The organism is Sphingomonas sp. SP4, from assembly GCF_058313375.1.
The window spans coordinates 1,510,932-1,564,400 of the sequence record NZ_JBZFLE010000001.1 but is presented as its reverse complement, the minus strand read 5'-3'; the positions used below and the strand labels follow the sequence as shown (position 1 = coordinate 1,564,400).

61 protein-coding genes, 2 tRNA genes and 1 pseudogene (2 of these 64 running past the window's edge) are annotated in these 53,469 nt (G+C 62.2%); 37 read left to right on the top strand and 27 right to left on the bottom strand.

All coding sequences use genetic code 11. The features are described 5' to 3' along the window. The 9 genes in view from gcvT to AC4GYV_RS07965 are tightly spaced (at most 34 nt apart) and all read left to right on the top strand, a layout consistent with a single transcriptional unit that may run on beyond the window. Positions 1-1,173: the 3' portion of a glycine cleavage system aminomethyltransferase GcvT gene (gene gcvT, locus AC4GYV_RS08005; RefSeq protein ID WP_491100122.1), read on the top strand. 24 nt of this gene lie to the left of the window's left edge; 1,173 of the gene's 1,197 nt are visible here — the last part of the coding sequence; its start codon lies beyond the left edge, outside the window; it ends in the stop codon at positions 1,171-1,173. Further along, entirely contained in the window at positions 1,173-1,544 is a 372-nt protein-coding gene (gcvH, locus tag AC4GYV_RS08000; protein WP_491100121.1) for a glycine cleavage system protein GcvH, read from the top strand. Before gcvT ends, gcvH begins: the two co-directional genes overlap by 1 nt. A 5-nt stretch (positions 1,545-1,549) precedes the next feature. After that, the gene (locus tag AC4GYV_RS07995) at positions 1,550-2,290 is read left to right on the top strand and encodes a class I SAM-dependent methyltransferase (protein ID WP_491100120.1); all 741 of its coding nucleotides are present in this window, start codon (positions 1,550-1,552) and stop codon (positions 2,288-2,290) included. Then, positions 2,287-2,685 carry a hypothetical protein gene (locus tag AC4GYV_RS07990; RefSeq protein WP_491100119.1) on the top strand — a complete coding sequence of 133 codons (399 nt, stop codon included), beginning with the start codon at positions 2,287-2,289 and terminating at the stop codon, positions 2,683-2,685. Before AC4GYV_RS07995 ends, AC4GYV_RS07990 begins: the two co-directional genes overlap by 4 nt. A gap of 3 nt (positions 2,686-2,688) precedes the next feature. Next, entirely contained in the window at positions 2,689-4,047 is a 1,359-nt protein-coding gene (gcvPA, locus tag AC4GYV_RS07985) for an aminomethyl-transferring glycine dehydrogenase subunit GcvPA (protein WP_491100118.1), read from the top strand. Continuing rightward, positions 4,044-5,612 carry an aminomethyl-transferring glycine dehydrogenase subunit GcvPB gene (gcvPB, locus tag AC4GYV_RS07980; RefSeq protein ID WP_491100117.1) on the top strand — a complete coding sequence of 523 codons (1,569 nt, stop codon included), beginning with the start codon at positions 4,044-4,046 and terminating at the stop codon, positions 5,610-5,612. The genes gcvPA and gcvPB overlap by 4 nt, the downstream gene beginning before the upstream one ends. Before the next feature lie 14 nt (positions 5,613-5,626). Beyond that, on the top strand, positions 5,627-6,142 hold the full coding sequence (locus AC4GYV_RS07975; RefSeq protein WP_491100116.1) for a CcdC protein domain-containing protein: 516 nt from the start codon (positions 5,627-5,629) through the stop codon (positions 6,140-6,142). Further along, positions 6,135-6,785 carry a DUF938 domain-containing protein gene (locus AC4GYV_RS07970; protein WP_491100115.1) on the top strand — a complete coding sequence of 217 codons (651 nt, stop codon included), beginning with the start codon at positions 6,135-6,137 and terminating at the stop codon, positions 6,783-6,785. The genes AC4GYV_RS07975 and AC4GYV_RS07970 overlap by 8 nt, the downstream gene beginning before the upstream one ends. A gap of 34 nt (positions 6,786-6,819) precedes the next feature. Beyond that, positions 6,820-7,167, top strand: a complete 348-nt coding sequence (locus AC4GYV_RS07965) for a PilZ domain-containing protein (protein ID WP_491100114.1) — start codon at positions 6,820-6,822, stop codon at positions 7,165-7,167. 1 nt (position 7,168) lies between these two features. Here AC4GYV_RS07965 and AC4GYV_RS07960 read toward each other — a convergent pair whose 3' ends face one another. Next, positions 7,169-7,810 (bottom strand): PilZ domain-containing protein, encoded by a 642-nt coding sequence (locus AC4GYV_RS07960; protein ID WP_491100113.1) that lies wholly within the window; start codon positions 7,808-7,810, stop codon positions 7,169-7,171. 173 nt (positions 7,811-7,983) lie between these two features. Between AC4GYV_RS07960 and AC4GYV_RS07955 the strand changes: the two genes are divergently transcribed. After that, a complete protein-coding gene (locus AC4GYV_RS07955; protein WP_491100112.1) occupies positions 7,984-8,979 on the top strand; it encodes an aspartyl protease family protein in 996 nt (331 codons plus the stop codon). On the opposite strand, the gene AC4GYV_RS07950 is transcribed toward AC4GYV_RS07955, so the two are convergent. The 4 genes from AC4GYV_RS07950 to AC4GYV_RS07935 are packed head-to-tail and all read right to left on the bottom strand — an operon-like array spanning position 8,976 to position 12,587. Then, complete coding sequence (locus AC4GYV_RS07950; protein ID WP_491100111.1) at positions 8,976-9,827, bottom strand: polysaccharide deacetylase family protein; 852 nt, start codon at positions 9,825-9,827, stop codon at positions 8,976-8,978. The genes AC4GYV_RS07955 and AC4GYV_RS07950 overlap by 4 nt on opposite strands. Then, entirely contained in the window at positions 9,827-10,591 is a 765-nt protein-coding gene (locus tag AC4GYV_RS07945; RefSeq protein WP_491100110.1) for a methionyl-tRNA formyltransferase, read from the bottom strand. Before AC4GYV_RS07945 ends, AC4GYV_RS07950 begins: the two co-directional genes overlap by 1 nt. After that, complete coding sequence (locus tag AC4GYV_RS07940; protein WP_491100109.1) at positions 10,588-11,724, bottom strand: glycosyltransferase family 4 protein; 1,137 nt, start codon at positions 11,722-11,724, stop codon at positions 10,588-10,590. Before AC4GYV_RS07940 ends, AC4GYV_RS07945 begins: the two co-directional genes overlap by 4 nt. 35 nt (positions 11,725-11,759) lie before the next feature. After that, positions 11,760-12,587, bottom strand: coding sequence for a class I SAM-dependent methyltransferase (locus tag AC4GYV_RS07935; RefSeq protein ID WP_491100108.1), 828 nt, complete (start codon positions 12,585-12,587; stop codon positions 11,760-11,762). Between the two features lie 49 nt (positions 12,588-12,636). Here AC4GYV_RS07935 and AC4GYV_RS07930 point away from each other — a divergent pair, with 49 nt between their 5' ends. The 3 genes from AC4GYV_RS07930 to AC4GYV_RS07920 all read left to right on the top strand — a co-directional run bounded on the left by AC4GYV_RS07930 (position 12,637) and on the right by AC4GYV_RS07920 (position 16,524). Then, positions 12,637-13,779: a glycosyltransferase gene (locus AC4GYV_RS07930; RefSeq protein ID WP_491100107.1), complete on the top strand. Its 1,143-nt coding sequence runs from the start codon at positions 12,637-12,639 to the stop codon at positions 13,777-13,779. A gap of 118 nt (positions 13,780-13,897) precedes the next feature. After that, positions 13,898-16,006 carry a TonB-dependent receptor plug domain-containing protein gene (locus AC4GYV_RS07925; RefSeq protein ID WP_491100105.1) on the top strand — a complete coding sequence of 703 codons (2,109 nt, stop codon included), beginning with the start codon at positions 13,898-13,900 and terminating at the stop codon, positions 16,004-16,006. Between the two features lie 50 nt (positions 16,007-16,056). Next, complete coding sequence (locus tag AC4GYV_RS07920; RefSeq protein WP_491100104.1) at positions 16,057-16,524, top strand: cupin domain-containing protein; 468 nt, start codon at positions 16,057-16,059, stop codon at positions 16,522-16,524. Here the strand turns inward: AC4GYV_RS07920 and AC4GYV_RS07915 are convergent, their stop codons facing one another. The 7 genes and pseudogenes from AC4GYV_RS07915 to AC4GYV_RS07885 form a co-directional block, all read right to left on the bottom strand. Beyond that, entirely contained in the window at positions 16,525-17,184 is a 660-nt protein-coding gene (locus AC4GYV_RS07915) for a glutathione S-transferase family protein (protein ID WP_491100103.1), read from the bottom strand. It abuts the gene before it with no gap. 10 nt (positions 17,185-17,194) lie between these two features. After that, a complete protein-coding gene (gene yihA / locus AC4GYV_RS07910; RefSeq protein WP_491100102.1) occupies positions 17,195-17,839 on the bottom strand; it encodes a ribosome biogenesis GTP-binding protein YihA/YsxC in 645 nt (214 codons plus the stop codon). Further along, positions 17,836-19,539, bottom strand: coding sequence for a membrane protein insertase YidC (gene yidC / locus AC4GYV_RS07905; protein WP_491100101.1), 1,704 nt, complete (start codon positions 19,537-19,539; stop codon positions 17,836-17,838). Before yidC ends, yihA begins: the two co-directional genes overlap by 4 nt. Positions 19,540-19,552: 13 nt before the next feature. Beyond that, complete coding sequence (gene yidD / locus AC4GYV_RS07900) at positions 19,553-19,765, bottom strand: membrane protein insertion efficiency factor YidD (protein ID WP_491100100.1); 213 nt, start codon at positions 19,763-19,765, stop codon at positions 19,553-19,555. Then, positions 19,762-20,070 (bottom strand): annotated as a pseudogene (gene rnpA / locus AC4GYV_RS07895) (ribonuclease P protein component); the annotation flags it as partial. The gene yidD and the pseudogene rnpA, both read right to left, overlap by 4 nt. Before the next feature lie 14 nt (positions 20,071-20,084). Beyond that, a complete protein-coding gene (rpmH, locus tag AC4GYV_RS07890; RefSeq protein ID WP_037504084.1) occupies positions 20,085-20,219 on the bottom strand; it encodes a 50S ribosomal protein L34 in 135 nt (44 codons plus the stop codon). A gap of 89 nt (positions 20,220-20,308) precedes the next feature. Further along, positions 20,309-20,680: a hypothetical protein gene (locus AC4GYV_RS07885; protein ID WP_491100099.1), complete on the bottom strand. Its 372-nt coding sequence runs from the start codon at positions 20,678-20,680 to the stop codon at positions 20,309-20,311. Between the two features lie 130 nt (positions 20,681-20,810). On the opposite strand from AC4GYV_RS07885, the gene AC4GYV_RS07880 reads away from it, so the two are divergent. Together AC4GYV_RS07880 and AC4GYV_RS07875 are read left to right on the top strand one after the other, a co-directional pair. Next, the gene (locus AC4GYV_RS07880; protein WP_491100098.1) at positions 20,811-22,319 is read left to right on the top strand and encodes a YifB family Mg chelatase-like AAA ATPase; all 1,509 of its coding nucleotides are present in this window, start codon (positions 20,811-20,813) and stop codon (positions 22,317-22,319) included. A 60-nt stretch (positions 22,320-22,379) separates the two neighbouring features. Further along, the gene (locus AC4GYV_RS07875; protein ID WP_491100097.1) at positions 22,380-22,898 is read left to right on the top strand and encodes a DUF805 domain-containing protein; all 519 of its coding nucleotides are present in this window, start codon (positions 22,380-22,382) and stop codon (positions 22,896-22,898) included. A gap of 35 nt (positions 22,899-22,933) precedes the next feature. Here the strand turns inward: AC4GYV_RS07875 and AC4GYV_RS07870 are convergent, their stop codons facing one another. Further along, on the bottom strand, positions 22,934-24,712 hold the full coding sequence (locus tag AC4GYV_RS07870; RefSeq protein ID WP_491100096.1) for a thiamine pyrophosphate-requiring protein: 1,779 nt from the start codon (positions 24,710-24,712) through the stop codon (positions 22,934-22,936). Positions 24,713-24,874: 162 nt separating this feature from the next. On the opposite strand from AC4GYV_RS07870, the gene AC4GYV_RS07865 reads away from it, so the two are divergent. Together AC4GYV_RS07865 and AC4GYV_RS07860 are read left to right on the top strand one after the other, a co-directional pair. Next, positions 24,875-25,321, top strand: a complete 447-nt coding sequence (locus AC4GYV_RS07865; protein ID WP_491100095.1) for a DUF805 domain-containing protein — start codon at positions 24,875-24,877, stop codon at positions 25,319-25,321. A gap of 49 nt (positions 25,322-25,370) precedes the next feature. Continuing rightward, positions 25,371-25,455: transfer RNA gene (locus AC4GYV_RS07860), tRNA-Leu, on the top strand. A gap of 52 nt (positions 25,456-25,507) precedes the next feature. Here AC4GYV_RS07860 and AC4GYV_RS07855 read toward each other — a convergent pair. Then, positions 25,508-26,194, bottom strand: a complete 687-nt coding sequence (locus AC4GYV_RS07855) for a TMEM175 family protein (RefSeq protein WP_491100094.1) — start codon at positions 26,192-26,194, stop codon at positions 25,508-25,510. 223 nt (positions 26,195-26,417) lie between these two features. On the opposite strand from AC4GYV_RS07855, the gene AC4GYV_RS07850 reads away from it, so the two are divergent. From AC4GYV_RS07850 to AC4GYV_RS07840, 3 genes are all read left to right on the top strand, one after another. After that, positions 26,418-27,647, top strand: a complete 1,230-nt coding sequence (locus AC4GYV_RS07850) for an AI-2E family transporter (RefSeq protein ID WP_491100093.1) — start codon at positions 26,418-26,420, stop codon at positions 27,645-27,647. Positions 27,648-27,667: 20 nt separating this feature from the next. After that, a tRNA-Asp gene (locus AC4GYV_RS07845) sits at positions 27,668-27,744 on the top strand. Positions 27,745-27,783: 39 nt separating this feature from the next. After that, positions 27,784-28,572: a J domain-containing protein gene (locus tag AC4GYV_RS07840; RefSeq protein ID WP_491100092.1), complete on the top strand. Its 789-nt coding sequence runs from the start codon at positions 27,784-27,786 to the stop codon at positions 28,570-28,572. Here the strand turns inward: AC4GYV_RS07840 and AC4GYV_RS07835 are convergent. Next, positions 28,535-29,659 (bottom strand): cell wall hydrolase, encoded by a 1,125-nt coding sequence (locus AC4GYV_RS07835; protein WP_491100091.1) that lies wholly within the window; start codon positions 29,657-29,659, stop codon positions 28,535-28,537. The two genes, AC4GYV_RS07840 and AC4GYV_RS07835, sit on opposite strands and share 38 nt — an antisense overlap. Before the next feature lie 33 nt (positions 29,660-29,692). Next, positions 29,693-29,923, bottom strand: a complete 231-nt coding sequence (locus AC4GYV_RS07830) for a DUF2842 domain-containing protein (RefSeq protein ID WP_491100090.1) — start codon at positions 29,921-29,923, stop codon at positions 29,693-29,695. A gap of 93 nt (positions 29,924-30,016) precedes the next feature. Between AC4GYV_RS07830 and AC4GYV_RS07825 the strand changes: the two genes are divergently transcribed. After that, complete coding sequence (locus tag AC4GYV_RS07825; protein WP_491100089.1) at positions 30,017-31,066, top strand: AI-2E family transporter; 1,050 nt, start codon at positions 30,017-30,019, stop codon at positions 31,064-31,066. A 3-nt stretch (positions 31,067-31,069) separates the two neighbouring features. Here the strand turns inward: AC4GYV_RS07825 and AC4GYV_RS07820 are convergent, their stop codons facing one another. The 3 genes from AC4GYV_RS07820 to rimO form a co-directional block, all read right to left on the bottom strand. Next, positions 31,070-31,606, bottom strand: a complete 537-nt coding sequence (locus AC4GYV_RS07820; RefSeq protein ID WP_491100088.1) for a hypothetical protein — start codon at positions 31,604-31,606, stop codon at positions 31,070-31,072. Between the two features lie 139 nt (positions 31,607-31,745). Beyond that, on the bottom strand, positions 31,746-32,060 hold the full coding sequence (locus tag AC4GYV_RS07815) for a hypothetical protein (protein WP_491100087.1): 315 nt from the start codon (positions 32,058-32,060) through the stop codon (positions 31,746-31,748). Positions 32,061-32,105: 45 nt separating this feature from the next. Beyond that, positions 32,106-33,446, bottom strand: coding sequence for a 30S ribosomal protein S12 methylthiotransferase RimO (gene rimO / locus AC4GYV_RS07810; protein ID WP_491100086.1), 1,341 nt, complete (start codon positions 33,444-33,446; stop codon positions 32,106-32,108). Between the two features lie 115 nt (positions 33,447-33,561). On the opposite strand from rimO, the gene AC4GYV_RS07805 reads away from it, so the two are divergent. The 3 genes from AC4GYV_RS07805 (at position 33,562) to AC4GYV_RS07795 (ending at position 37,602) form a co-directional block, all read left to right on the top strand. Further along, complete coding sequence (locus AC4GYV_RS07805; protein ID WP_491100085.1) at positions 33,562-34,869, top strand: UDP-glucose dehydrogenase family protein; 1,308 nt, start codon at positions 33,562-33,564, stop codon at positions 34,867-34,869. A 54-nt stretch (positions 34,870-34,923) separates the two neighbouring features. Beyond that, complete coding sequence (locus AC4GYV_RS07800) at positions 34,924-36,192, top strand: nucleotide sugar dehydrogenase (RefSeq protein WP_491100084.1); 1,269 nt, start codon at positions 34,924-34,926, stop codon at positions 36,190-36,192. A 99-nt stretch (positions 36,193-36,291) separates the two neighbouring features. Then, the gene (locus AC4GYV_RS07795; protein ID WP_491100083.1) at positions 36,292-37,602 is read left to right on the top strand and encodes a sugar transferase; all 1,311 of its coding nucleotides are present in this window, start codon (positions 36,292-36,294) and stop codon (positions 37,600-37,602) included. Here the strand turns inward: AC4GYV_RS07795 and AC4GYV_RS07790 are convergent. Genes AC4GYV_RS07790 through AC4GYV_RS07780 form a run of 3 tightly spaced genes read right to left on the bottom strand, consistent with a single transcriptional unit; the run spans position 37,568 to position 40,226 of the window. Beyond that, on the bottom strand, positions 37,568-38,902 hold the full coding sequence (locus AC4GYV_RS07790) for an MFS transporter (protein ID WP_491100082.1): 1,335 nt from the start codon (positions 38,900-38,902) through the stop codon (positions 37,568-37,570). The genes AC4GYV_RS07795 and AC4GYV_RS07790 overlap by 35 nt on opposite strands. Further along, positions 38,874-39,554, bottom strand: a complete 681-nt coding sequence (locus AC4GYV_RS07785; protein ID WP_491100081.1) for an HAD family hydrolase — start codon at positions 39,552-39,554, stop codon at positions 38,874-38,876. Before AC4GYV_RS07785 ends, AC4GYV_RS07790 begins: the two co-directional genes overlap by 29 nt. Continuing rightward, positions 39,555-40,226, bottom strand: coding sequence for an alpha/beta hydrolase family protein (locus AC4GYV_RS07780; RefSeq protein ID WP_491100080.1), 672 nt, complete (start codon positions 40,224-40,226; stop codon positions 39,555-39,557). 76 nt (positions 40,227-40,302) lie between these two features. On the opposite strand from AC4GYV_RS07780, the gene AC4GYV_RS07775 reads away from it, so the two are divergent. The 4 genes from AC4GYV_RS07775 (at position 40,303) to AC4GYV_RS07760 (ending at position 44,695) form a co-directional block, all read left to right on the top strand. Next, positions 40,303-40,944 carry a DUF47 domain-containing protein gene (locus AC4GYV_RS07775; protein WP_491100079.1) on the top strand — a complete coding sequence of 214 codons (642 nt, stop codon included), beginning with the start codon at positions 40,303-40,305 and terminating at the stop codon, positions 40,942-40,944. Positions 40,945-40,950: 6 nt separating this feature from the next. Then, positions 40,951-42,039 carry an inorganic phosphate transporter gene (locus AC4GYV_RS07770; RefSeq protein ID WP_491100078.1) on the top strand — a complete coding sequence of 363 codons (1,089 nt, stop codon included), beginning with the start codon at positions 40,951-40,953 and terminating at the stop codon, positions 42,037-42,039. 96 nt (positions 42,040-42,135) lie between these two features. Further along, on the top strand, positions 42,136-42,471 hold the full coding sequence (locus AC4GYV_RS07765) for a PilZ domain-containing protein (RefSeq protein ID WP_491100077.1): 336 nt from the start codon (positions 42,136-42,138) through the stop codon (positions 42,469-42,471). Positions 42,472-42,601: 130 nt separating this feature from the next. Next, positions 42,602-44,695, top strand: a complete 2,094-nt coding sequence (locus AC4GYV_RS07760) for an EAL domain-containing protein (protein WP_491100076.1) — start codon at positions 42,602-42,604, stop codon at positions 44,693-44,695. 275 nt (positions 44,696-44,970) lie between these two features. Here the strand turns inward: AC4GYV_RS07760 and AC4GYV_RS07755 are convergent, their stop codons facing one another. Beyond that, a complete protein-coding gene (locus AC4GYV_RS07755; RefSeq protein WP_491100075.1) occupies positions 44,971-45,705 on the bottom strand; it encodes a hypothetical protein in 735 nt (244 codons plus the stop codon). An 80-nt stretch (positions 45,706-45,785) separates the two neighbouring features. On the opposite strand from AC4GYV_RS07755, the gene AC4GYV_RS07750 reads away from it, so the two are divergent. The 4 genes from AC4GYV_RS07750 (at position 45,786) to AC4GYV_RS07735 (ending at position 46,963) form a co-directional block, all read left to right on the top strand. Then, complete coding sequence (locus tag AC4GYV_RS07750) at positions 45,786-46,001, top strand: hypothetical protein (protein ID WP_491100074.1); 216 nt, start codon at positions 45,786-45,788, stop codon at positions 45,999-46,001. Then, positions 45,998-46,147 carry a hypothetical protein gene (locus AC4GYV_RS07745; RefSeq protein WP_491100073.1) on the top strand — a complete coding sequence of 50 codons (150 nt, stop codon included), beginning with the start codon at positions 45,998-46,000 and terminating at the stop codon, positions 46,145-46,147. Before AC4GYV_RS07750 ends, AC4GYV_RS07745 begins: the two co-directional genes overlap by 4 nt. A 134-nt stretch (positions 46,148-46,281) precedes the next feature. Further along, positions 46,282-46,593 (top strand): PilZ domain-containing protein, encoded by a 312-nt coding sequence (locus AC4GYV_RS07740; protein ID WP_491100072.1) that lies wholly within the window; start codon positions 46,282-46,284, stop codon positions 46,591-46,593. A 106-nt stretch (positions 46,594-46,699) separates the two neighbouring features. Next, a complete protein-coding gene (locus AC4GYV_RS07735; RefSeq protein ID WP_491100071.1) occupies positions 46,700-46,963 on the top strand; it encodes a hypothetical protein in 264 nt (87 codons plus the stop codon). 110 nt (positions 46,964-47,073) lie between these two features. Here the strand turns inward: AC4GYV_RS07735 and AC4GYV_RS07730 are convergent, their stop codons facing one another. Continuing rightward, on the bottom strand, positions 47,074-47,331 hold the full coding sequence (locus tag AC4GYV_RS07730) for a GlsB/YeaQ/YmgE family stress response membrane protein (protein WP_491100070.1): 258 nt from the start codon (positions 47,329-47,331) through the stop codon (positions 47,074-47,076). 180 nt (positions 47,332-47,511) lie between these two features. On the opposite strand from AC4GYV_RS07730, the gene AC4GYV_RS07725 reads away from it, so the two are divergent. The 3 genes from AC4GYV_RS07725 (at position 47,512) to AC4GYV_RS07715 (ending at position 49,534) form a co-directional block, all read left to right on the top strand. Further along, entirely contained in the window at positions 47,512-48,195 is a 684-nt protein-coding gene (locus AC4GYV_RS07725; RefSeq protein ID WP_491100069.1) for a hypothetical protein, read from the top strand. A gap of 147 nt (positions 48,196-48,342) precedes the next feature. Beyond that, on the top strand, positions 48,343-48,549 hold the full coding sequence (locus AC4GYV_RS07720) for a hypothetical protein (RefSeq protein ID WP_491100068.1): 207 nt from the start codon (positions 48,343-48,345) through the stop codon (positions 48,547-48,549). A gap of 295 nt (positions 48,550-48,844) precedes the next feature. Further along, entirely contained in the window at positions 48,845-49,534 is a 690-nt protein-coding gene (locus tag AC4GYV_RS07715; protein WP_491100067.1) for a DUF3313 family protein, read from the top strand. 23 nt (positions 49,535-49,557) lie between these two features. Here the strand turns inward: AC4GYV_RS07715 and parE are convergent, their stop codons facing one another. Further along, positions 49,558-51,555 carry a DNA topoisomerase IV subunit B gene (gene parE, locus AC4GYV_RS07710; protein ID WP_491100066.1) on the bottom strand — a complete coding sequence of 666 codons (1,998 nt, stop codon included), beginning with the start codon at positions 51,553-51,555 and terminating at the stop codon, positions 49,558-49,560. Between the two features lie 184 nt (positions 51,556-51,739). Between parE and AC4GYV_RS07705 the strand changes: the two genes are divergently transcribed. Further along, the gene (locus AC4GYV_RS07705) at positions 51,740-52,240 is read left to right on the top strand and encodes an Hsp20 family protein (protein WP_491100065.1); all 501 of its coding nucleotides are present in this window, start codon (positions 51,740-51,742) and stop codon (positions 52,238-52,240) included. A gap of 73 nt (positions 52,241-52,313) precedes the next feature. Here AC4GYV_RS07705 and AC4GYV_RS07700 read toward each other — a convergent pair whose 3' ends face one another. Then, positions 52,314-52,505 carry a hypothetical protein gene (locus tag AC4GYV_RS07700; protein ID WP_491100064.1) on the bottom strand — a complete coding sequence of 64 codons (192 nt, stop codon included), beginning with the start codon at positions 52,503-52,505 and terminating at the stop codon, positions 52,314-52,316. 28 nt (positions 52,506-52,533) lie between these two features. Beyond that, a complete protein-coding gene (locus tag AC4GYV_RS07695) occupies positions 52,534-52,722 on the bottom strand; it encodes a hypothetical protein (protein WP_491100063.1) in 189 nt (62 codons plus the stop codon). Positions 52,723-53,125: 403 nt separating this feature from the next. On the opposite strand from AC4GYV_RS07695, the gene AC4GYV_RS07690 reads away from it, so the two are divergent. After that, on the top strand, positions 53,126-53,469 hold the 5' end (the start) of the coding sequence (locus tag AC4GYV_RS07690; RefSeq protein ID WP_491100062.1) for an alpha/beta fold hydrolase. 1,486 nt of this gene lie beyond the right edge of the window; 344 of the gene's 1,830 nt are visible here — the first part of the coding sequence; it begins with the start codon at positions 53,126-53,128; its stop codon lies off the right edge, out of view.

The window sequence follows — 53,469 nt, the reverse complement described above, 5'->3', positions numbered from 1 at the left end:
CCAACTGACGAAACGCAGGCGCGCGGAACCGCGTACAGCGGCGATCCCGCGGGAGGCGAGGGCACGCAGCCGCAACAGCTCGAGAAGTTGGCACTCGATTCGTGGCACCGCTCGAAGGGCGGCCGGATGGTGCCGTTCGCGGGCTACGAGATGCCGGTCCAGTACGAAGGCATCATGGCCGAGCATCTCTGGACCCGTGAGAATGCCGGTCTGTTCGACGTCAGTCACATGGGCCAGCTGTTCATCCACGGCCGTGCCGTTCCCCAGGCGCTGGAGCGGATTCTCCCCGGCGACTTCATCGGCGCCAAGGACATGAAGCCCAAATATTCCCTGCTCCTCAACGAGGAGGGTGGGATCGTCGACGACCTGATGGCGACCCGCCGCGGCGAAGATTTCTACGTCGTCGTCAACGGCGCCACCAAGCATGGCGACATCGACTATATGCAGCGTCGGCTCCCGGAGGTCGCCATCGACTATATGAAGGAGCAGGCGCTCCTCGCGCTACAGGGTCCGAAGGCCGTCGAGGTTCTGGATACCGTCATTCCCGGCGTTGCCGAGCTGGGCTTCATGGAAGCCGGGCCGTTCCGCGCATTCGGCCATCCCTTATGGATCAGCCGTTCAGGCTACACCGGTGAGGACGGGTTCGAGATTTCGATTCCGGCTGTCGCCGCCGAGCAGCTGGCCGAATGGCTGGTCAACGACGAGCGAGTGAAGCCGATCGGTCTCGGCGCGCGTGATTCGCTGCGGCTTGAGGCAGGACTTCCGCTCTACGGCCACGACATCGACGACAAGACGACGCCGGTGATGGCTGGCCTGACCTTCGCCATCAACAAACGCCGCCGCGCCGAGGGCGGGTTTGCCGGTGGCTTCCGCATCCTTGCGGAGCTCGAGAATGGCGCCCCGCAGCTGCGCGTCGGCTTCGAAATCGACGGCCGCCAGCCCGTCCGCGAGGGCGCGCTGGTCCTCGATGGTGAGGGCAATGAGGTGGGCAAGATCACGAGCGGCGGCTTCTCGCCTTCGCTGCAGCGGCCGATCGCCATGGGTTATGTGGCAAGCCATCTTGCCGAGCTCGGCACCGCGCTGAAGCTGGAGCAGCGCGGCAAGCTGTTCGACGCTCGCGTCGCCGCCATGCCGTTCGTCCCACACCGATATTACCGCAAGGGAGCCGCCTGATGTCGTTGTATTTCACCAAAGAGCATGAATGGATCCGGGTCGAAGGCGACACCGCGACCGTCGGCATTTCGAACCACGCGCAGGAAGCGCTGGGTGACATTGTGTTCGCCGAGGTTCCGGAAGCGGGCCGCCGCGTGAACAAGGGGCAGGAAGCTGCCGTCGTCGAATCCGTGAAGGCCGCGTCCGACGTCTACGCTCCTGTCTCGGGCGAGATCGTCGAGGGTAATTCGGCCGTGGCCGACGATCCTGCGCTCATCAACAGCGATCCCGAAGGCGCCGGTTGGTTCTTCAAGATTAAGCTCGACAATACGGGCGAGCTCGACGGCTTAATGGACGAGGCCGCATACCGCGAGTGGATCAAGGCGCTTTGAGCCAAATGGCCGCCTCGACCAGCAAGTGGAACGCAGCGGATTACGCCCGGGTGGGCGGGTTCGTCGCTCAGCTCGGCGGGGCGGCGCTCGACCTGCTCGACCCGCAGCCGGGCGAGCGGATTCTCGACGTGGGCTGCGGCGAAGGGACGCTGACCAAGAAGATCATCGAGCGCGGTGCGACCGTGCTCGGCATCGATAATTCGCCGGAAATGATTGCTGCGGCCCGCGCCATTGGCATCGATGCGGTGCTCATGGCCGCCGAGGACATTCCATTCACGTCCGAGTTCGATGCCGCTTTCTCCAATGCGACGCTGCACTGGGTGCTTGAGAAGGAACAGGCCGCTCGTGCGATCTACCGTTCGCTTAAACCGGGCGGCCGGTTCGCGGGCGAGATGGGCGGAGAGGGCAACATCAAGAAGCTACGCGAAGCGCTCGACGAGGAACTGATCATCCGCGGCTATGCGCCGCCCGTCGAGGCTAGCAATTGGTACGCTTCACCCGAGGAGTTCGCCTCCGTCTACGAGGCGGCCGGCTTCCGTGAAGTCGACGCACGCTTGATCGAACGGCCGACGCCGATCGAGCATGGCGTTGCCGAATGGGTGACCACCTTCCGTCGCGGCTGGCTGGATCGGGCCTGCGTTCCGGAGGAGGAACGCGCGGAGATCGGCGCTGCCGTCGCCGACCGCGTCGGCTCCAACGTCGCCGACTACGTCCGCTTGCGCTTCAACATGAGGAAGCCCGCATGATCCCTGCGCTGCTCATGCTCGCGCCGCTTGCACCCGCCCCGACGGAACCGAAACCGGTTCCGACGACTATTTCCGCGATCCGTGCCAATCCGAAGAAGTTCGACGGGCAGGTCGTTCGCCTGAAAGGCTGGGTGAATCGCTGCCAGCCTTTGTCGTGCGCGATCGACGAGCGCGCGGCCAATGCTTCCGGAGGCGCAGGCCAGAGCCTGTCGATCGGCGCGAATCAGAAGTTCGACGACACGATCAAGCCGCTGCTCCCGACCTATGTCGAGTTCGACGCGCAGCTGAATACCCAATGCCTGACCACGCAGGCGTGCACCGACCGCGCGCCCGTGCTGACGATCGTCAGCCTGCGTTCGGTCGTCAGCCCAGAACCACCACCAATCGAGAACTGACGAATGCGTTATCTTCCACTTTCAGATGCCGATCGCAGTGCGATGCTGCGCGTGATCGGCGCCGGCTCGGTCGACGAGCTATTTCGTGACGTCCCCGAAGAGGCACGGCTCAAGGGCCCGATCGAAGGACTGCCGATGCACGCCTCCGAAATGGCCGTCGAGCGGCACATGACCGCGCTGTCGCGCACGAACATGGTCGCCGGAGACGTGCCGTTCTTCCTCGGATGCGGCGCCTACAAGCATCACATCCCGGCCAGCGTCGATCACATCATCCAGCGCGGCGAGTATCTGACCAGCTACACGCCCTATCAGCCCGAGATCGCCCAGGGCACGCTGCAGATGCTGTTCGAGTTCCAGACGCAGGTCGCGCGGCTCCTCGGTTGCGAGGTCGCCAACGCCTCGATGTACGACGGCTCGACGGCGATGTGGGAAGCGATCGTCATGGGCCACCGCATTACGCGGCGGAACAAGACCATCATCTCGTCGGGCGTTCACCCGCATTACGTCAGCGTTGCCAGGACGATGGCGAAGTTCACTGAAGATCAGTTGCAGACGTCGCTGCCGGAGCTGACCGCGGAGACAGACGCCGAGAGGATCATCGCCAGCATCGACGCCCAGACCAGTGCCGTTGTCGTGCAGTACCCCGACATCCTCGGTCGCATCACGGACCTGACGCCGATCGCCGAAGCTGCCCACGCGGCCGGAGCGCTGCTGATCGCCGTCGTGACGGAGCCGGTCGCGCTGGGGCTGATCAAGTCGCCCGGCGAGATGGGCGCCGACATCGTGGTCGGAGAGGGCCAGAGCATCGGCGTCGGCCTGCAGTTTGGCGGTCCCTATGTCGGGCTATTCGCGACGCGCGAGAAGTATGTTCGGCAGATGCCGGGCCGCCTTGCAGGCGAGACCGTGGACGCAGAGGGCAAGCGCGGCTTCGTGCTGACGCTCTCGACGCGCGAGCAGCACATCCGCCGCGAGAAGGCGACGTCCAACATTTGCACCAACTCGGGTCTCTGCGCCTTGGCCTTCTCGGTGCACATGACTCTGCTCGGTGAGAAGGGGCTGCGCCAGCTCGCTTCCTTCAATCACGCGCGCGCGTGCGAGGCCGCCGAACGGCTGGCCGCCATCCCCGGAGTTGAGCTGGTCAACGACAGCTTCTTCAACGAATTCACGCTGAAGCTTCCGGTCGAAGCGCGGCCGGCGGTTCACGCCATGGTCGAGAAGGGCGTCCTCGGCGGGGTCTCGCTCGGCCGACTCTATCCCGGTGAGGATCAATTGCAGAATGGCCTGGTGGTCGCGGTGACCGAGACGGTGACCGATGAGGATATCGACGCCCTGGAAGCAGCGCTGAAGGAGGTCCTCCAATGACCGTCAATCCCTCAGGATGGCGCCCGTCGGCCCCGGCGAATGAGCAGGGCGAAGCGCAGACTGTGACGGGCAACCGCGCGCTCATGCTCGAAGAGCCGCTGATCTTTGAGATCGATGGCGGTGAGACAACTGGTGTCGACTTCGCTGAGGTGCCGCATCGGCCAACTCGCATCGGTAACCTGGAAAGGTCCCGACCGATCGACCTTCCGGGCCTCAGCGAGCCGGAAGCCGTGCGCCACTACACGCGCCTGTCGCGTCAGAATTACGCGATCGATCTCGGTCTCTTCCCGCTCGGCTCGTGCACGATGAAGCACAATCCGCGCCTCAACGAGAAGGTCGCGCGGCTGCCGGGTTTCGCGGATGTCCATCCGCTACAGCCGCAGGAAACCGTGCAGGGTGCGCTGCAGGTCATCAACGAGCTGGCTTTCTGGCTGCTCGACCTCACCGGCATGCACGGCGTGGCGATGAGCCCCAAGGCCGGTGCTCACGGAGAGCTGTGCGGGCTGCTCTGCATCCGCGCTGCGCTGGAAGCACGCGGCGACAAGCGCGAGGTGGTGCTGGTCCCGGAGAGCGCACACGGGACGAATCCGGCAACGGCCGCATTCGCCGGCTATCGCGTGGAGAACATCCCGGCGAATGAGGCAGGCCGCGTCGATCTCGAGGCGCTCAAGGCTCGGCTCGGGCCGGACGTCGCGGCGGTGATGATCACCAACCCGAATACCTGCGGCCTGTTCGAGCCGGACATGAAGGCGATCAGCGATGCGGTGCATGCCGCCGGAGCCTTCGTTTATTGCGACGGCGCGAACTTCAACGCGATCGTGGGCAAGGTGCGTCCGGGCGACCTCGGCGTCGATGCGATGCACATCAACCTGCACAAGACCTTCTCGACCCCTCATGGCGGCGGCGGTCCGGGCTCTGGTCCGGTGGTGCTGTCCGAAGCCCTGTCGCCCTACGGCCCGCTTCCATTCGCGGCCAAATATCCGGACGGCAGCTACAAGATGGTCGAGGAAGAGCATGCCACCGACGAGCATCCCAATGCTTTCGGCCGCATGGTCGCCTTCCACGGCCAGATGGGCATGTTCACGCGCGCGCTCGCCTACATCCTGAGCCACGGCGCGGACGGCCTGAAGCAGGTTGCCGAGGACGCGGTGCTCAACGCGAATTACATCCTGCGCAGCCTTGAGGACGTCATGGACGCGCCGTTTGCGAAGAGCGGGCCCTGCATGCACGAAGCGATCTTCTCGGATCGCGGGTTCGAGGGTGGGGTGAGCACAATCGATCTGGCGAAGGCCCTGATCGACGAAGGCTTCCATCCGATGACCATGTACTTCCCGCTGGTGGTGCACGGCGCGATGCTGATCGAACCGACCGAGACGGAGTCCAAAGCGAGCCTCGATCAATTCGTCCTGGCGGTTCGGTCGATCGCAGATCGCGCCAAGGCCGGCGACCAGACCTTGAAGGCAGCGCCGGTGCATGCGCCCCGTCGCAGGCTTGACGAGACGCTCGCGGCGCGGAAGCCTGTGCTGGTTTACAAGGATCCGGAGCCGGCTCAGGCGGCCGAGTAGGGGCAAGGAAGCATATGTCGCACCAAGGGGGCAATTGGCTGTCGACGCTGCTGCCGTTCGTCATCATCGCGATCGTCTTTGCGTTTCGGTTTCGGTCCATGAACAAGAATCGGCCGCTCAAACTGGCGACCTTGTGGGTGATGCCCGCAATCCTCGTGTTGCTGATGGCATCGACCCTCATTGCCTTGCCTCCGCCACCGATCGGTTGGCTTGTGGTGGCGATCGGTCTTGCCGTTGGAGCGGTCCTGGGTTGGCATCGCGGTAAGCTGATTCATATCGAGCGGGACCCGGAGACGGGCGCGTTGAGCCAACGCATTTCGCCACTGGCCATGATGCTGCTCCTCGCCATCGTGATCCTCAAACTCGGCGCCCGCCAAATTTTCGGGGATTCGGCGACTGCTCACCCCAGCAGCGGTGCACTGCTCCTCACGGATGGCTTCGTCGGCTTTGCCATCGGCCTCATCAGCGCGACGCGCCTCGAGCTTTACCTCAGGGCAAGGCGGTTGCTCGCCACGCCAGCGAATGGGTGACGACCGGCGATTTTATGAAGCTCCTGCGGAGGGCCCTCGCCGCTCCGCCCCGGCCGCTCTCCGCAATCGCGACCCGATCGCCGATGTCCTTGAGGAGTGGCTGCCACAAAGTGGGTTGGTGCTGGAGATTGCTAGCGGGACTGGCGAGCATGCTGTCCACTTCGCGGAGCGCTTTCCCAAGCTTGAGTGGCAGCCGAGTGATATTCATCCGGGCGCGCTGACCTCGATCGAGGCCTGGCGCGCGTCCGCAAGGCTTCCGAATGTCAGGCCGCCAATCGAGCTGGACGCGTCAGCGCCCGACGACTGGCCAATCTCCAAGGCGGAGGCAGTGCTCAGCATCAACATGGTGCACATCAGTCCCTGGAGCTCGGCGCTGGGACTGCTTGATGGCGCCGCGCGGATCCTGCGGAGCGGGGGACCGCTCATCCTCTACGGTCCGTGGCTCGCGCGAGATGTTCCGACCGCCGAAAGCAATCTCTCATTCAATTCCGAACTCAAGGCACGAGATCCGCAATGGGGCCTTCGCAATGTCGAGGTGTTTGCGGCGGCCGCCGAAGACCGCGGGCTCGAGCTTGAACAGACGCGAGCGATGCCTGCCAACAACATGATGCTTCTACTGCGTCCGAAACGGATCAACCTCTAACCGCGCGGTCGCCGTCCGACGTTATCGCCGGGCTGTGACCCAATCAGGTGACGAAAGGCGCTCTCCGCGAGCAAAGGTGCTGCTCTCGGCGATGCTGGAGCTGGGGGACCGCATTATGCCCGTCATTCTCCGCGACTTGTCGGAACACGGAGCCTTGGTTGAAAGCGAGGGTCCGATAGCTGAGGACTCGGATGTCCTGTTTTGCAGAAACGACCTTCGCGTACGCGGCTATGTGGCATGGGTGCGTGGCAAGCAGGCGGGGATCAGCTTCGGGCGGCCGCTGAAGCGCGACGTCATCATGCGGTATATCGCGACACCCAGTCGGTCCAAGAAGGTCGACGATAGTCTCTACCGCCGCCCGGGATTCACTCGGGCCAAGTAGCTCAGCCGACGGCGCGCTGCCGTTCCTGCTGCTCGCTGACCCACGTGACCAGTTGCGGCAGCGCCAGCACGCGATTGAAAACGATCCCGCATGCGTCGCTATCGCTCCAGCGAACCACGCCATGCTCGGGGGACATGCCTGGTAAGGTGACAGTCACCTGCGCTCCGATCTTGAGATCCTTGGCAATCTCAACGCGAACGCCGCCTTGAGAGATGTTCACTGCACGAGTTCGGTGGACGGTAGCGCCGTCCCGGACCCAGGCAGTGCAGTGCACCTCGAGCCTCGGCATGCGTGGCCTCGGCGAATCTGTAGAGGTCGTGATGAGCGAGACTACGTCGATCGGCTCGTCGAAGATCACGCCCACCAGCTCGCCCTGGACCCAGAGCGCTGAGCCATCCACTGGCTCGCCCTGCTTGAGTTCGACCGAAAGGCGCGTTCCAGCTTCGATTTGGGAGTAAGCGCGGATCAACATGCCGCCGGCCGAGATATTGCGGATCAGGCAAAGCTCGCGCCGGTCACCGATCAGCAAGGCGCCGACGCGAAGCAGGCTCATGTGCCGTTCGTCGGAACGTCGGTCCGGCATCCCGGGCGGCAGTTCGGCCAGCGAGTAGATTGTGGTTTCGACCGGTTCTTCGTCCAACATACGCGCTCCGATTGGCAAGCTTTGCCACCCCGGTCGAAGCCGAGGCGCCGGCACGCAACGTCGGTAGATTTCACAGGGTTACCAGTTGGTTGCCGCCGCAGGGAGACTGCTCCATCCTGGATCAATTGCTAGCGGGTTTGCTGAGGCGTAGACTTGGCCGACTGGAGGCCGACATGGCTCAATTTCTCGCGATCTTTTCGCTTGCCGCAGCAGCAGCTGCCAGTCCCCTGAGCGCACAAACAAACCAACAGCCGGCGACCAGCAGTGCGCTCGGCGTGGATAAGACCGGCCAGACCGAAGACGTCCGGTTCAGGAACGAAAGCAACGATCGTATGACGGTCCCCGTGCTGCTCTCCGGAGCCGGACCTTACCGGTTCCTGGTCGACACGGGCGCAAATCGGACGGCGATTTCGCGTCAGCTCGCAACGCAGCTCGGACTGCAGGCGGGTGAACGGACGATCCTCCACAGCGTCGTTGGCGAGTCCATGACGAAGACCGCGATCGTCCCCAGCCTTCAGCTGACCCGAAAGCCCGTGAAGTCGATCGAGGCGCCGCTGCTGGAAAGCGCGCACATGGGCGCCGACGGCATCCTCGGCACTGACGCACTGGGATCGCAGCGTGTGGTGTTCGACTTCAGCGCAAACACAATGTCGGTCGTGCCGTCGAGCAGGCTCGATACGAAGGATGAGCCAGGAACGATCGTTGTCGAAGCTCGTCGCCGAAATGGTCGCCTTATCGTAACGGACGCGACGGCCGAGGGCCGCAATATCACCGTCGTTATCGATACCGGATCTGAGATCACGGTTGGAAACGAAGCGTTACGGGCGGCGCTCAGCAAGCGTGGCCTGATGCCGGACCGGCAACTCGTGACATTGATGTCGGTGACCGGCGACATGATCGTCGGCGACTACATGTTCGTGAAGAAGCTGGAAATCGGCGGTGTGACCCTTCAAAATCTCGCGATCATTTTCGCGCCTGTCCACACTTTTCGGCAGCTGAAGCTGGATAACAAGCCCTCGATCCTGCTCGGAATGAATGCGATGAGGGCATTCAGGAAGGTATCGATCGACTTCGCCAACAAGACGCTGCGTGTGATCGTGCCCGAAAGCAGCCGGCTTGACGTACAGGTCGCCGGTGGGCCTGCGGGCCACGGGGTCGTCGGCCGCTAGTTCAGCTCGACAACCGGGACGTTCCCCCAGTCGACCTTCTGTTCTGCCGCCGCGACGCTCTCGAATGCGAATTCCCTGAGGATCGCCCGCAACTTCGATTCGGCGCGGGCGAGACCGTAGTAGCTCTTGAAGCGGCGCACCGGGCCCAGGCCCGGCAAATAGGGCTGATTCGGCTCGAAATCCCGGGGGTGGAAATAGGTCATCGTATAATCGCTGCGGCGCCAGAGCTGCTGCAGCACGCTCAGCGGCAGCAGCCTGAAATATCCTCCGCCTGAGAATACCATTGGACGTCCCGCGAGGTCGGACGTGTTCATCGGGAATTCGCGGAGTTCGCCTGCCGGCGTTCGGATCCGAAGGGGCCGTGCGGCGCCGAAATTAGGGAAGCCGCCGTGTGCCCGCCGCGCGGGGAACACGGAGCAATCCACTTCGATGCCTTCCTCCGAAAGCACTTCGAACGCCCAGGCGCAGCTCGGGACGAGCGAAAAGCCGGGAGCCCGAAATGCACGGACCCGCTTGCCGACGACTTGCTCCAGGCTGTCCTTGCTCCGCCGGAGCTCTTCGCGAAACTCCTCTCGCGATTGTTCGAAAATCAAGGTGTGAACGTCGGAGTGAGATCCGATTTCATGTCCTGCGCGATCGATTTCCCGGATGAGATCGGGATATTCTCGCGCCACCCAGCCGAGGCAGAAGAAGGTCGCCTTCGCACCATTCTCGCTCAGCATGTCGAGAATGCGCTGGAGCATCTGCGGCAGCTTCCGGTCGAAGCTGCCCCACGATTTCTCGTGGCGCACGGCGTCGTGCTCCAGCAAGTGGAACCACTCCTCGATGTCGAAGCTGAGGATGTGCATCAGTAGAGCCGCTTGCCTGCCGCGCGGAATGCGCGGACATCCGCTTTGGTCGGGAAGCTGAAGTAAGTCTTCTGGTCTTCCGGATTGGGGATAAGCGTCGCATCCCCGTTGCGGATCGTCTCGACTGCTTCCCAAACGGCATCCATGCCGACGACCTTCGTGACCCGGATGAGATCTTCGAGGCTGTCGGTTTCGATCGGCACCTTCTTCTGAACGACGATCGGCCCGGAATCGATGCCTTCGTCGACTAGGAAGACGGAGACACCCGTTTCCCGTTCGCCATTCTTCAGCACCCAGAAGGTGGGCATGAGGCCGCGATACTTCGGCAGCAGAGCCGAATGGACGTTGAGACATCCCATCGGTGCCAGGTCGATTAGCGGCCGGCGGAAGATCTGATTGCCGGCAACGGAAACGAGCAGGTCGGGCTTGAATGCGCGGATCGCTTCCATTGATTGCGGCGCGTTCACATTCTCCTCCAGCTTCAACTCCGGCACGGAGTAACGCTTGAGGATTTTTGACAACTGTCGCGATGGCTTCATCCGTGCCGCTGCGAACACGGCGGCGTAGCGAAGGAAATAAGCCGGTCCGAAAACACGGAGCAGCTCTTTGGCCCGTCCCGCGATCCCGACTTTCTTGCCAAGAGGCGACGGGTCGAAGACGACGCAGCCGACGACATCGACTTGCTTCGGCTTTCGCGAGAGCAGGTAATCGATGCTCGGAGCGAGGAAGATCGGCTCGTCTTGCGTAAGGAGAACGACCCTCATCGGATCGCCTCCTTGAGGGCGGTCAGGTATGCCTGGACGACAACATCCTCGCCGAACTCGCGCTCGATCTTCGCGCGACCGGCCCGTCCCATCCTTCTGAGTTCGTCGGACGACATGCCGCCCATGCGTTTCATTGCATCAGCGAGCGAGTGCGCGTCGCGGACGCGGCACAGCAGACCCGTGACGCCGTCTTCGATGATCTCGCGGCTGCCTGCGACGTCCGAGCCGATCAGCGGCTTGCCCATTGCCGCGCCCTCCAAAAGCGCGCGCGACATGCCTTCGCGGTAGGTCGGAAGAACGACGACGCTCGCCTGACGAATGAACGGCCGAACGTCGCGATGCTCGCCAAGATGTTCGACGATGCCGTCCGCGATCCAGGATTTCAGCTCGTCGTTGCTGACCGAGGTTGGATTGCCCGGATCGGGATTCCCGAGAAGCTGGAACCGCGCATCGGGCATGATGGGGCGCAGCATCTGGACTGCCTCGATGAACTCGCGAATGCCTTTGTGGAGAATGAGGCGCCCGAAGAAGAGGAAGCGCAGCGGCGCGGGTTCGGGCTCGTCTTGGCTGGGTTTGAAATGTTCGAGATTGACGCCTGACCCGGGGATCACGCGCCCCTGACCCGCTCGGACGACTTTGCGCTCCAGCATGAGCCGGAGGTCTTCGTCATTATGATAGAAGACCGTCTTCGAGCGCTTGAATGCGAAACGATAGAGCCGCTCCGCGACCGCCCATACCAGACCCTCGGAGAGATAAGGTGTCGCAAGGCCGGTGACGTTGTTGATCGCGGGAATGCCGGCGAGGCGAGCCGCGATCGCACCGTAAACGTTCGGCTTGATCGTGAATCCGCAATAGGCCGCGGGCCTGAGCGAGCGGAGCATGCGGACGTAGCGCATCAGCAGTCGTGCATCGATGATCGGGTTCATGCCCGACCGGGCCAGCGGGACTGGCCAGACGTCGATGCCCTTCGCTCGAAGATCTTCGGCGTGAGAATCCTCGGGCGCGAAAGCAACGAGGCGGTAGCCCGCATCCTGAAGGCCAGTGAGGAGCGGCGCCCGGAAGTTGGTCAGGTTCCAGCAATTGTTCGCCGAGAGCACGACGACAGGCCGAGGATCTGATGGACTAACAGCCATCAGATCCTCATGTTGCCGAGGCTTGTGCATCTGCTTCAGCGGACCTTCCGTCCGACTGCGACCCAAAAGGGATCACTTTCGGAGAAGCGGATGTCCGTCAGACCAGCCTTCTGCATCATTTGCTGGATCTCGGCCCGAGAGAAGCGCTGCTCAAGCCGGGTTCCGAGCCGATCGAGCGCGTCGGTCCGCATCGTATAGAAGCTTTTCCAGCGATATGGACTCAGCGGGATTTGTGACGGATCGCCGCCCAATCGTTCGACCAGACGAGCAGTCCTGGCGAGTGGCCAATAGACGCCAGCTGCGATCGCTGTCGTGACTCCACGCCGAAGCGAGAAGGGAAGGCGTGAGATCAACTTTCGGCCAGCATCCGATGCTTTCCACACCGCTCGGTAGGGAGCGCTGCGATTATCGAGCGAATAATAGATGTAGACCAGCATCTGGCCGCCCGGCTTGAGCTTGCGCACTGCATTATCGAGCGCGCGCTGCGTGTCCGGGATGTGGTGGAGGACGCCGAGGCTGTAGGCAAAATCCTGCGACCCATCAGCCAGCGGAATCTCGTCGGCGGACGCGCGGTGGAAGTGCACGTTTGGGAGGTCGGCCAAATTCCGGCGGGCGACCTCGATCGCTTCGGAGGGATCGATGCAGTGGAGCTTCTTCACGTTCGGCGCGACAAGCCGCGCCCAGCGGCCACTTCCGCAACCCAGGTCGAAACCTTCGCCCAAGCCAGCGAAGTCAAATAAGCTGAAATAGGCGTCGAAGATGCGCGCGGCTTCGGCCCGGTCGAGCTCGCTTTGGTCATAGTGCCGCCATTCCCGGCCGAAGCCTTCGACGGTCGCTGCGTCGATGTTTCGTCGGGCGGACATCGACTGCCACATTGCGGACGCAACGACGCTGTGCAAGCGCTTGAAGCGAATGAGCAAAACTTTGCGCGTCCTGCATGTGATCAGCGGCCTGCACCTCGGCGGGGCCGAGACTTTGCTCTATCGGCTGGCGACGGCCTCCACACCGGACATCGAGCACGAGGTGATCTGCCTAGGTGACCGCCAGTGGTATAGCGCGCGTCTAGAAGAGCAGGGGGTGCGTGTTCACCACCTCGGGATGAGCTCGACAAACTTCGTTCCTGGACTGCTCAAGCTGCGCAAGTTGCTGCGACAGAGCGGAGCGGACGTCATCCAGTCCTGGCTTTATGTCGCCAATGTACTCAGCGGCTTCTGGGCGCGGCCCGCGGGATTGCCGGTTGTGTGGGGCATCCACGCTTCGACTTTCGAGCACATCGGGCGGGTGTCCCGCCTGTGTGCAAGGATGGGCGGACGGGAGTCGAAGCGCCTTGCGGACTTCATCATCAATTGCTCCGCCCGCTCCGCCGAGCTGCATCGGGAGCTTGGCTACGACGCCGTTCCGAACGCCGTGATCCACAACGGCTACGAGCCCGACACCTTCTTCCCCGACGACGTGGCACGGGCGGCCTTGCGTCGCGACCTGGGTGTGGAGGATCGCACGTTTCTGATCGGCAGCGTCGCTCGCTGGCATCCGCAAAAGGACATCCCGAACTTGCTTCGCGCGACGCAGTCGCTCCGGGCTCGCGGACTGCCTGTCGTTTGCATGCTGGTCGGAGGCGGGCTCGATAAGGACAATGCAGAGCTTGCGGCCGAGATTCGAGCGGCGGGGCGTGAGGATGCGGTGATCCTGGCGGGGGCTCAGACGAACGTCCGGGACTATTATCGTGCGCTGGACCTGCATGTCCTGGCCAGCAGCGGCAGCGAGGCTTTCCCCAACGTGGTCGCGGAGTCGATGCTCTGTGGGACGCCGAACGTCGTGACTGACGTGGGGGATGCCGCGCTGATGGCCGGAGCAAACGGCTGGGCTGTGCCGGCCCGAGATTCGGCTGCGCTCGCGGAAGCAATCGGCGATGCTCACGCTGAATGGGCCGGCGACAGACAGAGCTGGCAACAACGTCGCGCCGAGGCTAGGCGCAGCATCGCGGAGCGGTTCACCTTCGAACGGATGGTGAAAGCCTATCACGACGTCTGGCAGCGCGTGTCGGCGGGACGTTGATATTTCGCTATTCTCGACGCGCTACAAATTTAGCTTGATCTCCCTTCGCTACAAATGTAGCACGCTACAAATGTAGCATCAGCCGGGAAGCGCTGGCTGGAGAGGGGAGAGTTGGTTGATGTTCGCGTTGCGTTGGTTCCGGTTGGCTTTGATTACGAGCAGCGCCCTTGCGTCTCCGGCGATAGCTCAGACTTCCACTCCCACCGTAGATCCCAAGGCTCCGCCTGCTGCTGCACCTGCTGGGGCGGGAACGGCTAAGCGCGTCTACACGGCCGCCGACTTCGCCAGGTTTGTCCCGAAGACGGGCTACGACATGCTCGTCCAGGTACCTGGCTTTACGATCAAGTCCCCATCGCCGTCAGAGCTTGAGCGAGGCCTCGGACAGGCGACCGAAAACGTCCTGATCAATGGCCAGCGAATTGCGAACAAGACTGGCGGGGCGGTGGACCAGCTGCAGCGGACCCCTGCGACTAACGTCGATCGGATTGAGATCGTCGACGCCGCCAGCCTGGGCATCGCCGGCCTGTCCGGGCAGGTCGCCAACATCATTTTGAAAGCCGTGCAAACGACCAGCGGTCAGTTCGAGTGGCGTCCGGACTTCCGTGCTCACTATTCGAAGCCGAACTTGCTCGAGGGTTCGGTGAGCTACGGCGGCAAGGCCGGGCCGGTCGACTATGTACTGTCGGTCAAGAACGACGCCGGCCGCGGAGCCTTTGGCGGACCGATCATGATCTATGATGCGGACCACAAGCTCATCGAGCGCCGCAACGAAGTCTATCACTCGGAATCAAGCTTGCTGACGTTTCAGGGCAAGTTCCACCTCGATGGCCCAGGCTCTTCCTTCGGCAACCTCACCCTTGGCTACACGCCTTATTGGAGCCCCGTGCACATCACCGATAGCCGCTTCCTAGTCTCGGGTGACCGGGGCGGACGAACGACCGTTCAGAAGCTCGACGGCTGGTATTACGACGTCAACGGCGATTACGAATTCGCCCTCGGACCGGGCCGTCTGAAGCTTATCGGCCTTCAACACCGCGACCACGAGCCCGTGATCACCACCCAGGTCACTCACTACGACAGCATACCGCTTGATGACGGCGTTCGGTTCGATCGCGATTCGCACATCGGTGAGACGATCGGCCGCGCGGAATATAGCTGGAAGACGGGGAAGAACGATTGGCAGGTCTCGCTCGAGCGTGCCTACAACTTTCTCGACCAGAAGGGGCGGCTGTTCGTGCTGCAGCCCGATGACGAGTTCAAGGAAGTCGACTTTCCTCAGGGGACCGGACGGGTCGAGGAAGTTCGCTACGAGGCGATGACGACCTTCAGCCGGCCGCTGAACTCGAAGCTCGATTTCCAGGTTGCGGCGGGGGCGGAGATCTCGCGCCTCGATCGCACTGACGATGACCAGGACGCGCGCAATTTCTTCCGGCCGAAAGGCAGCATCATTCTGGGGTGGCATCCCGGGCCCAAATGGGACCTGAATCTAAAGCTCCGCCGCCAGGTGGGTCAGATCAGCTTCTACGATTTCCTCGCGCAGCCCAAGCTCACCGAGGATCGCGAAAATGCCGGCAATCCGGACCTGGTCCCGCCCCAGAGCTGGGAATTCGAAGGCGAAGTCGGCCGTGATTTCGGCAGCTGGGGAAAGACCCGCCTGCGGGCTTGGTTCTACAAGGTCAGCGACATCGTCGACGTCATCCCGCTCCCCGATCACACCGAAGGCATCGGCAACCTGCCGAGCGCGCGGCGTTATGGGTTCGAGAGCACGAGCACGATTAACTTCGATCCCCTCGGCTGGCAGGGCGCGAAGCTCGACATCCAGTTCGGGGCGGAGGACACGAGCGTCACGGATCCGCTTACGGGCGTAAAGCGGCCCATCAGCGGCGTCCAGGACCGCTGGGCCGACCTGAACCTAAGGCACGATATCCCTGGAACTCCGCTGGCTTGGGGCGGAGAGGCTTCGTACGCCCACTTCACCAAGAACTATTATCTGACCGAGGTCTACCGGAACTGGGAAGGCCCGTGGTTTGTCAGCGCCTACATCGAGCACAAGAATGTGTTCGGCATGAATGTGCGTGCGCAAGTCGGGAACATCTTCAATGCTCGCCACCGCTGGAGCCGCTGGGTCTACCTCGACTGGCGCGACACGAGCGGGGTCGATTTCTACCAGGTCAACAACCAGCTGATCGGCCCGATCTTCAGCCTTAAGGTCAAGGGCAACTTTTAGGGGGCGCTGCACCTCTGCTAGGGATTCCCTTCACTAGCGGAGGTGCAGTCATGCCGAAGATCGATGTTGATTCCATCGAACAGGTCAACCGGACTGGTTACCCGGCGCCGTTCGACAAGGATGTGCAGGGTCGATGGTATCGGAGGCTGGCGCCAGCGACCGGGCTGACCGACTTTGCCGCCAGCCATGTGGTGCTGAAACCTGGCGCATGGTCGTCGCAGCGTCATTGGCACAATGGCGAGGACGAGTTCCTCGTGATGCTCTCGGGCGAAGCGGTGCTGGTCGAGGACGACGGAGAGAAGGTCCTTCGCCCGGGTGATCTCGCCGTCTGGCCGAAAGGCAGCACGAACGGACATCATCTGCGCAATGAGAGCGACGCCGACTGCTCCTTTGTCGTTGTCGGCGGCGGCACCAATACCGGGGGCGGCTACTCCGACATCGACATGATGTTCACCGAGGATAGTCGCTACGTCAGGAAGGACGGGACCCCCTACGAGACCGCCACCCGCGTCAAATAATCAGGCGGCTTCGTATTGCTCGATCACCCAGGGCTCGTCCTGGGCCTTGTCGATCCACTCGGCGACGTGGGGGTGGGACAGCACGTTCTTCATGTAGACGCCCGCGAATGAGGGCACAGGTACCCCATAGGTGATGAAACGCGTCACGACGGGGGCGTACATCATGTCGGTTGCGCACCAGTCGCCAAACAGGAAGTCACCCGTTCCGCCGAACCGAGCGCGAGCCTGCGCCCACAGCTGGAGAATACGGTCGATCTCGTCGCGAACCTCGTCGGTGAGGTCCTTGGCCGGAAAGCTCTTGCGGACGTTCATTGGCAGCTCGCGCCGCAGGTTCGCGAAGCCTGAGTGCATTTCGGCCGCCATGGAGCGTGCCATGCCCCGCGCGTCCTCTGCCTCCGGCCAGTAAAGATCGCGACCGACGCGGTCGGCGAAGAACTCGATGATCGCCAGGCTGTCCCAGACGACGCAATCGCCGTCCCACAGGATCGGCACCTTTCCTAGCGACGGTGCGAATTCGTCGCCCTCGCGCCGCTTCTCCCAGTCGGCATCGAACATCGGGACGACATATTCCTCGAATTCCTCGCCCGACTGCTTCGTCGCGAGCCATCCGCGCATCGACCAGCTTGAATAGGCCCGGTTTCCGATGATCAACTTGAGCAAGTCGTCGCCCCTATGTGTTCGCCGCTTCGAGGATTGCGGTTCTTAACTCGGCGATGCCGCTACCTGTTTCACTCGAAGTCGTGAAGATCGTCGGATGCGAGGCAGGATGTTTCGCGGCCTCGATCATGGTCGCCTCGTAGAGTGCGCCAAGAGCGGTGGGCTTCACCTTGTCGCCCTTGGTGAGAACGAGATGATAGCTGACAGCCGCATCGTCGAGCATGCGCATCATCTCGCGATCGACCTCTTTGAGCCCGTGGCGGGAGTCGACCAGCACCAGTGCTCGCTTGAGCACTTGGCGGCCACGCAGGTAGTCGTTTACGAGGAACCGCCAGCGCTTCACCATGTCCTTGGGCGCTTCGGCGAAGCCGTAGCCGGGCATGTCCACCAGCCGCATCTGCTTCGGGTCGCCCACGTCGAAGAAGTTGAGCTCCTGCGTCCGGCCCGGCGTGTTCGACGTCCGAGCCAGGCCCTTACGGTTGGTGAGCGCATTGAGCAGCGAACTCTTGCCCACATTCGATCGGCCAGCGAAGGCAATCTCCGGAACGTCCGGGTCGGGCAGGAACTTCAAGTCCGGCGCGGACTTCAGGAACTCGATCGGGCCCGCAAACAGCTTGCGCGCTCGTTCCCCTAGTTCCTTGTCGCGTTCCTCGCTCATGTATGGACCGGATGAGTGTCCGACAGATGCAGGCCGTACTTGCGGTACAGCCACGACTGCTGCGCGATCGTCAGGACATTGTTGGTCAACCAGTAAAGCTGAAGCCCCGCGGCGAACGGCGCCATGATGAACACCAGGAACCACGGCATCAGTGCGAACACCTGGGCCTGCGCCGGATCCATCGGCTGCGGGTTCAGCTTCATCGAAAGCCACTGCGTCGCGCCAACCAGGATCGGGAGAACGCCGATCGCCAGGAATGCCGGCGGCGAGAAGTGCAGCAGGCCGAACAGGTTGACCGGCGTCAGCGGATCGGGCGCCGAAAGGTCCTTGATCCACAGGAAGAAGGGCTGGTGACGCATTTCGACCGAGACCAGCAGCACCTTGTAGAGTGCGTAGAAGATCGGAATCTGCAGCAGGATCGGTAGGCAGCCTGCCGCCGGATTGATCTTCTCCGTCTGGTAAAGCTTCAGGATCTCCTGCTGTTGGCGGGGCTTGTCGTCCTTGAAGCGCTCCTGGATGGCTTTCATCTTCGGCTGCAGCTTGCGCATCGCCGCCATCGACTGGAACTGCTTCTGCGCGATCGGGAAAAGGATCGCGCGCACGATCAGCGTCAGGCAAATGATCGCCAGGCCGAAGTTTCCGACTGCGTGGAACAGGAAGATCAGCAGCGCGAAGATCGGCCGCATGAAGAATTCGAACCAGCCCCAATCGATCGACTTGGAGAGCTTGGGAATGCCGGCCTGCTCATATTTGTCGAGCCAAGCCTTTTCCTTTGCTCCCGCGAACAGGCGCGTGTTCGTCGTCACGGTCTGCCCCGGCGCTACGGATACAGGCGCTGCGGCAAAATCGGCCTGGTAGCCGCCGCCTGAGGAGTGGCGGAAGTCCGCCGCAACGGTGCCGGCCGGGACAAGCGCCGTCAGCCAGTATTTATCAGTGAAACCCAGCCAACCGCTGACGTCCGCGAAGCTCTTGCTTCCGTCCTCGTCCAACGTCTTCCAGTTGATGTCGTAATCGGCCTTCCCGCCGAAAACACTGATCGGGCCCACATGGTTGGTCCAGGTCGACGGATCTGAGGACTGGGTTGCGCGGCTGACGAGTCCGATCGGCCGGAGCACAACGGGCTGTCCGGCGGCATTTGTCGCCTGCTGCTGGACAGTGAACAGATAGCCGTCATCGACCGCGATCCGCATTTGGTAGCGAATGCCGTCAGGCGTTTGGGTGGTCAGCGTCACCGGATGTCCGGGTGTCAGCGTCTGGCTGTCCGCCGTCCATATCGTGTTGAGGTCCGGCGCGGTCCCGCCCTGAGCAGTCCAGCCGAACTGAGCGATGTAAGCGCCGACCGTGCCCAGCGGCGAAAGGAGCCGTACGGGCGGACTGTCCTTGGCGATCGTCTGCTTCTGACGGACCAGCAGCAGGTCGTCGATCTGCGCGCCCTTGAGGTTGATCGATCCCTCGAGCGAAGGGGTGCGGATCTGCACGCGCGGCGTCGATGCCAGCACCTGCGCACGGTTCTGCAAGACCTTGGGAGCGGCAGGCGCAATCTGTGCCTCCGGCTTCGGCAACGGCTGCTGCTTGCCGTTCTCGATCTTCGTGCTCGGCGGATTCGCCGTCGGGAAATATTTGTTCGCCGCCCAAGTCCAACCGAGCAGCACAAGCGCGCTCAGCACAACGGCGAGGATCAGGTTCTTGCTATCGTTCACTTCTTATCGATCCTCACGGTACTGGGTCATGCCCCTGGCCGCCCCAGGGATGGCAGCGGCCGATGCGTTTCAACGCCATCCAGCCCCCGCGGGCGGCTCCATAGCGTTCAATTGCGGTAATGGCATAGGCCGAGCAGCTCGGCTGATAGCGGCAGCTCGGCGGAAGAATTTGCGATGGGCCCTTCTGCCAGGCCTTCGCGATCAAAATGAGGAGGCGCGCAATCATTTGCGCATGCCCTCCAGGGCATTCGCAAGCTCGTCGCGGAGGAGAGCAAAGTCTCGCTCAATTCCCTTCGCACGGCCGATCATGACGTGGTCCGCACCCGCGAAACCCTTTGCAGGGACGATCTCACGCGCAAGGGCACGAAAGCGCCGCTTCATTCGATTACGCACGACAGCGCCGCCGATCTTCTTGGTGACCGTGAAGCCCACGCGCATCGACGGGTCCGAATCCTTGCGGTCGCGGACAAGCAGGACGAAGCCGGGTGTAGCTGCGCGCCTGCCGCCATTGGCAGCAAGGAAGTCGGCGCGCTTCTTTAAGGTAGTTAGGCGCTGAGCTTCTTGCGGCCGCGCGCGCGGCGAGCATTCAGCACCTTGCGGCCGCCGACCGTCGCCATGCGGCTGCGGAACCCGTGCCGCCGCTTGCGGACCAGATTGCTCGGCTGGAAAGTGCGCTTCATCGCTCATGCCTCAAAATACTAAATGAAAAAGGGCCGCCCTAAGAGGCAGCCGCTGTCGTGCGCGCCGATAAGGGAAGGGAAGCGGGAAGTCAACGACCGGACAGCCGATCGACGAGCGAACTTCCGACATCTGCCTTCTCGACGAGGACTTCCGAATCGGATTGCTCGGCTTCGGATTTGCGGATCGCTTCACGCCGCTTGGCGGAGCGCCGCTGCAGCGCCCAGTCGGTCCAGCGACCGGCTTTTGGCTGCCAGCGCTTGAACTGCACATACCGCCGCTTCGCCCACATGCTTGTCTTGAGGACGAGGGCGAGGCCGATGCCGGCCACCACGATTCCGCCCGGGCCAGGGATCGCGCCCACCAGTGGTGAGACGATCAAGAGGACTAAGCCGACGGCGAACATCGTCCATTCGACCACTGGGTGATCGATAAACTTACGCCACTGGTCACGGGAGATCATGTGTATTGATGTGGCAATGCACCGGCCTTCGCGCAACCCGCTTGCGGCGATACGTCCCACCGCGCTACGTCCAGCACGCCGAGTTAGGGGGAATTCTGTTCGTATGTGAGCGTATGCGGGGTCGGGCCTGATGGTCGCGACCGTCGCCACTGTTGCGTATCTTGGCCTGGAAGCGCGCTCCGTTGAGGTGCAGGTCCAGCTTTCCGCCGGGCTGCCGGCCTTCATTATCGTTGGGCTGCCGGACAAAGCGGTAGCGGAAAGCCGTGAGCGGGTGCGAGCCGCGCTAGCCGCGATCGGACTTGCGCTGCCGCCGAAGCGGATCACAGTAAACCTGTCGCCCGCGGATCTCCCGAAGGAGGGATCGCATTATGACCTGCCGATCGCACTCGGCTTGCTCGCTGCAATCGGGGCCACAGATGCCGAGGCGCTCTCTCACTATGTCGCCGTTGGAGAGCTAAGCCTCGATGGCCGTATCGCGGGTTCGCCGGGCGTGTTGTTGGCGGCGATCCACGCCTCCTCCCTCGACAAAGGCCTGATCTGCCCCGCGGCGCAGGGAAGCGAGGCAGCCTGGGCGGGTGAGCTCGACGTCATCGCTGCGCCCGACCTGCTCGCGTTGCTCGCGCACTTGAAGGGGACGGCGCTGGTCGCTGCGCCGGCATCGGTCGAAGCGGAAGTTCAGGATCTTGGACCGGACTTGGCGCAGGTGAAGGGGCAGGAGGTAGCCAAGCGCGCGCTCGAAATAGCGGCTGCAGGTGGCCACAACCTCTTGATGAGCGGCCCGCCCGGTTCGGGGAAATCGCTGCTCGCCGCCTGCCTTCCCGGCATCTTGCCGCCCCTGCAACCCGCCGAAGCCCTTGAAGTGTCGATGGTCGCCTCCGTCGCTGGCGAGCTGGGTGGCGGCAAGATCCGCCGCCAACGGCCATTCCGCTCACCGCACCATAGCGCTTCTATGCCGGCGCTCGTCGGAGGAGGACTGCGCGTTCGTCCCGGAGAGATCAGTCTTGCCCACCTCGGCGTGCTATTCCTCGACGAGCTGCCGGAGTTTCAACGCTCTGTCCTCGATTCCCTGCGTCAGCCTCTGGAGACAGGCAATGTCAGTGTAGCTCGCGCCAACACGCATGTGACATTCCCAGCCCGGGTACAGCTGGTCGCGGCAATGAACCCATGCCGTTGCGGTCATCTCGGTGACCCGGCGCTGGCGTGCAGCAGGGCGCCCAAGTGCGCCGCCGACTATCAGGCACGCGTCTCCGGCCCATTGCTCGACCGCATCGACTTGCACGTCGAAGTGCCGGGCGTTTCAGCCGCCGACCTGACCTTGCCGCCGCCGGCGGAGGGCAGCGTCGAAGTGGGGCGCCGGGTCGCAGTAGCGCGCGACATCCAGGCCAAACGCTACAACGGCCACGGACCGCGGACGAATGCCGAGGCTGACGGAGAAATACTCGATCAGGTCGCGACGCCCGACGAGCCGGGCCGGAAGTTGCTTGCCGATGCTGCAGCGGCAATGCGCCTGTCGGCGCGAGGCTTTCACCGCATCCTTCGCGTCTCACGCACAATCGCCGACCTCGCAGGCTCTGAGCAAGTTGGCCGTATCCACGTCGCCGAAGCGCTCAGTTATCGCCGGCAGGCGCCCCGCAACTAAGAAGTTGCGTTCGTTACGGCTCTAGTTAGCATCTGATCGTCAACAGGGAGGGGACCCAAGATGAATCCGAATATGTCGCCAATCGATTGGGCCAAAAGGCCGGTTCACAAATACGCCGACTTTTCCGGGCGAGCATCGCGAGCCGAATATTGGTGGTTCTTTCTCGCAGTGCTGGTTCTCTACATGGTCGCCAGGATTATCGAGAGCATTCTTGGCATCGGTCAGATGATCGCCGGCCTTTACGGACCACTGACAATTCTCGTCAGCCTGGGGCTTCTGGTCCCGTCGATCGCGGCCGGCGTCCGGAGGCTTCACGATACAAATCGAAGCGGCTGGTGGCTGCTGGCCTGTGTCGTGCCCTATGTGATCGGAATGATTCTCGGCGGTGCGGCGCTCATGGGCGGTGCGGCAGGGGCAGCGCCGACCGCGGGACTGGGGCTCGCGAGCCTGTTCCTCCTGGTTGGCGGCGTCATGGGGATCGTGCTTCTAATCTTCTACGTTCTACCGGGCACGCCAGGCGAAAACCGCTACGGTCCCACCCCCTATGGATCCGATGGTGTGGCTGTCGCCGCCGAGTGAATGATTGGGTGGGCGCCTCACGAGGCGCCCACTCTTCAGTCCTTGTCTTCGCGATGCAGCACGGCGTTGACCACTTGCCGGGCCGTGTCTCGGATTACGTGGCTGGCGTCATCGTCCTTGGCCATCGACAGCATGAACTTCTTGGCTTCCTTGAAGGTGATGTGCGGCGGTAGCGGGGCGATCTCCGGATCGGTTTTCACCTCGAGGACGACTGGCCCATCGGCCGATAGCGCTTCTTGCCAGGCCGCCGAAAGATCCTCCGGCTTGTCGATGAAGATGCCTTTTAGGCCAATCAGCTCCGCGAACTGCGAATAGCGGACGTCGGGAATGTCCTGGCTCGCGTCGTAGCGAGGGTTGCCGTTCATCACGCGCTGTTCCCAAGTCACCTCGTTGAGGTCCTCATTGTTGAAGACGCAGGTGACGAGCCGTTTGTCCGGCCAGCGATCCTTATATTTCGCGATGGTGATCAGCTCGGCCATGTTATTCATCTGCATGGCGCCATCGCCAACTAGCGCGACAACCGGCCGGTCGGGGTGCGCGAACTTGGCGCCGATGGCGTAAGGCACGGCCGCACCCATCGAAGCCAGCCCGCCGGACAGCGAAGCCATTTGCCCGCGCTTCACGCGATAGTCGCGCGCGTACCAGTTCGCGCAGGAGCCGCTGTCGCTGGTAACGATCGCGTTCTCCGGCAGGTGAGGGGACATTTCCCAGACCACCCGCTGCGGATTCACCGGGTGAGCCGCTGTCTTGGCGCGGGCCTCCAACGTCTCCCACCAGTCACCCATCCCTTTCTCGATCTCGTTGAGCCAGGCGCGGTCGCTTTTCTGCCGCAGCAGCGGCAGCAGAAGCCGGAGCGTTTCCGCGGCGTCGCCCTGCAAGTTCACTTCGCACGGATAGCGAAGCGAAAGCATTGCAGGCTCGATGTCGATTTGGACCGCGCGAGCCGCGTCGTCGTTCGGCAGAAACTCCGACCAAGGAAAGCCGCTGCCGATAATGAGCAAAGTGTCGCAGCCGTTCATCATGTCTGAGCTGGGACGAGTGCCAAGCAGACCGATCGAGCCTGTTACGAATGGAAGATCGTCCGGGAGTACGGTCTTCCCGAGCAGTGCCTTCGCGACACCGGCGCCAAGTTTTTTGGCGACCTCGATGACTTCCTCTACCGCACCGACAGCGCCGGCGCCGATTAGGATAGCAGGCTTGGAGCCGGCGTTGAGCACGTCCGCAGCCCGGCGCAGGTCCTCTTCCGCCGGAACGACGACCGGTGGCGAATAGCCCGATCCGGATCGCGTAAAGCCGTGCGCCCGCCGCGGTCCTTCGAAAGCCTGCTCCTGAACGTCCTTCGGGATGATCACGACGGAAGGCGCGCGCCTCGCAAGCGCCAGGCGGATGGCCCTGTCGAGGACGTGCGGCACCTGCGCCGGGTGCGTCACTTCCTGAACATATTCGGCGACGTCGGCAAACACGCGGTCCAGGTTGAGTTCCTGCTGATAACTCCCACCGCGTACAGTCGCTTCGGCCTGCCCGCAGATTGCCAGCACCGGCATGTGATCGAGCTTGGCATCGTACAGCCCGGTGATCAGGTGCGTCGCGCCCGGGCCGCCGGTGGCAAGACAAACTCCCAGCTCGCCGCCGAACTTCGCGTCCGCGACTGCCATGAACGCAGCCATTTCTTCGTGCCGCGGCTGGATGAAGTCGATCTCGCCGTCGCGCTGGATGGCGCCGATGACGCCGTTGATGCCGTCGCCCGAATAGCCAAAGATCCGTTTGACGCCCCAGTCCTTCAGTCGCTGAACGAAGAAGTCCGCTGTCTTCATGGCTGCACCGGCTCGCTGTGGATAGGATGACAACGCCAGCGACTGTTCACGGGTCCGTGAACTCTTCGGTAGGCGTCTGCAAACATCATCCGTAACCGAAAATTAAACGCGCGCGCCTATCTCGGCGCGGGTCTGCTCGGGTCGCGTATGCAGGGGGCTGTGATGTTCTTGTTCCAATCGGCGTTCTACACGCTTCGCAAATATGCCGACTTCAAGGGCCGCGCGTCGCGGTCTGAATTCTGGTGCTTCTTTGCTTTCGTGATCATCGTTCAGGCGGTCACCGGTTTCGTCGGCGCGCTGTTTCGCTTTGGACCGTCGCTCGCGGGCTTCGTCGGGCTTTTGCTGATCATCCCGCAGATCGCCGTCGCCGTTCGCCGCCTGCACGACCTCGGACGCAGCGGCCGGGAGCTTCTGGTCCCGTGCCTCATGCTGTTGGCGGCCCCGCTGCTCTATTCCTACGGGGGCGTCCTTCCGCGTATCGTTGCTCTCGGTTGGGCCGGTCTCACCCTGCTGGCGTTTGCCAATTTGCTCCTGCTCTTCCTCAAGGAGGGCAAGCAGATCCCGAACCGCTACGGCTCGAGCCCGACAGCCTTCTCGTTCGCGCGCTGAGCGAGACTGTTGCCCGAACGGAGCAGGTCGCCTAGCTAAGACCGCGCGTGCCCCTGTGGCGGAATGGTAGACGCGCTCGACTCAAAATCGAGTTCCTAACCGGAGTGTCCGTTCGAGTCGGACCAGGGGCACCATTATCCGGCTAAGTTTGCAGACCTTGGGCGACCTGTCAGACCGCCCGCGGCCTTATTCACCCAGCTTTTCCTCCGTACTCGGCTCTTGGCCCGCCCTGTAGCGCGGTTTCGGCTGCGGAAGCAGGAAGAAGGCTACGGAAACCAGGGCGACCGCGACGCCAACACGGGGAGCCAGGACAGCAATCGGAACAGCCGCAATCTGGATGAGCGTGGCGCTGCCGTAACGCCGTGTCATTTGCCGCAGGAAGTCGGGCGCGAGCCGTTCGTCCATCACTCTACGGCCGGGCATTCCGTAGAACCACTTTCCCATCCAGGTGCAGGCGGTCAGCGCGAGACCCGCAGCAAGAGTTACTGATGCGATCGGCTCAAAGCGCGTGCCGATATGAAAGCACCAGACGCGGATTGGGTATGGAATGACCACAATTGCCAGCAGGAACAGCAGGTTGATCGCGCTGAACCAGTGATCGCTTTTGGCGTAGATGCGACCCGAATAATGGTGCTGAAGCCAGTAGGCGCCGATCACGACGTAGCAAAGAACGAGCGCGAGATGTTCGCGCCACTGCTCGGCCATCGCCTTGGCGAGATCATTATAGCCGTGCGGCCCATCGGGTGATCCGGGCACCTTGATCTCGACGATCAGGAGCGTGAGTGCGATTGCGAAAACTGCATCGCTGAACCCTTCAAAGCGGCTGAGGCCGCGCTCCGCTCCGTAGGTCTTCCCGTGGGGATCTTGGGCCATGGTCAGCAAACACGCACCGCAATCCAAGGTTGCTAATGCTGAAACTTGCGCGGCGCCCAGCGTAACCCTTCCACAAAGCAGATATCGAACCCACGCTGGGGTGAGTGTCCGCATGGCGGTAATCACGTCGCCCCTCAGCCAAGGCAAATTGGCCTCATCGGAGATCGGAAGCATTGCATGGTTCTGCTAGCGGGCTTCGCGCGGTGGCGATATGCTCCCTGATATGGACGCGCGTACCCGCAAGCATCAGCAGACCGATGAAGAGTCCGATGAGGCTCGGGTGCTCGCCGAGACGATCACCGTCAAACGGGACCGTTTGCTCGCATCCCTGACGCTCATCGCAGGTATCGGCCTGATCGTTGGTCTTCCGTTCGCCCTTCGGATGGGTGCCGAGTTCTTCATGCCAGTCACGGCCGCGCTCGTTGTGGCGATCGCACTTGTGCCCGCACTGGAATGGTTCGAGCGGCGGGGAATTCCCTCGAAGGCCTCGGCGGGACTTTGCGTGCTCATCTTCTTGATGCTGGCGCTGTTCGCCATTGGGTCGATTGTCGTCCCCGCCACGGACTGGGTGCATGATGTACCCAACAAGATTCCGAAAGTGAGAGCGGCGCTCGAACCGGTCTTCGACCTCTACAAGAATCTCGACCGCTTCATCGAGAAGACGTCTGCGCAGATCGCCCTTTCGCGCGGCCCGCAGCGGACTGTCCAGGTCGAGACGCCCAATTCGATGCTCGGTTTACTCACAAGCTCCGCGCCGCACCTGCTGATCCAGCTCTTCTTCTCACTCTTGGTGATCTTCTTCTTCCTCGCCGGCTGGACCGCCATGCGGAAGAAGACGATCGTTAGCCGTGGCAGCTTCGAGGGCGCACTAACGACGGCACGCGTCATTCAGCAGGTCGTCGACGCCACTTCGACCTATCTCGGCACGATCACGCTCATCAACGTCGGGCTGGGCGCGCTAACCGCGGGCGCGCTGTGGATGCTCGGAATGCCGTCGCCGATCATGTGGGGCGGCATTGTCGCGGTGGCGAATTACATCCCGTATCTTGGGCCGATCGTCTGCGCGCTGCTGCTCTTCCTCGGCGGCTTGATGACCTATCCGGACATCTGGGGCGCTTTGTGGCCGCCCGCGGCATTCATCTCGTTCCACCTGATCGAGGCGAATTTCTTCACGCCCATGGTGGTTGGGCATCGGCTTACGATCAGCCCGCTGTCGATCCTGATCTCACTGTCCTTCTGGGCCTGGGTATGGGGAACGACGGGTGCGCTTCTGGCCGTGCCGCTGCTGATCATCATGAAGACTATCTTCTCCGCTGCGGGCACGCCCGACATCGCCGGCTTCCTGTTCGAGCACGGAACGCTGACCCACATCGGTGACCTTGACGAGGAAGAAGTGGAAGATCGGCAGGAAATACAACCTGCAATGGTTGACACCCAGAGGCCCTCCTCCTAGGTCGCCGCCACGCCAAAAACGCGGGTGTAGCTCAGTTGGTTAGAGCGCCGGCCTGTCACGCCGGAGGTCGCGGGTTCGAGCCCCGTCACTCGCGCCACTTTTCACATGTGGTTCGTCTGGATTAGACCCTGCGCTAATGCGTGGGGACGCTTCCGCTTATGCCGCACTCGGGCTTGATCCAGGAGCGGATTCCGCTGCGATCGATCGCGCCTACAAGCGGCTGATCAAGCGACATCACCCGGATCTTGAGGGCGGAGACAGCTCCAGGGCTGCCGAAATCAATCGTGCTTATCGTGAACTGCGGGGCCGATCGGCTGTGAGCGACCCGCTGATCATGCCAGACGACCAGGTCAACGGGACGGGGCGCGCCTGGGTCTGGGCAGCGATCATCATGATTGCTGGGTTGTTCATTCTGTTGTTCGCCACAGGGCCGGTGGGGGCACTCATTCAAGAATTGGCGCCGAAGGAAGTGCGGCCACTCATTGGCCGACCGCCGAGCGCCAAAACGAACGATCCGATGGATCAGCCAATTCATGGCGCCGCCGTAGATTTGGCCGTGCAGAATGCGACGCACCTAGTGAGAGCGCGCAATGAGAGTGGGATTCTCAGTGCCAGTGGTGATTGTCAGGCGACCTTCCGGCAACAGCCAAGTCTTGAGCAACTCGATCGCTGCGCCGCGTTCGATGATGCGGTGGTGCAATTGCAGGACCGGGATCCCAGCTGGGATGGCGGGCCGTTTAGCCAGCTATCGGTCTCCCGACGTCAGTGGAATGCGGCGTCAGCGCTGTCGAGCGACTACCTGGCCGTGGATGGAAGGCTCGACCGGATCCGCTTGCAGGTCGAGCTCGCTCTGGCGGCGCCAAAGCAGCCTCCCGAGACGGATCCGATTAGTGCTGGCCGGTCTGAGGACCCGGAGCCGCGGTAGCGGGTGCTTGCGCTTTGCCGAGCGGCGCCTGGTTTTCGGCCACCGTATCGCCTGAAAGCGCCCACTTCAGATTGTCCGACGTTGCGAACTTCTGCGTGTAGTCCTCATGCTTCACCTCGTCGGAAGCCTTGCGAGCGGCGAGGTTAAAGCGAACTGCGACGCGCTTGTCGCCTCGCATGGACGGTGCGAGCTTGATCGCCTCGGCACCCGGGATGTCCTTGATCGCCTGAGCAACGCTGGAGGGCGTGTTAGCTGTGATGTGCACCGCGGCGAGGGCCGCGGAGCGAAGCGCACGCGCATTGGGCTCGGTGCCGACATAGGACTTCACGAAAGCCCCCGGCTGGCCCCATGAACCGGCCCAGCGATAAAAGATGTGTGCGCCAACGACCGTACTCTTGGCCAGGGTCGAGGCCCAGTAGGGCACGACATAATCGGCGTGATAGTGAGTGGCGTAACCGACGGGCGCGTAGACGAAGCCGGAGAGTGCAGCTTCGGCAATGCGAGAGGCCCGCTTCCAACCCTCGGCGTCCGGCTGGCGATTCATCGACCCGTCGCAAGTGAAGGTGAACTGGCACCCGGTCGGGCGGGTGGATCCCTGATAGACGACGCCGCAGACGCTACCCGGGAAGGCGGGATGGCGGACACGGTTGAGCACCACCTGTGCCACCGCACGCTCGCCGTTATCGTCTTGACTTCCAGCTTCGTAATAGACGGCATTCGTCAGGCACTCGAGCGCCTGCGCCCGGTCGTTGCTGCCGCCCTTGAACACGAATGATTTCGCGGCTGGGTTCGGACCCCGTGCGATCGGGATTTCTTGGTTGACCTGCAGGGCCTGCTCAGGCGCCAGTTTGCGAATGAGCAATGGAGGCGGAGCAGGCGGTGCCGCCTCTGGCGCGGTGCGTGTCAGGTCAGGCGAAGAAGAAACAGCCGCACCGCCGAGAGCGGCCGCAACTGCGAAACTAAGAACGCCGACGCCGATCGTCTCTCGCGGATAAGCGCGCCAGATCGCTTCCGCGCGCACCTTCACGCGCGCAACGTTCCGGCGCAGCCCGTCGAGCGGGCGAGAGAGTGTCAGCGCTTCAGCCATTCAATACTGATATACCTACGTAATACAGTTATTTCAATTACGAGGCTGAGAAGCCCCCCGAAACGAGCCCGTTTCCATCCATCTTATCAATGGTTTCAAAGGGATGATCCAGGCTATTCCCATAAAGAGATAGTATGGCGCCTGTGCCAGTACAGGCCATTTGCCGACGACCGGGGCCAGACTTGCGACGAATGCCGCCCAGCCGACAATCAGAACGAGGATGAGCCCGATACCGACGAGCTTGCGCGAGGAGGGCTCTGCCATTCGGCGCCTATAGCTCAGAGGATCCGACGAGTCTCAGGGCGCTTTTGGAGCCGCAGCGAAGGGGTTATCAACGGCAAGAAAGGTGAGCATCCCTTGACGACGCGTACGATCGGCACAGCGCAAATCCTTACCGGCACAGCGGCGGCGCTGGCCATGCTGTACTTCCTGCGCGGTATCCTGATCCCCTTCGTGATTGCCTTCGTGCTCACCGTACTGGTCAGCGCGCTGGTCCGCTTCATTCAGAACCGCTGGCGAAAAGCGCCGCCATGGGCGGTCGCGGCGCTGGCGGGGCTCGTGGTGATATTCTGCGCAGCCGCCGGACTATTCGTCATGGTCCAAGGCACCGTGCAGATCGTGAGCGAAGGCCCATTGCTTGCCCATCGCATCGACCAGATCATCGTCGACGCGGGCCGGTCGCTCCATCTTGAGCGGGAGGTCCATCTGAGCACGATTGTAGGAAGCATCAGCATTCCTGAAATCGCGGGCTCCGTTGCGTCTGGCCTCCAGGGCTTCGCCGCAGGACTGCTGCTGATGATCGTCTATTTCGGCTTCATGCTCGCCGGGCGACGGCGCATCAGCCAGAAGATCGATGTGGCCGCGGGCTCCTCGAAGCGGGCCGCTCAGATCAAAGGTGTCGTCAGCCGTGCGGCAACGGACATCGAAACCTACGTCTGGGTTCAGACCGTCACCGGGGTCATGCTTACCCTGGCAGCGGTCATCGTGATGATGGCCGTTGGATTGAACAACATCCTCTTCTGGACAGTGCTCTTCTTCCTGCTGACGTTCATCCCAAACATCGGAATTACCATTGGTTCGATCCTGCCCAGCCTGTTCGCGCTGATTCAGTTCCCCACCTATTGGCAAGCTGTAGCCATCTTCGTCGTCACGCAGATTGCCGCGACGATTGTCGGCAACTTCATCTACCCGCGAATGCAGGCTGAGACGCAAAACATCGATCCAGTGGTGACGTTGCTCGCGCTGGCATTCTGGACCGTGCTTTGGGGCATTGCAGGGGCCTTTTTGGCCGTTCCGCTGACCCTTATGTCGATGATGGTATTCGCGCAGTTCGAAAGCACGCGTTGGGTTGCCGCCCTTCTGTCAAACGACGGCAACCCTGTGTTCCGCAAGCCCCACGGGGCTTAGCCCTTAATGATACTGCGCCGATCCGCGCGGGAATTGCGCGTCGATGATCACGCCGTTGGGAAGCTGGCACTGACCAAGGCCGCCGCCCGCCATGCCCGAATAGGGCCTCTGGAGCGTGAAGTGGCAGCGCATGTGGCCGCTCGGTCCCTGCAGGTTAGCGAGGACCTGACCGCTGTAATAGGTGATGGTCTGGTCGTACGGACCCCAGGGGCCCCATCCGCCCCATCCCCAACCCCAGCGGGAGCCCCAGCCGCCCCAGCCGCCCCAGCCACCCCAGCCGCCGCCCCATCCAGCCCAGAGAGGACCGAAGCTGTCGACGCTGCTTTCCGAGGTGACCTGGAAGAATTGTCCCTGATAGGTCGTTCCATCGCTAAGATGGGCGATCATGACGCCTTCGGTGCCACCCTGCTCGGTCCAGGTGAAGTTGGCGTTGAGCTTGCCGTTGAGCGCTTGGCCGGTACCGATGCCAGTCGTCGTGCAGCCCGCAATGGCGGTCGCCGCGAGTGCTAAAGCACCAATTCGAATGGAAGATTTTGACATTGCGAGCTCCTTTTTCGCTCGCGACCCCTGACGCGAGTGACGCTAGATAACTCCCGCAAAATTAACGGAAGCAATCCAACGATTACGTGCGTGAAATTACCACGCGGGTTCAACCTGCGGAAGCAGGCCGGAAACCAATTTAATGATAGTGCCCGCGAAGGCCGAACGCCTGGATGCAGTCGTTCCTGCTGACGAACATCATCTCGAAGATGAAGGGATCGTTTTCTTCGAGAAAATCGCACTGATGTGCGACCTCGCCCCGGGACTGATTGTTCGCGGTGTTGATGTAGGAGACGCACTCGCCCTGATTGGAATTCGGTCGCGACGGCAGCAGCTCGCGGCACTGGTCGATCGCTGGATTGGGGTCAGCGAACGCAGGTGCAGTGGGCAAAATCGGCGTGAGCTGAGCGGCGAGGATAACAGCCGCGTACAATGCGACGCTGGTACGAGACATATGGATCTCCCCCTTGAAACCCAAGTGCTTGGGCTAAAGGGGAGATTATGCGTTAAGCGGAACGCCGTAAAGGTCGTGTTCGTCGCTGTCCTCGACGAGGACAGTGGCCAGATCGCCCGGTTTGAGCCCGCCGGCGTCGCGCAAATGAACCTCGCCATCGATCTCTGGCGCGTCCGCCTTCGAGCGCCCCGTAGCGCCGCCTGTCTCCCCATCGACCGCATCGATGAGCACGTCGATCGTCGAGCCGACTTTCCGCTCGAGCTTTTCCGCGGAGATGCGCGCCGACAGCGCCATCACCCGTTCGAAGCGCTCCTGCTTGATGTCTTCGGGGACCTGATCGGCCATGTTGGTTGCGGGTGCACCTTCGACCGGTTCGAACTTGAACGCGCCGACCCGATCGAGCTGAGCTTCCTCGAGCCAAGCGAGAAGATAGGCAACGTCCTCATCCGTCTCGCCGGGGAAGCCGAGCACGAAGGATGACCGGATGGCGAGATCCGGCACCTGCTCGCGCCACGAGCGGATGCGCTGGAGTACCTTCGCGTCGTTCGCCGGGCGCCGCATTGCGCGCAGCACGTTCGGGCTCGCATGCTGGAACGGAATATCGAGGTAGGGGAGAACCAAGCCTTCCGCCATCAGCGGAATGACATTGTCGACGTGCGGATACGGATAGACGTAGTGCAGGCGCACCCAGGCGCCGAGCTTGCCGAGCTCGCGCGCCAGATCCGTCATGTGGGCGCGGACGTCCTCGCCCTTCCACGGCCAGGCCTTGTGACGGACGTCGACGCCGTAGGCCGACGTGTCCTGGCTGATGACCAGCAGTTCCTTCGTCCCGGCCGCGATGAGCTTCTCGGCTTCACGCAGCACCGCATCGGGGCGGCGGCTCATCAAATCGCCGCGCAGGTGCGGTATGATGCAGAAGGCGCAGCGGTGATTGCAGCCCTCCGAGATCTTCAGATAGCTGTAATGCCGCGGGGTCAGCTTGAGGCCGGCCTCGGGCACCAGATCGACAAATGGTGAGGGGACTGCCGGAGCCGCTTCGTGGACGGCCGCGATGACTTCCTCATATTGATGCGCGCCCGTGATTGCGAGCACATCGGGAAAGCGTTCGCGGATTGCTTCCGCTTCCTTGCCCATGCAGCCTGTAACGACTACGCGGCCGTTTTCCGCGATGGCTTCGCCGATCGCCTCAAGGCTTTCTTCCTTGGCGGAATCCAAGAAACCGCAGGTGTTGACGAGCACCACGTCAGCCCCGGAATAGTCGGGCGACATGTCGTATCCGTCGGCGCGCAGCTTGGTCATGATGCGCTCGCTGTCGACCAGATTCTTGGGACAGCCGAGCGAGACCAGGCCCACCCGCGGGGGCTTAGGGAGAGTTGTGACGTTCATCGGAAGGGCTGGCCCAATATAGGAAGACTTGGGCGAAAACTAGGCGTCGTCGCGCTTGTTCATTGCGCACTGCGGCGGCTAAGAGCCGGGCCGCCTAGCAATGGGGGATTAGTGAATGCGCATCGCGATGATCGGCACCGGCTATGTCGGACTCGTCTCCGGCGCCTGTTTCGCCGACTTCGGCCACCAGGTCTGCTGCATCGACAAGGATGAAGCCAAGATCGACGGCCTCAACAACGGCAAGATGCCGATCTGGGAGCCGGGTCTCGAAGCGCTGGTGAAGGCCAATGTCGATCGTGGGCGCCTGACCTTCACGAAAGACCTGACCGCCGGCGTGGCCGAAGCGGAAGCCGTGTTTATCGCCGTCGGAACGCCCGCTCGCCGCGGTGATGGACACGCGGATCTCACCTTCGTCTTCCAGGCGGTTCGCGAGCTGGCGAAGGTGATTGCGCCGGGTACGGTTGTCGTCACCAAGTCGACGGTCCCCGTCGGTACGGGCGACAAGATCGAAGAAATTCTGCGCGAAGAGGGCGTCACGGACGTGTCCGTTGCTTCCAACCCCGAGTTCCTGCGTGAAGGCGCCGCGATTGCCGACTTCAAACACCCGGACCGCATTGTCGTCGGCGCCGAGGACGACAGGGCACAGGACGTGCTGCGGGAGATCTATCGGCCGCTGTTCCTCAACCGTGCACCGATCCTGATCACCGGCCGCCGCACGGCGGAGCTGACCAAATATGCCGCCAATGCATTCCTTGCAGTGAAGATTAGCTTCATCAATGAAATCGCGGACTTGTGCGAAGCTGTTGATGCCGACGTGCAGGACGTCGCGCGCGGCATCGGCCTCGACAACCGCATCGGTCCGAAGTTCCTGCACGCCGGCCCTGGATATGGCGGAAGCTGTTTCCCCAAGGATACGCTGGCGCTTCTGCAGACCGCGGATGAAGCGGGGATCGATCAGCGGATCGTCCGCACCACCGTGGCGGTGAATGACGAGCGTAAAGCCGCCATGGCCGATCGTGTGATCCGCGCTGTCGGTGGCGATATTTCCGGCAAGCGCGTCGGCGTGCTGGGCTTGGCGTTCAAGCCGAACACCGACGATATGCGCGACGCGCCCTCGATTCCGCTGGTCAATAATTTGCTCGAGCGTGGTGCCGAGATTCGTGCTTTCGATCCGGTCGCCCAGGAGCAGGCCGAGAAGATCTTCAAGGACATCACCTTCTCGTCCGACGCCTATGCAGCAGCTGATGAAGCGGACGCGCTGGTGATCGTGACGGAGTGGGACGAGTTTCGCGCGCTCGACCTCGACAAGCTCGCTGCGAAGATGCGGGGCAAGGTCCTCGTCGACCTTCGCAACGTCTATAGCCGCGATGAAGCGGAAGAGGCGGGCCTCTGCTACTTCGGCGTCGGGCGCGGCTCCCTTTAGGGGCGGTCCCAGCACAGTTTCCAACCGGTTGAATCTCTCTATGGTTCGGACCGGATGAGTGTATCGCCGAGAATTGCCGTAGTCGGACTTGGCTATGTCGGCCTGCCCCTGGCAGTCGCACTTGCACGGCGGTTCGATACGGTCGGCTTCGACATCGACGCGAAGAGGATCTCGGAGCTTTGCGCCGGAAGCGACCGCACGCACGAAGTAAGTTCCGATGAGTTGGCGGCGTCGAAACTCCGCCCCACTGACAGCGTCGAGGACCTCGCAGGCGCCGACGTTTTCATCATTACCGTTCCAACGCCCGTCGATCAGGCGAACCGGCCCGATCTCGGCGCCGTCATGAGCGCGACGAGAACGGTGGCTGGCCTGATCGATCCGAGCCGGCGCCCAACGATCGTCTACGAAAGTACGGTCTATCCCGGCGTCACGGAGGACATGTGCGGCCCCGAAATCGAACGCGTTTCCGGACTGAAGCGCGGGCAGGATTTCCGGCTTGGTTATAGCCCCGAACGGATCAATCCTGGCGACAGGGAGCACACGATCGACCGCATCACGAAAGTGATCGCAGGTGAGGATGCGGAAGTGCTCGACCAGCTCGAGGGCATCTACGGCTCAATCACGGAAGGCGGTGTCTTCCGCGCGGCCTCGATCAAGGCAGCCGAGGGAGCGAAGGCGATCGAAAATGCCCAGCGCGACATCAACATCGCCTTCATGAACGAGGTCGCGCAGATCTTCTCGAAGATCGACGTGTCGGTCTGGGATGTTCTTGCAGCGGCGAAGACGAAATGGAACTTCCTCGGATTCGAGCCGGGACTAGTCGGCGGTCACTGCATCGGCGTAGATCCTTATTACCTCAGCCATCTCTCGCAGCAGCTGGGTCACAATCCTCAAGTCATCCTCGCGGGTCGAGGCACGAACGACGGCATGGGCGCCTGGATTGCCGAGACGCTGCACGAACGCCGCGGCAAAAGCGGATCCGCTCTCGTGCTGGGGCTCACGTTCAAGGAGAATGTGCCCGACCTTCGCAACAGCCGCAGCTTCGACCTGATCCGGCGGCTGGAAGAGCTGGGACATTCCGTCGACGTAGCCGACCCTTATGCGTCGGCCGATCAGGTGCAGCGCGAGCATGGCCTGAGTGTCACAGAGCTGGACGGGAGACGCTACGACCTCGTCGTCGGTGCGGTCTCCCATGGTGAGTATCGTGAACTTGGACCGGACCGCCTGGCTTCATTGCTCGCCTCGCAAGGCACACTCGCCGATCTCAAGGGCATGTGGCGCGATATTGAGCTTGGTCCTCATATCGACCGCTGGACGCTTTAAAGGCGCACCCCATCCAAAACGGAGCTATTTTCCTTAGGAATGGAGGAACTTCGGCGATAAAGCCGACGGGCCGTATAGGCGGGTTTGAACAGGGGATGCATGGACGCGGCCACTCGAAGGCGAGCTCTCGAAGCCCCCGCTGACAAGAAGGCGAGCGCTGCGGCCCGCGCCTCGTTACTCAATCGGCGCCGCTTCCAGTTCGCCTGCGCCATCGTCTTGGGCGCGATTGCCCCATGGTTGCTGCGCGGCCCGGTTCTTCCGGGTACGCTGACCGAGGCAGCCAGCCTGAACACGCTGATCGGCAACACGATCGCGATCGTCATCGCATTCTGGATGCGGCTGTCGATCGAGACCTATCCAGGCATCCGCCGCAGCTACGTGATCTTTCCGGCCGCGCTGACGGGACACGGGATCATGCTCACGTGGTTCGTCGCCACGCGTTTTCCTTATGATCGTGTCGGCCTGGCGTTGGGCTTCGGCCTACATGTCGCCTGGCTCTACCTGCTTTATTTCGCTTCGAACCGGGTGCGCCGCCGCTTCGCGGTCGTGCCGTATGGAGCGATCGAGCGGCTTATCCAGATCGAAAGCATCGATTGGCTGGTCCTTCGCCGGCCGCGGCTTCAAGACGCGCGTGGATGCGAGGCCATTGTCGCCGACTTTTCCGCGAAGCTCCCCGATGAATGGGAGTCGTTCCTCGCTGACGCCGCGGTAGGGGGGCGGGTCGTCTATCAGGTCAAGCAGCTCTGGGAATCTCTCTCCGGTCTTGTTGAGATCAAACAGCTGTCAGAGAATAGCTTCGGCTCACTCGTTCCCATGCGTGGCTACTTTCACCTGAAGGGTCTGATCGATTTTGTTTTCGCCATTCTCGTCTTGCCAATTGTGCTGCCCTTCATGGCCATCATCGGTCTGGCGATCCGCCTCGACAGCGCAGGCCCAGTCTTTTTCCGTCAGAAGCGGATCGGCCACGGCGGCAAGCAGATCACGGTCTACAAGTTCCGAACGATGCGTCCGGTCGTGGTCGAGGACGAACGACGCGCCCTCATGACCAGCGACGACGATGATCGTGTCACGAGGGTGGGTAGGGTGCTCCGTGATCTTCGCATCGATGAGCTTCCCCAGATCTTCAACATCTTGATGTGGCAGATGAGCTGGATCGGTCCTCGACCGGAGGCGAAGCTCCTCTCAGGCTGGTACACCGAGGAAGTCCCATTCTACCGCTACCGCCACGTTGTGAAGCCAGGCATCACCGGCTGGGCGCAGGTGAACCAGGGCCATGTGGCGGAGGTCGCGGACATCCACCGGAAGCTCCAGTACGACTTCTACTACATCAAATATTTTTCGCCGTGGCTCGACATCCTGATCGTGTTCCGGACGATCAAGACGATGGTGACGGGCTGGGGCGCTCGCTGATTCGCCGGAGTGCCAGCGGAGCGGTTTCCTTCATCAGAAAGAAGATCGGCAGCACCGCAACCGCGACAAGCGCGATCATGGCTCCAGGCGCCATGGTCCACCCGGTGCGCTCGACCAGCAGCTGAGCGACATAAGGGGTCAGGCCGCCGAACACCGCCGTCGCCATCGTTGCTCCGAGCGCAAGGCCGGTGACGCGGCCTTCGCCCGGGAATTGCTCCGCGGTGGCCACGGCACCGACTGCACTGACGGCGCCCGCAAGTGCGGCAAGGGCAGTCGCTCCGAGTAAGGCCTGCAAGTGCGATCCGCTCGCCATGAGGGAGAACATGGAAATCGGGAGCAATGCGCTGCCGATACACAAAGCGATTAGCATGGGACGTCGTCCGACATGATCGGACCAAAGTCCGACAAATGGCGTGACCAGGATCACGACGACCGCCGCAATGGTGGAAAGCCAGAGTGCCACGGATTCGCTCAGCGATCCCGCTGACGTGAGGAACGCAGGCACATAGGTGATTCCGACATAGTAAGTGATCGATCCAAGTGCGGAGATGGAGAAAGCGCGTGCAATGCCTCCGCGATGGTGCCGCAAAGCATAGCCGAGGGGCTCTGCGGGAACGGTTCCATGCGCTTGCTGCCTGCGGAACTCCGGTGACTCGTGCATCGTCGAACGCGCGATCCAGACCGATCCAGCGAGCAATGCTCCGAACAGGAAGGGAATGCGCCAGCCCCAGCTCTCGAGCGCTGCATCGCTCATCAGGCTTACCGTCAATGCGGATATCCCAACGGCGAGCAGTCCGCCGACCTCGCTCGCTGCCGATGCCGACGAGGCAAGAAGACCGCGCCGTTCGGGCCTCGAACCTTCAAGGAGATAGGCGACCACCCCCGTATATTCGCCGCCTACGGAAAACCCCATCACGCAACGGAGCAGGAGGAGCAGCCAACCTGCCGCGGGGCCGATGTCGGCTCGTGTCGGAAGAAGTGCCGTGGCCAGCATGGCAGCGGTCATGAGTGCGACGGAAATGAGCAGCATGTGCCGGCGCCCGAGCCGATCGCCGATGTGACCGAAGAAGATCGCGCCCAACGGTCGCATCAGATAGGCGATCGCAAACCCGCCCAGCGTGATCAGAAGTGACTGAGCGCCACCGCCATAGAAGACGCGAGACAGTACCGTGGCGAAGTAAAGGTAGAGCGTGAAATCGTACCACTCTACGACCGTCGAGAAGGCGGCGACTGCTAGCGACGCGCGCGAAACAGGATGCCCGGCGGGCGGCTCAGTCTCGGGTTCGCGGGGCGATCTCATCCAGATGGATTAGCATGTCCGCTGGATCGTCATAGACGCGCAGCGCACCAGCTCGCTCAAGTTCCTCGCGCCCATAGCCGCCGGAGAGCAGGCCGATGCCAAGCGCGCCGCAGCGCGCGGCGGCGATCATGTCCCAGATGCTGTCGCCGATGACGTAGGAGCCTACGGTGCTCGTCCCGAGACGTCGCGCCGCTTCGACGAACAAGTCCGGATCCGGCTTTGCGTACTGAACCATGTCGCGCGTGATCACCGTTTGCTTCTCCGGGTCCACGCCAAGGCTCCGCAGGTTCGTCTCTGCAGTTCGCATGCGTCCGCTCGTTGCGATCGCCCAAGGCAGTCCCTGGCGGCTAAGCTCCTGAAGGAGATCGACGGCGCCCGGCAGCGGGGGCACGTCCTTCGAAATCTGACGGAAGAAATCCGCGTGGAGGTCTCGCAGCCGCTGCGTCGTTTCTTCGTCGATCGGCCTACCGATCTCGCGTTGAAGCTGTGCGGTGAACAGTCCCCCGCTCATCCCGATCTTGCGATGGATCCGCCAGACACTGAGCTCGATCCCTTCCTCGCGCAGCGCGAGATGCCAAGCTCGGACGTGGTTGTAGACGCTATCGACGAGGGTGCCGTCCAGATCGAACAGGAAGGCCACGGGTCCGGCCACTCAAGCACTCCTTTCGAGCATCCACTTGGCCGCCGCGTCCAAAGCGTCGGCCTCGGCCTCGGCTGCCGTGCGCCCACTCTTCGCCGCGACCTTGAATGAATGGTCCGCGTGGGCGACGAGGTGAAGCGTGGCGCGGTCGCCGAGGTCCGCGATGACGCCTCGAAGCAGCGGAAGTTCCGCGAGAGCGTCGCGATCGCCCGAAACAAACAGCATCGGAATGTCGATGTCGGCCAGATGCGCGGCCCGCTCGACGCCCGGCTTTCCCGCGGGATGTAGAGGGAAGCCGAGGAAAACCAGGCCCTTCACCCGCGGCAGCGGCTCGATCGACTGGGCTTGCGAAGTCATTCGGCCCCCGAACGATCGGCCGCCAGCGAAGAGCGGCAGATCTGGCGCCAACCTAAGGGCTCCCGCAGCGGCTCCGCGAACTGCCGCGTGAGCGATCTTGGGGGAGTCTGGCCGCCGCGAGCCCTTCTCCATGTAGGGGAACTGATAGCGCAGCGTCGCGATCCGACGCTTTGCGAGGCCTTGAGCGTTGGACTCCATCGCGCTGTGGGTCATTCCAGCGCCCGCGCCATGAGCGAAAAGATAAAGAGCCTGCGCATTGTCGGGGTGCAGGAAAAGGCCAGTGATCTCATCTTCGCCGACGGCGATCTTGATCGTCTCCGCTTCCATCCGAGGGACCTCGCGCTGGTATGTTGCCGTAGGGGAAATGCTCCCCTAATCCGAGCCCCTCGCAGCAGGGGTTTTCATGTTCAACTGGTTCCAGCGCCTTCTTCCGAGGACGGGCGACTTCTTCGGCATGTTCGAGGCGCATGCGGCGACCATCGTGGGCGCCGCGCAGGCGATGACGAAGCTTGTCGATGGCGGTGTTCCGGCGAAGCAGTACATTGTGGAGATCGACCGGCAAGAGCATGCCGCCGACGATATCATCCGCCAGGTGCTACGGACTGTCCGCCGGACTTTCCTGACGCCGTTCGACCGCGGAGCCATCACCTCACTGATCGGAGCTATGGACGACGCGGTCGATGAGATGCAGGCCACGGCGCGCGCCATCGACCTCTACGAACTCGACGTGTTCGAACCGCAGATGAAGAACATGGTCGGAATGATCGCCGAATCGGCGAACCTGATCGCGGAGGCAATGCCGCTGTTACGGGATATCAGTCGCAATGGCCCCCGCATCCACACGATTACCGAACGTGTGGTTCGCCTCGAAGGTGATGCCGACGACTCCCATGCCAAAGGCCTGAAGTTGGCGTTTACGGCGCATTCCAAAGATCCCATGCAATTCATTGTCGCGAGGGAGATCTACAAGCATCTCGAGCGGATCACCGACGCGATGGAAGATGTCGCCAACGAGATCGACGGCATCGTGATCGATCACGCCTGATCGCCCATGCACGAACTCGCACTTCCGTACCTCGTCGGGCTGATCGTCGTTGCACTTGCATTCGACTTTCTGAATGGGCTCCACGACGCGGCGAACTCGATTGCGACCGTCGTTGGAACCCGCTTGATCAGTCCTGTGGCGGCGGTCGGGTTCGCAGCCTTCTTCAATTTCGCGGCTTATTTCCTGGCGCTTCATTGGCCGGCATTGCACAAAGTCGCAGATACAATCGGCAAAGGGCTGATCGACAAGGATGTCGTGACCCCTGCCGTGATCTTCGGCGCGCTTGTCGGCGCGATGTTCTGGAACGTGGTGACGTGGATTAAAGGCATCCCATCCTCATCGAGCCACGCTCTGGTTGGCGGCCTCGTAGGCGCCGGCGTGGCACATGCGGGTTTTCCAAGCATCCAGTGGGTCGGCCTCAACAAGACGCTGATCGCGATCGTGCTTTCCCCAGTGCTGGGCCTGGTAGTCACGATGATGATCATGTTGGCGACAAGCTGGTTGGCCGTCAGAGCGAGCGCGCGCGGCTCGGAGCGCACCTTTCGCGGACTTCATTTGCTTTCCGCAGGGTCCTATTCGCTCGGTCATGGGCTGAACGACGCTCAGAAGACCATGGGCATCATCACGGTGCTGCTCTTCTCTACAGGGCATCTGCAGGGCGAGTTCGAAGTGCCTGGCTGGGTCGCGCTCTCTTGCTATATCGCCATGGGCCTGGGCACCTTGAGCGGTGGCTGGCGCATCATTGAAACCATGGGAACGCGGATCACCAAGCTCAATCAGCAACAGGGCTTCTCGGCATCGGCTGGAGGCTCGATCATGCTTTTCGCCGCATCTTACTTGGGCATCCCCGTGTCGACGACGCATACGATCACAGGCTGCGTCATTGGCGCGGGCGCCGCGCGGCGGGCTTCCGCGGTGCGTTGGGGCATCGCTGGGAACGTCGCCATCGCGTGGGTGATCACGATACCCGCTTCAGCCTTCGTCGCAGCCTTATTCTACTGGCTCATCAGCGGTTATTTCGTCCGCGTAGGTGTGATCCTCGGTCTTCTCACCTTCGTGATCTATTCTGCGCGCGCATGGCGCATTCAGACCTGATCGTCCCAGCCTGACACGACCTAAACTGCGTCATTCCCCAGGCGGAGCGCTCATGCGAAACTGCGGGCAGGGATCGGACATCAGGAGGTTGGTGCCGTGCCTTTCGGCAAAAAAAAGATCGTCAACGTTTGTCGTCGCCGCTCGGCGAGGGAGCAAGTCATGCTAGCGGCATCGGCCATGTCGATCACGCGGTCCCGGGCAGTCGTGATTTCCGATCTCTCTTTGCAAGGTGCCCAGCTTGACGGCCGGGACTTGCCCGCGCCCGGAGACGATGTGCTTCTCGTGGTGAGCAAGATCGATGGAATGGCAAAGGTCGTGTGGCGAGGTGCCGACAAGTGCGGCATCAAGTTTGATCAAGCGCTACGCGAAGAGGCCGTCGCATACATGAAGCAGGAAGCCACCTGGGCTGCGGTGACGGGGTGGGAGCGCTAGGCTAAGCGAGCCGCCGTTCTTGCAGGCTGCGCAGGGCGCCCGGCATCGGAGGCCGGCAGCGCTTATCGCACCCATGCCTAACCGAATTTAAACCACATAGGCTGCATCTGCGTGCGACGAGGAGCCTCGCGTGGGAAGTTTCAGACGAATTCTAAGGACCGGCGCGCAGCCCGAAGCGGAGGAAGTGCGCCCGCAAACCGGGCGGGCCGAAGCGCTGCTCGAAGAGTTCGAAGCAAGCGAGAAGGGCTGGTTCTGGGAGACCACCCGGGACGGCAACCTTTCCTACATCAGCGATTGCGTGGCGCGTGCGCTCGGGCGCGAGCCGGCCGATCTCGTCGACCGTCCGTTCACCGATCTCATTTCCACCGAGAGCGCGGACGGCAGTGCCACGTCCGAGCGAACCCTCGGCTTCTATCTCTCGTCGCACGTGGCCTTCCAGGACCTGATCGTCCGCGCGAAGACGAAGAACGAAATCTGGTGGTCGATCTCAGGCCGCCCGGTCCATGACGAGATCGGGCGCTTCTTCGGCTATCGTGGGTTCGCCTCAGACTTGACCAAGATGCGCCAGTCGGAGGTCGAACTCGATCGCTTGGCGCGGCAGGATTCGCTCACCGGACTTGCCAACCGTGAGGCACTTCGCCGCGCTCTCGACGACGCTCTGGTCAGCGCCGTGCGCCGGAAGCACCGCTGCTCGGTCTTCCTGCTAGACCTCGACCGCTTCAAGGCGGTCAACGACACCCTTGGCCACCCTGCGGGCGACACGCTGCTCCGTCTCGTCGCGCTGCGACTGACTGACGAAGTCGGCAGTAATGGGCAGGTTGGGCGTCTCGGTGGCGACGAGTTCGAGGTTGTCCTTCCCACCATGTCGTCGCAGCCGGAGCTGTCGAAGCTCGCCCAGGGCATTATCGACAGTCTGTCGCGGCCTTATACGATTAACGGCACGGCCGTTTCGATCGGCGCCTCGGTGGGCATCGTGACGTCCGACTATGACGACCGCACGTCGGACGACCTGATGCGGGACGCGGACCTTGCGCTCTATGCCGCAAAGGCCGCGGGGAAGGGGTGCTTCCGCTTCTTCGCGTCCGAAATGCATGAGGCAGCACGCGAGCGTCAGCTCATGGAATCCGACCTTCGGGTGGCGCTGGAGAAGCAGCAGCTGCGGGTTGTCTTCCAGCCCTGTGTCGACGCATCGAGCGAAGCGGTCACCGGTTTCGAAGCCTTGCTGCGCTGGGACCATCCGGAGCATGGGCCGATCAGCCCGGCAATGTTCATCCCGCTCGCGGAAGAAATCGGCCTGATCAACGAGATCGGCGAGTGGGTACTCCGCACCGCCTGCGCCGAGGCCGCGAAATGGCCGACGAATATTTCCGTCGCGGTCAACCTCTCGCCCATCCAGTTCAAGAGCCACTCGCTACCTGCGACAGTGAGATCGGTCCTCAGCGACACCGACTTCCCGGCGAAGCGGCTGGAGCTGGAGATCACCGAAGGCGTGTTCCTCAGCAATGACGAGCACGTCCACGAGATGATCGGCAATCTGAAGGACATTGGCGTAAAGCTCGCGCTGGACGACTTCGGAACGGGCTACTCAAGCTTGAGCTATTTGCAGCGCGTACCGTTCGACAAGATCAAGATTGACCAGAGCTTCGTCCGCGGCGCCTGCGATCCGACGAGCCGTAACTCCTCGCTTATCCGCGCCATGGTTGGTCTTGCGTCTGACCTGCAGATGCAGACCACTGCCGAAGGCGTGGAGACGCAGGACGAGCTTCAGTTGGTGAGGGATCTAGGCTGCTCGCTGGTGCAGGGCTACATTTTCGGTAAGCCAATGCCCGCCGAAGAGGCGGCCGAGCTAGCGCAGAAGGGGGCGGCAACGCGCCCTGACGCGCACCTCACCCCGCGCGAGCCGCGCATCAGGATCATTCGGGCGGCCCTCATCCACTTCAACGGGCAGGTGAAGGGTGCTCGCCTGCGCAACATCTCGAGCGGCGGAGCCTTGGTGGAAGCGCGCGAGGAAATCCCGGTCGGGTCGGAGATCAAGCTCGATTTTGGTGCTGGCGGCCTGATCAATGCAGAGATACGCTGGGCGAAGGGTACCCAGTTCGGCGTTCAGTTCAAAGAGAAGTTCAACCTCAAGCTGCTGCAACCTGCAAAGGTCGAAGCCAAGCCATCTGCCGTCATGACGCCAAACTATCTATCAGCCGCCGGAGACGGTTCGCACGGGAAGTGAACCTCGGTTCCCGACGTGAACACGAATTAAGCAGACAGTCTGATAGATTGGAGCGACTCTTATGGTCGCTGTGCGTTGGAGCCGCCGGGCCGAACCTCCCCAGTATCGGAGCATCTGTATCTACATCTTCTGTCTGATCTTCGGTCATCGCCGATCCCGAAGCCGCGCCTATTTCGTGCCGCGGCTCGATCGGTGGCGGAGTTTCTGCAGGCGCTGTGGGACACCGATGCTGCGCGATGAGCACGGAAAATGGCATCTCGAGGACTAGAGGCCGATCATTCAGCTCCCAGCACCCAGCCCAACGCGGCCAGGATGAGCATGCAGATGACGTATCCCGCGATCGTGAAGGCGAGCGAGAGCAACCAGCCTTGGCGGGTGGACCGGTGAAGCCAGGCAGCCTCCGTGCAGAGATAAGAGACGGTCGCTGCTGTCGCCAGGACAAAGGCCGACAGTTCGATCACCGGATGTCGGAACCTGATCGCGGTAGAGGCCAGGCTTAAGGCCAAGGCGAACGGGCCCGCCAGGAAGCACTGGGCGTAGAAGGGTTCCTGAAGCGTATTCCGGTCGACGCGGTCCCCGGTGAGGAGGGTCTCGATGGTCGCCATTGCAACCGGGAAGATCGCGAAGGCCACGATCCGGAAGATGATCAGGCTGGTGTCGTCGTCGATCAGGTCGGCTAATCCGACGGTGTTACTGACGACGTTGCTATCGCCGACGAACGCTAACTCAACCAGGTGAGCAATGATCACCGTCACCAGCAGGAAGATCGGAGGGCGGAGCGTTTCACGGAATTGCTCGCGGTCGTCTTTCCGCAGCTCGCGGCGAGCATATTCCATCGTTCGAAGAGGGTGGCGGACGGAACGCCAGAGCGTCACCGGATAGAAGAACAGCCACGTCATGAGCTCGTAGAGCAGTTCGTCGAGCGATTTCATGATGTGGAAGAAAAGCATCGCAGCCCCCGCTGAGCAGATCTGCATTAGCAGAGCTTCGTCGCCTCGTCGCGGCTCCACGCGTTTCCATTTCGTCAACAAATGTCGGGTAGCTGACGTAATTGGCGTGGCGGTGGATTGGACAACGGGGGACACCGCCCATGAAGTTTTTGAAGGCTAATCGACGTCCTTTGACACCCGAGGACGAAGCCGTGATCGCACGGCTGAACGCGCTCGCCGATCGTACGCGATTGGGCCTGTCGGATAATCCGCGGCCCGAGCAGCCGTATGAACTTGAGCAGCTTGCGCCGACGGAGGCTCCCACGGATTCTGCTGAAGGCTCCGACGCGCTAGAAACCCGGGACGCGCTGCAATGAAGAAACCTGCATCGCTCAATCGGCTGCGTGATATCTCCAAGCAGCGCTCCATTCGTCGGCCGCTGGCTGACGCAGATTCCCCCGATGATCCGCAGGATCCGAAAGTGTCAGCTCCCAACGTGATCGAGTGGCCGATCGGCCGCTGACCTCGCAGAGAGGTAGGAGGCTGATCTGGGTTAGTGGTTTTTCCAGACTTTTAACCCTGAACGAACACTCGCTGCTAACCTCAAGATACTTAACTCGAAAGTGGCGTGGGGCCGCATTTATTGCGAGGCCGAGTATGAGTAGTTTTGGGAAGTCGCAGGGTGGCGGCAGGCGCAAAGCCGCGCGCGATACAGTGCCGCAACTGGCAGTTCTGTCGACAATCGCTAGCGACCGTCGGGTAGGTTTGATCAATGTCTCGAATGAGGGCGTCCGCCTGACGGCTCCCGATCTGCCCGCTGAGGGCGAAGACGTAGTCTTTCAGGCGGAGAGTATCCAATCTTTCGGCCGTGTCGTCTGGTCGCGAGGTGGCCAGTGCGGTGTCCAGCTGGACCCGCCTCTGGCCGTGGACCAAATCGAGCGGCTGCGGAGAGAAGCGAACATCGGATGAGTTCGTTCTAGCGGACACTGGCGGGGGCCTGCGTTGCGGATTGCCGAAGGAACGTTCGGCAAGCGCCTTCGTTGGCGTGCAGGATTGCACGAAAAGGGAGAGGGCCATGAAACGGCTTGCGCTTATCCTCGCAGGAACGGTTGTGCTCGCGGCTTGCGCGACGACCCCACCACCACCGCCGATGCAGACTTGCGCTGACGGCTCGCAGATTCCGGCCGATCAGCCGTGTCCGCCCCCTCCGCCACCGCCGCCACCCCCGCCGCCGCCTCCGGTCGTGTGTCCGGATGGAACGACGGTTTCGGCAGGCCAGACCTGTCCGACCCCGCCGCCTCCGCCGCCCTCACCACGGCGCTCGGGCGAACGGGGCTAAGTGCCAAGATGCACAGAGCTCCGGCTCGAACCGGGGCCCTGCAATTGCCGGTCTGAAGGAAGCTTAGGTGTCGCGGCCTAGCCGCTGCACCTAAGCCAAATGGCCTTCGCTCAGGTAACGCGGCGCGTCTTCACCAGCCTGTAGATGGCCAACAGGACGATTGCGCCTACGGTCGCGATGATGATGTTGACGATATTACCACCGCCAATTCCGAGGCGGCTGGCGATGAATCCGCCGAGCAGGCCGCCGGCAATGCCGATCAGGATCGTCACGATGATGCCGCCGGGATCGTCGCCCGGCATGATCCATTTCGCCAGGATTCCGGCGATCAGTCCAACGATGATCCAGCCTAAGATGCCATATTCCATAGATCGCTCCCTGGAAGTTGAGCAGGTCAACGCAGCTACTGCTGTTCTCTGACTTCTACAGCTCTGCGTTTCTAACCTTTGTTGGCTATTCGGACAAATCCCCTGGAGGGCGCGCCTCCTTCGAGTTCCAACAACGTGTCACTGCTGATAGGCTCCGGAGCATCGCTGGGGGCCGGTTCTATGCACGTCCATGTTCCAAAGCCGCTGCACGGCTGGCGCGAGTTCGCTGGTGAGATCGGCGTCATCGTCCTCGGCATTCTGATCGCACTGGCGACGGACCAGCTCGTCGAGCGCTTGAGCTGGAAGCGTGAAGTTCGCGAGGCGAGGGAGGATCTCCACAGCGAACTCGAGACCAACCTGTTCAATGCCGAAGAGCGAGTGAAGCTGGCCCCCTGCATCGACCGCCGGCTCGATCAGCTGGAGGCAATCATCGATCATCCACCGGCCACGCCCTGGAAGTTACTTCACAATCACGGGGTGACGCCGCTGCGCGTGTGGTCGGCATCCGGCTGGGACAGTGCTGTCGCTGCCGGCACCGTTCCGCACATGGGCAACAAGGAGCGGGCTCAATATGCTGGCGTCTACGCATTCGTCAGGGGGCTGCAGAACCTCGCTAGAGAAGAATTTGCAGTCACCACTGAATTCCAGATGCTCGAACGTGGCGGAAAACTAGGAGAGGCATCCCAGGACAGGCTTCGCGCGAACGTCGCTCGAGTTAGAGGATACAACCGCGTGATGGCACTCGGCGGAACCCAGATCGCGGAGCAAATCCGAGCGCTCGGCGTGGAGCTTTCACCTCAATCTCGCAAGGAGCTGGATGCTCTCACCTGTCCGATGCCTTCGGACACGGTCCCGAGCGCCTGATGCGTCTCCGTCGCGTCGCCTTGTTGGTCGCGATCGGAATCGCAATTGGACCCGTGATCTTCGCCCGGCATTGAGCCGACGCCGAATGGGCTTGTTAAGTTATCATTTAGCGCGCTAATTTTGCACCACGCATCGGGAGTATCGAGCGTGAGTGACGAGTATGTTTGGAAATTTCGTGAGATCATCGACAATTGTCGGCTGCTTGCGGACAGGATCGATCCTCACCCTTCAGCAAGAGCACTTCGCGACGTTGCCGACAGGCTCGAGCTCAACTTTGTAGTGCTTGACGAGGATCGGCGTGCTGCGGCCAATTACGGCGCCGCGAGCCAGATAGGCCCACCCGCCAATAGTTAAAGCGGCTCGACGGCGGGAGCGACCTCGCCGCCGAGCCCGGGACCCGCTCCACCTCCCTTTCAGCTAAAGCAAGCCCCGGCCCGCCATTCGCTTTCGATCTGGGAAGCGTCAGGCAAGCCCACTCAGCTAACCGGACGCGATGAGTGGCATTTAGCACTCGGCGCCATCGATTTTGGATTTCGCGTCATCTGCACAGCACCGGGATTCCTTGGCCGGACATCAAGTTTTCCACTGATAGCAGCGCAATTTTCGCCACCTTACTCCCGCCTCGTTCGATTCAAGAAAGGACATGGCGATGCGTAGATGTGGGCTGATGTCCGCCGCTGTTGCGCTAGCGCTCATAACAAGTCCGGCTCAGGCGCAGCTGCCGACAACCTGGGATGGGCTCGTTCTGGTCCCGTCGAAGAATGTGAAGGCTCTTTACTTGCGTCCGGGCGCAGACTTTCGCGCATACAACCAGGTCATGTTCGACCCGCCTCAGGTGGCTTTCAAGAAAAACTGGGTACGCAATTACAACTTCCAGCAAGACGATCTCGAGAATGACGTAAGCAATCAATATGTCATTCGGGCCGTCGCCTGGGCGCAGAAGAACCTAGCGCAGATATTTCCGGCGAGCTTCACTCGCGACGGGTTCCAAGTCGCGACAGCGCCGGGGACGCACGTGCTCCGGTTAGGCGTTTCCATTCTCGACGTGAACGTCGCGGCCCCGGACGTGTCGGTCGGCATCGAGAGCACTTACACAATCGATTCTGGCTCAGCGACCTATGTCATCGAAGCGCGGGATTCCGTGACGGGTCAGCTTCTAGGCCGCGCGATCGATGCTCAAATAGCGGGCGAGAATACGCCCACTCAACGGAACCGAGCCACGAATGAGGACGACTTTCACGACTTATTCCAGAATTGGGCCAAGATCAGCGCAAAAGGATTGAACACGCTGCGCAGCATGTCGCCAATCAACGCCAGCGGTGTCGTGGAGACGAAGTAGCGGCGTCCCTCTTACGCACTCCGTCAGGCGTCGATTTCGTCGTCTTCCAACGCTGAAGCACGCGATTGGATGAATTCGAAGCGATGCTCGGGATTGCGGCCCATGAGGCGCTCGACGAGATCCTTCACCGGCTGCCGGTCTTCGTAGGCGGCAGGCAGTGTCACGCGAAGCATGGACCGCGTAGCGGGGTCCATGGTCGTTTCCTTGAGCTGGTTCGGGTTCATCTCGCCCAGACCCTTGAAGCGGCTGACCTCGACCTTCTTGCCTTTGAACTCGGTTGCTTCGAGCTCGGCGCGGTGGGCATCGTCGCGAGCGTAAAGCGTCTTCGCCCCGGCGGTGAGGCGGTAGAGGGGCGGCTGGGCGAGGAAGAGGTGGCCGCGCCGCACCAGCTCCGGCATTTCCTGGAAGAAGAATGTCATCAACAGCGTCGCGATGTGCGCACCGTCGACGTCCGCGTCGGTCATGATGATCACGCGCTCGTAGCGCAGCGCTTCCTCGTTGAACTTGTCGCGCACACCGCAGCCGAGCGCGAGATTGAGGTCCGCGATTTCGCTGTTGGCGCGGATCTTGTCGGCTGAAGCTGAGGCCACATTCAGGATCTTGCCTCGGATCGGGAGGATCGCCTGCGTCTTGCGGTCGCGTGCCTGCTTGGCGGACCCACCGGCGCTGTCGCCTTCGACGATAAACAGCTCGGTGCCCTCAGGGTCGTCGTTGGCGCAGTCGGTGAGCTTGCCGGGAAGGCGAAGCTTACGAGCCGAAGTCGCCGTCTTGCGCTGCACCTCGCGTTCGGCGCGCCGCTTGAGCCGCTCTTCCATGCGCTCGACGATCGAGCCCAGCAGCGCGCGACCGCGGTCCATATTGTCGGCGAGGAAGTGATCGAAATGGTCGCGTACTGCGGCCTCGACGAAGCGCGCAGCCTCCAGGCTGGTGAGGCGGTCCTTCGTCTGGCTCTGGAAATGCGGGTTGCGGATGAACACGCTGAGCATCAGCTCGACACCGTTGAAAACGTCGTCAGCGGTGATGTCCTTGGCGCGCTTATTCCCGACCAGCTCGCCAAATGCGCGGATTCCCTTGGTCAGCGCGGCGCGCAGGCCTGCTTCATGTGTGCCGCCGTCCGGCGTGGGGATGGTGTTGCAGTAATAGCTTTCACTTCCATCCGAATAGAGCGGCCAAGCGACCGCCCATTCGGCAGAGCCTTGCGGTGTGCCCGAGGCATCGGCCGGGAAATCCTGGCGTCCGGTGAAGGGCTGGTTGGTGACCGTCGGACGATCCCCAATTTGCTCGGCAAGATTGTCGGCGAGGCCGCCGGGGAAGTGGAAGACCGCCTGTTCCGGGACCTTATCGGACGCAAGGCTTGGGTCGCAGCGCCAGCGTATCTCGACGCCAGCGAACAGATACGCCTTCGATCGAGCCAGCTTGTAGAGGCGCTCAGGATTGAACTTGGCGTCCGCCCCGAAGATCTCGGGGTCGGGTGTGAAAATGACGGTCGTGCCGCGGCGGTTGGGCGCAGCGCCCACTTCCTCGAGCTTCGACGTTGCAAGGCCGCGCGCGAAGGTTTGGCGATACAGTTTTTTCTCGCGCGCAACCTCGATGATCGTCTCGGTGGAAAGCGCGTTCACCACGCTAACGCCGACGCCATGGAGACCGCCGGAGGTCGAGTAAGCCTTGCCCTCGAACTTACCGCCCGAGTGAAGGGTGGTCATGATGACCTCGAGCGCCGACTTGCCCGGGTATTTCGGGTGCGGATCAACCGGGATGCCGCGGCCATTGTCGGTGACCGTCAGCCGGTTGCCCCTGTCGAGCGTGACCTCGATGCGGTTCGCATGACCGGCGACCGCTTCGTCCATCGAGTTGTCGATGACCTCGGCAGCCAGGTGATGAAGCGCGCGATCGTCGGTGCCGCCGATGTACATGCCGGGACGGCGGCGGACAGGCTCGAGCCCTTCGAGGACCTCGATCGCGGATGCGTCGTAGCTGTCGGGTGACGACGAAGAGCCGGAAGACGAAAACAGATCGGACATTTGCTTGGGGTATAGGACCGGGATTTCAGCCGTGCCAAGCTTGCGGCCAGTTGTTTTCCACAGGTCTTGAAAGCGCGAACGGCCGTTCCAAATCAGCGCATGCCGGATGCCATGAGGGTCCGGCGACGGGGCGGCCCTGCTCCATACGCAGCATGCCGCTCCGCCAGTCGCTCAGATGGAGGACATGAATATGCGTAGTGCTTTTGATTTTGCGCCCTATCGGCGTTCCACCGTCGGCTTCGACCGCCTGTTCGACATGCTTGAGAACAGTTCGTTCGGTCAGGGCCAGGAGAATTATCCGCCTTTCGACCTGATCAAGAAGGGCGAGAACGACTATTGCATCCAGCTCGCCGTCGCCGGCTTCAAGCCCGACGAGATCGACATCACGGCGCAGCAGAATGTGCTGGTCGTGTCCGGCCGCAAGTCGGACGAGACTGACGATAAGGCTGGAGAGTTCGTGTATCGCGGAATCGCGAACCGCTCGTTCGAGCGCCGCTTCGCGCTGGCCGATCACATCCGGGTGCGCGATGCCGACCTGAAGGACGGCCTTCTGTCCATTGAGCTGGTCCGTGAGATCCCCGAGGCCATGAAGCCGCGGAAGATCAACATCGGCGGCGGCTCTCAGAAGCTCGGCACGCAGCCAGCTTCAGAGCAGACAGTGGATGCCGAGGTAGAGCACGCCTGATCCCAGCTCAACGAAACAAAAAAAGGCCCTGGAGGCGTGCGTCTCCGGGGCCTTTGTCTTGATCTCCATCCAGCTACCAGAGCCGGGTTTCGGCAATCTCGATCTTGCCCGCCTCGATCACGAGGACGTCGGCGATCTCTTCGGCCGTGTCTGCAATCGCAAGCGCGCCGACGTAGTTCGGGTCGATCTGCTCCTGAAGCTTGCCGTCCGGTCCTCGCGTCAGCATCCAGACGCGCGCCTGATCTTTGATCTTCTGATGTTTCATCGTTTCGCCCCTTTTTATTTTGCCTGGTTCACCAGGCGCGTGCCTTGGCGAGCTCCATCCGCCCGGCGAGGCGGATGAGCGCGTCGGCGATCTCGTCCTTCGATTGCGCTGAGCTGGCGACCGCGCGGTTCGCAAGCCGGCCCAGGTCGCGCGCACCACGATGCGGGTTGGTGTAAACCCAGTCGCGTACAGTCTGCTCAAGAAGTTCCTGCGTCATCCTTCGAGTCCTGTCTGCAATGCGAAGCGCCTTGGCCGATTCGGCCTCAGCGTGAGCGTTGCAGCCCAGTCACGAGGCAGAAGCGGCGGATGCCGGCATTGATCACTTGATGAAAAACGGAAGCACTGCGGCCACGAGCGCACAAACACTCGCAAGTGGAACAAAGAAATAAATCGCCGCTCCGCTTGAGCGAAGCGCGCCTTCATCGCGGTCCATTTTACAAAACTCCATTACGCCGAAGACGAGTCCTTCCCCAGGCCGTGAGCTTGGCGCTCGCGGTTGGAAGTTTCTCGCTGTGATCGTGGGGCAGTCTCTAACCTAACGGCGCATTTGCCAAAATGATCAGGCTACCGGATAAATTGATCGAAATGCCGCATACGTATGCGACAGGCGGGGGCGCCGAGTGCACGTACTGAGTCAAGTTCTGGACTCCCTGAGGCTTAGTGGGGGTATCGTCCTGGAAGGACGAGCGCGAGGCGACTGGTGCGTCTCCTCGCAATTGGCATCGGCTGATGTGGCGGAACTCTTCCCCGGCGACGGGCCGATCATCGCCTATCATTATGTGCAGACCGGCGAGGTTTTCGCTCAGGTCGATGGCTTGCCGCGCGTTTCCGCGGGCGCCGGGTCGATGCTCATTTTTCCGCGCAACGATCGCCACCGGCTTTTCACGGCCGCTAGCCAGCAGCCGGTCGATTCACGTCAATTCGTCGTTGCGGGCGGAGGTGGCGTGGCTCGCATCGAAATCGG

Bases quoted from the DNA above. Each gene is read 5' to 3' on its own strand.
- gcvH (WP_491100121.1), top strand. From the start codon at position 1,173: ATGTCGTTGTATTTCACCAAAGAGCATGAATGGATCCGGGTCGAAGGC.
- AC4GYV_RS07995 (WP_491100120.1), top strand. From the start codon at position 1,550: ATGGCCGCCTCGACCAGCAAGTGGAACGCAGCGGATTACGCCCGGGTG.
- AC4GYV_RS07990 (WP_491100119.1), top strand. From the start codon at position 2,287: ATGATCCCTGCGCTGCTCATGCTCGCGCCGCTTGCACCCGCCCCGACG.
- gcvPA (WP_491100118.1), top strand. From the start codon at position 2,689: ATGCGTTATCTTCCACTTTCAGATGCCGATCGCAGTGCGATGCTGCGC.
- gcvPB (WP_491100117.1), top strand. From the start codon at position 4,044: ATGACCGTCAATCCCTCAGGATGGCGCCCGTCGGCCCCGGCGAATGAG.
- AC4GYV_RS07975 (WP_491100116.1), top strand. From the start codon at position 5,627: ATGTCGCACCAAGGGGGCAATTGGCTGTCGACGCTGCTGCCGTTCGTC.
- AC4GYV_RS07970 (WP_491100115.1), top strand. From the start codon at position 6,135: ATGGGTGACGACCGGCGATTTTATGAAGCTCCTGCGGAGGGCCCTCGC.
- AC4GYV_RS07960 (WP_491100113.1), bottom strand. From the start codon at position 7,810: ATGTTGGACGAAGAACCGGTCGAAACCACAATCTACTCGCTGGCCGAA.
- AC4GYV_RS07955 (WP_491100112.1), top strand. From the start codon at position 7,984: ATGGCTCAATTTCTCGCGATCTTTTCGCTTGCCGCAGCAGCAGCTGCC.
- AC4GYV_RS07950 (WP_491100111.1), bottom strand. From the start codon at position 9,827: ATGCACATCCTCAGCTTCGACATCGAGGAGTGGTTCCACTTGCTGGAG.
- AC4GYV_RS07945 (WP_491100110.1), bottom strand. From the start codon at position 10,591: ATGAGGGTCGTTCTCCTTACGCAAGACGAGCCGATCTTCCTCGCTCCG.
- AC4GYV_RS07940 (WP_491100109.1), bottom strand. From the start codon at position 11,724: ATGGCTGTTAGTCCATCAGATCCTCGGCCTGTCGTCGTGCTCTCGGCG.
- AC4GYV_RS07935 (WP_491100108.1), bottom strand. From the start codon at position 12,587: ATGTCCGCCCGACGAAACATCGACGCAGCGACCGTCGAAGGCTTCGGC.
- AC4GYV_RS07930 (WP_491100107.1), top strand. From the start codon at position 12,637: ATGAGCAAAACTTTGCGCGTCCTGCATGTGATCAGCGGCCTGCACCTC.
- AC4GYV_RS07925 (WP_491100105.1), top strand. From the start codon at position 13,898: ATGTTCGCGTTGCGTTGGTTCCGGTTGGCTTTGATTACGAGCAGCGCC.
- AC4GYV_RS07920 (WP_491100104.1), top strand. From the start codon at position 16,057: ATGCCGAAGATCGATGTTGATTCCATCGAACAGGTCAACCGGACTGGT.
- yihA (WP_491100102.1), bottom strand. From the start codon at position 17,839: ATGAGCGAGGAACGCGACAAGGAACTAGGGGAACGAGCGCGCAAGCTG.
- yidD (WP_491100100.1), bottom strand. From the start codon at position 19,765: ATGATTGCGCGCCTCCTCATTTTGATCGCGAAGGCCTGGCAGAAGGGC.
- rpmH (WP_037504084.1), bottom strand. From the start codon at position 20,219: ATGAAGCGCACTTTCCAGCCGAGCAATCTGGTCCGCAAGCGGCGGCAC.
- AC4GYV_RS07885 (WP_491100099.1), bottom strand. From the start codon at position 20,680: ATGATCTCCCGTGACCAGTGGCGTAAGTTTATCGATCACCCAGTGGTC.
- AC4GYV_RS07880 (WP_491100098.1), top strand. From the start codon at position 20,811: ATGGTCGCGACCGTCGCCACTGTTGCGTATCTTGGCCTGGAAGCGCGC.
- AC4GYV_RS07875 (WP_491100097.1), top strand. From the start codon at position 22,380: ATGAATCCGAATATGTCGCCAATCGATTGGGCCAAAAGGCCGGTTCAC.
- AC4GYV_RS07870 (WP_491100096.1), bottom strand. From the start codon at position 24,712: ATGAAGACAGCGGACTTCTTCGTTCAGCGACTGAAGGACTGGGGCGTC.
- AC4GYV_RS07865 (WP_491100095.1), top strand. From the start codon at position 24,875: ATGTTCTTGTTCCAATCGGCGTTCTACACGCTTCGCAAATATGCCGAC.
- AC4GYV_RS07855 (WP_491100094.1), bottom strand. From the start codon at position 26,194: ATGGCCCAAGATCCCCACGGGAAGACCTACGGAGCGGAGCGCGGCCTC.
- AC4GYV_RS07850 (WP_491100093.1), top strand. From the start codon at position 26,418: ATGGACGCGCGTACCCGCAAGCATCAGCAGACCGATGAAGAGTCCGAT.
- AC4GYV_RS07840 (WP_491100092.1), top strand. From the start codon at position 27,784: ATGCGTGGGGACGCTTCCGCTTATGCCGCACTCGGGCTTGATCCAGGA.
- AC4GYV_RS07835 (WP_491100091.1), bottom strand. From the start codon at position 29,659: ATGGCTGAAGCGCTGACACTCTCTCGCCCGCTCGACGGGCTGCGCCGG.
- AC4GYV_RS07830 (WP_491100090.1), bottom strand. From the start codon at position 29,923: ATGGCAGAGCCCTCCTCGCGCAAGCTCGTCGGTATCGGGCTCATCCTC.
- AC4GYV_RS07820 (WP_491100088.1), bottom strand. From the start codon at position 31,606: ATGTCAAAATCTTCCATTCGAATTGGTGCTTTAGCACTCGCGGCGACC.
- AC4GYV_RS07815 (WP_491100087.1), bottom strand. From the start codon at position 32,060: ATGTCTCGTACCAGCGTCGCATTGTACGCGGCTGTTATCCTCGCCGCT.
- rimO (WP_491100086.1), bottom strand. From the start codon at position 33,446: ATGAACGTCACAACTCTCCCTAAGCCCCCGCGGGTGGGCCTGGTCTCG.
- AC4GYV_RS07805 (WP_491100085.1), top strand. From the start codon at position 33,562: ATGCGCATCGCGATGATCGGCACCGGCTATGTCGGACTCGTCTCCGGC.
- AC4GYV_RS07800 (WP_491100084.1), top strand. From the start codon at position 34,924: ATGAGTGTATCGCCGAGAATTGCCGTAGTCGGACTTGGCTATGTCGGC.
- AC4GYV_RS07795 (WP_491100083.1), top strand. From the start codon at position 36,292: ATGGACGCGGCCACTCGAAGGCGAGCTCTCGAAGCCCCCGCTGACAAG.
- AC4GYV_RS07790 (WP_491100082.1), bottom strand. From the start codon at position 38,902: ATGAGATCGCCCCGCGAACCCGAGACTGAGCCGCCCGCCGGGCATCCT.
- AC4GYV_RS07780 (WP_491100080.1), bottom strand. From the start codon at position 40,226: ATGGAAGCGGAGACGATCAAGATCGCCGTCGGCGAAGATGAGATCACT.
- AC4GYV_RS07775 (WP_491100079.1), top strand. From the start codon at position 40,303: ATGTTCAACTGGTTCCAGCGCCTTCTTCCGAGGACGGGCGACTTCTTC.
- AC4GYV_RS07770 (WP_491100078.1), top strand. From the start codon at position 40,951: ATGCACGAACTCGCACTTCCGTACCTCGTCGGGCTGATCGTCGTTGCA.
- AC4GYV_RS07750 (WP_491100074.1), top strand. From the start codon at position 45,786: ATGAAGTTTTTGAAGGCTAATCGACGTCCTTTGACACCCGAGGACGAA.
- AC4GYV_RS07745 (WP_491100073.1), top strand. From the start codon at position 45,998: ATGAAGAAACCTGCATCGCTCAATCGGCTGCGTGATATCTCCAAGCAG.
- AC4GYV_RS07740 (WP_491100072.1), top strand. From the start codon at position 46,282: ATGAGTAGTTTTGGGAAGTCGCAGGGTGGCGGCAGGCGCAAAGCCGCG.
- AC4GYV_RS07735 (WP_491100071.1), top strand. From the start codon at position 46,700: ATGAAACGGCTTGCGCTTATCCTCGCAGGAACGGTTGTGCTCGCGGCT.
- AC4GYV_RS07730 (WP_491100070.1), bottom strand. From the start codon at position 47,331: ATGGAATATGGCATCTTAGGCTGGATCATCGTTGGACTGATCGCCGGA.
- AC4GYV_RS07725 (WP_491100069.1), top strand. From the start codon at position 47,512: ATGCACGTCCATGTTCCAAAGCCGCTGCACGGCTGGCGCGAGTTCGCT.
- AC4GYV_RS07715 (WP_491100067.1), top strand. From the start codon at position 48,845: ATGCGTAGATGTGGGCTGATGTCCGCCGCTGTTGCGCTAGCGCTCATA.
- parE (WP_491100066.1), bottom strand. From the start codon at position 51,555: ATGTCCGATCTGTTTTCGTCTTCCGGCTCTTCGTCGTCACCCGACAGC.
- AC4GYV_RS07705 (WP_491100065.1), top strand. From the start codon at position 51,740: ATGAATATGCGTAGTGCTTTTGATTTTGCGCCCTATCGGCGTTCCACC.
- AC4GYV_RS07700 (WP_491100064.1), bottom strand. From the start codon at position 52,505: ATGAAACATCAGAAGATCAAAGATCAGGCGCGCGTCTGGATGCTGACG.
- AC4GYV_RS07695 (WP_491100063.1), bottom strand. From the start codon at position 52,722: ATGACGCAGGAACTTCTTGAGCAGACTGTACGCGACTGGGTTTACACC.